Genomic DNA, 42,394 nt, shown 5'->3' with positions numbered 1-42,394 from the left:
CCGGAGGCCACCGCGTTGTCCGGACGGCCGGACGGCGCGGCGGGGCAGACGAACATGGCGCCCGCCGCGGGTCCGGTCGAACCCGGAGCGAGACCGGCGTCCGACAGCGCTTTTCGTGAATAGCTGTTTCCGGCGCCGTCGAAATTCGCCGAACCGCCGTCGCCGTCGTCGGAGATGCCGGCATTGTCGAACGCGCCGGCCAGGCTTCCCTTCGGCGCGACCAGCACAATTACCGAGGAAGAAACCGAATGTCCGGCCCCGCGCAATGTCACCGGCACTTCGTAGTAACCCTCGCGAGTGCCCGCCGCGGCCGTCACGGTCAGCTCGGTTTTCCCGCTGCCAGTGCGGTCGTCGAGCCGGAGCGAGCGCGGGCCGGAGACCGTGATCCCGGCTGGCGCCGACGTCGCGATGTTCAGCGAGCGCAGCTGCCCGCCGAGCCGCTGGCCGTTCACCGCGACTGTGCCGGAGCCGCCTGGTTCGACGGTGACCTGGTTGGCCACCGAGCCGACGTACGGCTCCTCACCGTCCCGATAGGACGGTGGCTGCGTGTTCGCCGCCCAGTTCCGGTCGGGCTGCGCGGACAACGCGAAGTCGAGCCGCCCGCCGCTGCGCGCGAGGTCCTGCGGCAAGGACGTCCGGTCCCATCGGTGGCCGTTCAACGCGAGGCCGTGGACGTACTGCGTGGTCGTCGAGGCTCCCGGCGCGCGAAGGTCCAACGTGCGGCCGCCCGGCAAGGTCAGCACCGCGCGCTCGAACAGCGGGCTGTGCACGGTGAGATCCGGCGTGCCCGGGGTGGACGGATAGAGCCCCAGCGCGGCCCAGACATACCAGGAGGACTGCGCGCCGAGGTCGTCGTTGCCGGGTTCGCCGTCCGGCGTCGCGCTGAACAGCGTGGTCGCGATCCGGCGCACCACTTCCTGCGTTTTCCACGGCTGTCCGACGTGGTTGTACAGCCACGGAACGCCGAAGTCGGGTTCGTTGCCCGCCCACATGTACGGCTCGTTCGGGCCGACATTGAGCTTCTGGAAGAACGTGTCGAGCCGCGCGGACACCGCCGCCGGACCGCCCATCGCGGTCACCAGCCCGGCCGGGTCCTGCGGCACGAGCCAGGTGTACTGCGCGGCGTTGCCCTCGTCGAAGCCGTCCTGGCCGAAGGTGCCGGGCGCGGGCGGCTGGTACGCCGGGCCGTCCGGGAACCGGCCGTCCTGTCCGCGCGGCTGGAGGTAGCCGGTGGCCGGGTTGAACAGGTGCTGCCAGTTCTGGCCCCGTTTCGTGAAATCGCGGGCGACGCCGCGGTCGCCGATCGCGCCCGCGAACTGCGCGATGGCGAAGTCGTCGATCGCCCATTCCAGCGTGATCGAGGCTCCGACGCGCGCGTGGTCGCCGCGGGAGGCATCGTTGTTCGGCAGGTAACCGCGGGCCAGATAGTCCTTGATCCCCCGGCGTTCCTGGTACGCGCCCGGCGTTTCGTCCACCGACGTCGCGCCCTTGACCAGGTACTTCAGCGCGGTCTTGACGTCGAAGTCGTGCGCGCCGAAGGCGTAGAGGCTGGACAGCAGCGCGACCGAGCTGTCGCCGGTCATCTGCCCGGTGTAGCCGTTGGCCATCGGCCAGCGCGGCCACCAGCCGCCCTGGACCGCGTCGTTGGTCAGCGACTGCGCCATGTCGCTGGCCTCCTTCGGGAACAGCATGCCGTGCAAGGGCGCGAGCGAGCGGTAGGTATCCCAGTCGGAGAAGTTGGCGTATTGCGTGTGCCCGGCCGGGAGGGTGCGGAGCTGGTTGTCGAAGCCGATGTAGCGGCCGTCGACATCGTTGAACGTGTTGGGGTGCATCAGGCTGTGGTAAAGCGCGGTGTAGAACGTCTTGAGCTGCGCGGAATCCTTGCCCGCCACGCGGATCCGGCCGAGCGCGTCGCGCCAGGCGTCCCTCGTGCCCTTGCGGACTCCGGCGAAGTCCCAGCCCGGCACTTCGGCGGCCATGTTCTTCTTCGCCCCTTGAACGTCCACATAGGACATCGAGACCTTCGCATGGACCACTCCGGCGTCGCCGAACGTCAGGTACGCCCCGGCCTTCGGCGCGTCGACCTGGTCGCTGCCCGGCTGGACGGTTTTGCCGTCCCAGGTGCCGTGCGCGGTGAACGGACGGTCGAAGGTGATGTCGTAGTAGACGGTGTAATTGTTCGGCTTCCCGCAGAAGCGGCCGGTCGTCGCCTGCCCGCTGACCTCGCGGTCGCTGGTGATCCGCAGTCCTGCCGCGGAGTTTCCGGCGAGGCTCGCGCCGCCCTTCACCAGCACCTGCGCGTTCTTCCCTGCGGGGAAGGTGAACGCCGCCAGCCCGGTGCGCGTGGTCGCCGTCAGCTCGGTGCGGACGCCGGAATCCGGAAACGTGACGGCGTAGTAGCCGGGCTCGGCCTGCTCGCCGTCGTGGGTGAAACGTTCGACGCGGTCCCATGGTTTCGCCCCGACGTCGCCGGTGACCGGCAGAATCGGGACGTCGCCGAAGGCGTTGCAGCCGACCGAGGCGTGGTCGAGGCTGAAGCCGCGGATCTTGTCGCTGTGGTACTGGTAGCCCGCGTACGACCCGTCAGTGTCCGGCGAGAACTGCATCATCCCGAACGGCGCGGCCGGACCGGGGAAGTTGTTGATCTCGCCGACCGAGCTGCCGCCGCGCCCCGTGCCGACGAGCGGATCGGCGTAGGCCGCCGGATCGCTGACCAACGGCGCCTGCGGCGCGGCCGCCGCGACGGTTCCCGCTCCGACGACCGCTGCCGTCACCAACGCTGCCACGACTGAGTACCGCACGGTGCCTCCCAGACCTCGTGTTGTCCGACCTTTGCGGCTCACGGGCGGCGAGGTCAACCGGATGACAGAGATCTGGCCGGTTTCGCCCGGACAGACATCCGACCGGCGGCACCCTCGCTGCGCTCTGCGCCAGGGCGACCGGCTTCGCCGCGGGGAAGCCGGTCGCGAGGAGGGACCCCCAGGACCGGCTCCAGCGGGCTAACGTCGACAGACATGACAGAACCTGCCACCCAGGACGTCGAGGGCCGCGAGGTCGGCTCCAGCGTCTCCGTCATCCGCGAATACGCCACCGAACCTGGCGAGGGGCCCCGCCTGCACCGGCACCCCTACCGCGAAACCTTCGTCATCCAGCGGGGACGCGCCCTGTTCACCATCGGCGACGAACAGCGCGAAGGCACCGCCGGGGACGTCCTCGTCGCCCCGCCGGACACGCCGCACAAGTTCGTTTCGCTCGGTCCCGGCCCGTACGAGGCGGTGCACATCCACGAGAACGACCGGTTCGTCACCGAATGGCTGGAGTGAGGTCAGGCCGCATTTGTACGTCCCGTGTATCCCGCTCGGCGATGCTCGGCCCGGACCGACCAGGACCGGGAGGACACGGATGCTCAGGAAACTCGCAGTGCTCACCGCCGGAGCCGCGGCGGCGGCCACGGTCGCCGTCGCCGTTCCGGGCGTCGCCGCCGCGCTGCCGGCGGCCAACATGGAAGCGGTGCTGCTGGCGGCCCAGATCGACCCGCAGCGCGCCGACAGCACGCAGACTCCGGGCGCGCACTACAGCGTCCTGCTCGTCGAGCAGGCGCTGCAGGCCAAGGGGCTGCTGGACGCCAAATACGTCGACGGCTACTTCGGCACCACCACGATCGACGCCTACTCGAAGTACCAGAAGTCCCTTGGCTACACCGGAATCGACGCTTCCGGCCTGCCCGGCAAGACGTCGCTGGAAAAGCTCGGTTCCGGCAAGTACACCGTGTCGAACGTGGTATCCGCCAGCAGCCACGTGACATATCACGGGGTCACGCTGAACACGCGCACCAAGGCGATGCTCCAGGCGGCGGAGAAGCTGTTCGGCAAGGAGGTCGGCCTCACCCAGGGTTCGTACAACCCGGGCGGCGTCGGCGCGTCGGCAGGCACGCACGACGGCGGCGGCGCGTTCGACGTTTCGGTCGCGAACATGTCCTCGTCGACCCGCACCGAGTTCGCCAAGGATCTCCGGAAGGTCGGGTTCGCGGCCTGGGTGCGCACGCCCGACCAGGGCGACTGGGGCTACCACATCCACGCGATCGCGGTGAACGACCCGGATCTGTCCTCGGGCGCGCAGCACCAGGTCGGCGCGTACTACCTCGGCCAGAACGGCCTCGCCGACCACGGCAAGGACGACGGCCCGGCGGTGAACCCGAAGCTGACCTGGGAGCAGTACCAGCGCGGCTGACTCACCCGGCTGCCGCATTTGCTGGCGCGAGTGCGGCAGCCGTGGTTTTCTGGTGCCATGGCGGGAAAAACATTTCGGTTCGGGGTCGTCGCGACAGCTCAGGAAGGCGGCGCGAAATGGCGCGAAACCGCCCGCCGCGCCGAGGATCTCGGATATTCGACCCTGCTGTCGCCGGACAACCTCAACCTCCCCACCCCGACCGCGGCGCTGGCTGTCGCGGCGGCGGTGACGACCGAACTGCGGGTCGGGACGTTCGTCTTCGCCAGCCCGCTGCGCACCCCTCGCGCGGCCGCGTGGGAGGCGCACAGCCTCAGCCTGCTCACCGACCGCCGGTTCGAGCTGGGCATCGGCACCGGGTTGCCGTCGATGCGCGAATCCGCCGCCGAACTGGGGCTGCCCTACGGCACCGGCCCGGAACGGCTGGCCCAGGTGTCGGACACGATCTCGCACCTGCGCCGCCTAGACGGCGACGCGCACACGCCGGTGATGGTCGCCGCGGGCGGGCCGAAAGCGCGTCGTCTGGGAGGCGAACGCGCGGACATCGTCACTCTCGCCGGCAGCGTCCTCGCCAGCCGGGCGGACACCGCGAAGTACGCCGCCGAGATCCGCGCCGCGGCCGGCGGCCGCGAGGTCGAACTGGCGATGAACATTTTCGTCGTCGGCGAAGTGGTCCCGCCGTGGATCCGCAATTTCATCGGGCACGACGCGGAAACTCTCATCGAGCACGATTCGCTCACCCTGCTGCGCGGCGGACCGGCCGCGATGGCCGAGGAACTGGAGCGGCGGCGCGAGGAACTCGGGGTGTCGTACTACAGCGTGAACGGCGCTTTCCTCGAGGATTTCGCCCCGGTGATCGCGCGGCTCAGCGGGCGCTGAGGCCCACGGCGGGAATAGCCGCGCCCGCCGGTGGCTTGCACCGAGGGTGAAAGCTGTGACCTACCGCCAGTTCGGCGGCCCGGAAGTGCTGACGTTGTCCGAACTCGCCGTCCCGGAGCCAGGGCCGGGCGAGGTGCGCGTGCGGATCGCCGTGTCCGCGGTGAACCCGACCGACTGGAAGGCGCGCTCCGGCTCCCGTTTCGCCAGCGAGGCGGAGTTGTCCGTGCCCAACCAGGACGGGGCCGGCGTCGTGGACGCGCTCGGCGCCGGGGTCGACGGATTCTCCGTGGGCGAGAGGGTGTGGCTGCTGCTGGCCGCCGCGCATTCGCCGACGTCCGGGACCGCGCAGGAGTACACCGTGCTTCCGGCGGACCGGCTCGTCCCGCTCCCCGCCGAAGTCGGGTTCGACGAGGGCGCCGCTTTCGCGATCCCGGCGCTCACCGCGCACCGCGCGCTCACTGTCGCCGAGGACGGACCTCAGCGGCTGGCCCCGAAAGCGTTGTCCGGCAAGACTATTCTGGTCAGCGGTGGCGCGGGCGCGGTCGGCAACGCCGCGATCCAGCTGGCGCGCTGGGCAGGAGCGACCGTGATCGCCACTGTCAGCACCGAGGACAAGGCTGCGCTCGCGCGCGCCGCCGGTGCCCAGCATGTCGTGCGGTACACCGAAGGGGACGTCGCCGCGGCAATCCGGGAAATCGCACCGGACGGAGTCGACGTGATCGTGGAAGTCGCGGTCGGCGTGAACGCTCCCCTGCACACCGCAGTACTCCGCCCGCGCGGAGTGGTCGCGGCCTACGGCGACGACCGCGGCACTGGCAGCGTGACTGTCGACTTTGGACAGAACGTCTACCTCAACAGCCGCTACCAGTTCGTGGTGCTCTACACCGTCGGATTCGACCGCCTGCGCGCCGGAGCGGAAGACCTGAACGCCGCCCTGCGCGACGGCGGCCTCCGGCTCGGCCCCGACCACGGGCTGCCGGTGCACCGGTTCCCGCTGGCGGAAACCGCTCGTGCGCACGAGGCGTCGGAGAAGGGCGTCACCGGCAAGGTGCTGATCGACGTCAGCTGAAAGCCGGCTCGACCCCGGTCAGCTCCACGCTCGCCGCCCACAACCGGGCGGCAGCCTCGGCGTCCGCGTACGGCCCGCGCACCGGCTCCGGCCGGGGGCGTCCCTTGAGGCCGAACACGCGCGGCCCCCAGATCTGACCACTGTGGACATCCGGGCCGACCGCCGCTCGCACCGCCGGCCGCGCGCCGCCGTCCTTACCCTGCAAGGCAATTCGCGCGAGGCTCAGCTTTTGCCTGGTGCTGCGCACGTGCAGCGGCGGCCGGTCCGGAGTCAGGCTGTCCAACGCCCCGCCCGGATGTGCGACGACGCTCAGCACGTCACTGCCCGCCGCCCGCAGCCGTCGATCCAGCTCCAGCGCGAAAAGCGTTTGCGCGAGCTTCGACCGTTCGTACACGGTTTTCGGCTGGTAATCGCGCGTGCTCTGCAAATCCGCGAAATCGAGCTGCGCGGATTTCGCCGCGAAACTGCCGGTCGTCACGATCCTCGCTCCGGGCTTCAGCCGGTCCTGAAGGGCCGCCGTCAGCGCGAAATGGCCGAGGTGGTTGACCCCGAAGGTCATCTCGTGCCCGTCCTTGGTCTCCCGCCGCTGCGGGCCTTCGAGATACACCCCCGCGTTCAGCACGACCGCGTCGAGTTCCCCGACCTCGATCCCCTTCACCGAAGCCAGGTCGGCAAGGTCCAGCCGCGCCCAGGCCACGCGCGCGCCCGGCACCCGCTCGCGGAGGATCTTCAACGCGACCTCCGCCTTCGCCGGGTCACGGCTCCCGAGCACCACCTCCACGCCCGCCTCGGCCAGCTGCTCCGCGACGAAGTAGCCGATCCCGGCATTGCCCCCGGTCACCAGCACTGTCATGACGCCCTCCTAAACCTGAAGTGATTCCAACTTTAAACCCACTTCAGGTTTGGGTACACTCGGGGTCGTGGTCAACACCGGACGACGCGAACGCCGCAAGCTCGAAACCCGGCGCAGGCTGGACGAGGTCGCGCTGCGGCTGTTCCTGAAGCACGGCTACGACGGGGTGACCGTCGCCCAGATCGCCGAAGAGGCCGACATCTCCGTGGCGACCCTCTTCGCCCACGTCCCGGACGGCAAAGACGCTTTGATCTTCGACGACGGTTCCGAACGCCGGACCGGAATCGTCGCCGCGGTCCGCGACCGGACCCGGGACGAACCGATTCTCGCGGCCCTGCACAGATTCTTCGCCGCCCGCGGCCCGTACTCGACGGACATCCCGCCGGAGCACGCCCCGAAACGAGACCTGATCGTGCGAACGCCCGCCCTGCGCGAGTACGCGCGACGGCTGTGGCATTCCTGCGAACCCGACCTGACGGCGGCACTGGCCGAGGAGAGCGGTCTGCCGCCGGACGATCCCGCGGTGCGGGCACTGGCGCGGTTCGTGCTGGAGATCCCCGACCTCACCGGCACCGCACCGGATCCCGCCGCGGCTCTGGCTTCGGTGTTCGCGTTGCTGGAATGCGGGTGGCGGCCGGGTTCTTGACCGCGAGCCCACCCCCGCCCGCTCCTGGGGGGCTGCCCACGCCCAGTCTACCGGCCCCACCCGACAAAACCGCTCCGCGAGACGCGGACCGGCCGATTGCTCCACAACTCGCGCGGGGTGTGGACAACAGCTCCGGGACAGTCTGTTGCGCGGGGCCGAACAACTTCTGCCGCACGGCACAGCAAACGTCCGTGAGGGGCCCCTTGAGGGAATCAGATTCCCTCAAGGGGCCCTTCACGGACCACTGCCCCGGCCGAGAAAACTCCGACTCGCCCGCAAACCCAGGACACCGGAACCGGACCGTTCGCTTAGATCATCACGACCAGCACTCCACGCACAGAAACGCGAATCTTCTTCAGGCGGCAGGAAATCGCCGGCGGCACGACCGCGCCGCCGCGCTCCGGACCCCAGTCCAGCCATTCCGTCGCCGCCGCCGAATCCTCTGCCGCCGCAACACCAGCCGCCGCGATCCAGACCAGCCCGGCCCGCCGGACGCCGGAACCCCGTTCCCCCCAACGGACCCGCCCCTTCCCCGAACCGGACGCACCACCGTCCACCCGCCGTTACCACACCGGGCAGATCGGGCGGAACCTGACTTTCGCAGGTATCGCCGAGACTCCGGTCACCGGTATACCTGACACCGGTCCAGGAAAGGTCTGGACCACTCTGCGGACAGGTCCGGCGCCCGAACGGGACGCGCCGTCCGCCCGAGTCGTCCTATGTGGAGGCAACATGCACCGGCTGGACGCGGCACAGGATTACGCGCTCGGTTTGTTCCGCATCGTCGTCGGGTTCCTCTTCGCCTGCCACGGCGCGAAATCACTGTTCGGAGTGCTCGGCTCGCACGGAACAGTGCAGGTGGGCTCCTGGCCGGGCTGGTGGGCCGCGCTCATCCAGCTCGTCGTCGGCGGGCTGGTCCTGCTCGGCGTCGCGACCCGGGTCGCGGCGCTGGTCGGGTCCGGGTCGATGGCCTACGCCTACTTCTCCGTCCATGCGCCGCAAGGACTTTTCCCGATCGAGAACGGCGGAGAGGCGGCCGTGATGTTCTGCTGGGCGCTGCTGCTGCTCGCGTTCACCGGCCCCGGCAGGCTCGCGCTCAGCGGGGCGCTGCGGCCGAGGGACTCGCGCGTCGGCGCGGCCCCGCACGCCTGACGCTCAAAACTGCTCGAAACCGCTCACCTCCGGGTCGATCCGCGCACCACCAGTTCGTATTCCGCCGGCCCGGGGGCGAGCGGTTGTTCAACTCCCTCAATGCGATCGGCGAGCACCGCGACCGCGGTGCGAGCCAATTGGACTGGACGCAAGTCCACTGAAGTGATCGGCGGAACAGCCGACCGGGTCTGCTCGGAATCCGAACCGCCCGCGATGAGCACCTCTTCCGGCACCGCGAGTCCCCGCGCTTGCGCGGCGGCCAGCACTCCGGCCGCGTGCCGCCCGGTCTGGCAGTACACCGCGTCCGGCGGAGCGGCCAGCCCGAACAATTCCTCTCCCGCCGCCCGCCCGCCTTCTTCACCGGTGACCTCCGCACGGGACACCACCAGCGGTTCCTGTCCGCGCGCCGCCGCCCAATCCAGGTAAGCGGTTTCGGCGTCCCGGTTCCATTCGTTGGGGTCGGTGCCCAGCACCACCGCGACCCGTTTCCCGCCCGCCGCGGCCAAATGGTCGAGCACTTCGGTGACGACCGTTTTCGTGGCGAGGTCGAGATAATCCTCCGACGCCGGACGCAGCGGATCCCGGCCGACGCCGAGAAACGGCACGCAATCCCGCGTCAGCATGGTGATCAGGGGATCGTTCTCGACCGGTTCGGTGATCAGGAATCCGTCGCAGGCGAGCCCGACCGCCGACGCGTCCGCGCGCGCCGGATCGGGCACCAGCATCAGCCCGTACCCGCGTTCCACCGCGGCCAGCGCGGCGGATCCGGCGAACCGCAGGAAATAGTCGACGCCTTCCAGGAACGCCGTGTCCAGCGGGTCGAGCGGCCGCACCACGAGCCCGAGCACTCCGAGCCTGCTGGACCGCAGCCCGCGCGCGATCGCGTCCGGCCGGTAGCCCAGCTCGCGCGCCGCCTCCCGCACCTGTTCGGCGGTGCCGGGCGCGACCGTCCCGTTCCCGCTGAAAGCGTGCGACACCGTCGTCGCCGAAACCCCGGCGCGGCGGGCCACGTCCTTGATGGTCGCCCGCGTTCGTTTCCCGGCCATGGCGCAGGATCCTAACCTGGCCCAAATCGTTTTGGCACACCGATCGGAACGGCCATTGCCCAAATCGATTTGGGTCCTTACCGTGGCCCGGGTCACTTCCCCGGTCCGGAGGTTCGCCATGACCGCTCCCGCCACCCCGCCCGTGTCTCCCGGCACGTCCGCGCCGCCCCCGGCCCGGTCCGGGCGCGGCCCCCGGGTGGAAGCCCACGGCATCGACGTCATCGGCGACGACGAACGGCACGGCCGGGCCCGCGACCTGTTCGGAGTGTGGGCCGCGCCCAACGTCAGCTACCTCAGCCTGGTGGTCGGCGGCGCGCTGGTGCTCAGCGGGCTGAGCCTGCCGCAGGCGCTCGCGGTGATCCTCGTGGGCAACCTGTGCTGGGCGCTGGTCGGCCTCGTCGCGGTCAGCGGCCCGGCGGCGGGAGCGCCGAGCGAGGTCATCATGCGGGCGATGTTCGGCACCCGCGGCAACCGCTTCGTGATCGGGCTGAACGGCTGGCTCGTTTCGGTCTGCTACGTGGCGCTGAGCTGGTCGGCGGCCTCGGTCACCGCGTTCAGCCTGTGCTCGCGGCTGGGCATCGAGCTGAACACCCTGGGCAAGGTCCTCGTGATCGTCGCGCTCGCCGCCGCGACGCTGGCGATCAGCGTCTACGGCCACTCCGTGATCGTGCGCCTCTACCTGCCGCTGGCCATCGTGACGACCGCGGTTTTCCTGGTGCTGGGCGGATTCCTGATCCGGCACACCGCGTGGAGCTACCAGCCCGCGACGCCGCTGCACGGGGTCGTGCTGTGGGCGGCGCTGGCCGGCGGCGTGGCGCTGGTCGCGTCCGCCTCGTTGTCCTACAACAACAGTGCGGACTTCGCGCGGTATCTTCCGCGCGACACCAAACCGTTCGCCGTCGCCGCCTGGACCGCCGCCGGAGCCTTCCTGCCGAGTGTCGTGTTCACCGCGCTCGGCGCGTTCGCCGCGACCACTTTGGACATGAGCGACCCGCAAACCGCACTGGAATCCGTTCTGCCGCCCTGGTTTACCCCGATCTTCCTGATCGCGGTGATCCTCGGCGCGATCGCCAACAACGCGATGACCGTGTACAGCTCCGGCCTCGCGCTGCAGGCGATCGGCGTCCGCCTGCGCCGTTCCCGAAGCGTCCTGCTGGACGGCACAGCCGGAGTGCTGCTGACCCTGTACGCCTTGCTCGTGTCGGACTTCCTCAAGGCAGTCAACGACATGATGCAGCTGATGGTCGTCGTGCTCGGCCCGATGATGGCGATCTACGTGACCGACCTTCTCCTCCGCCGCAACCGCTACGACGGGCACGCGCTCGCCGACGAACGCCGCGGCGGGCCGTTCTGGTACGTCGGCGGGGTGCACTGGCCCGGAATCGCCGCCCTCGTCCTCGGCGCGGCCGCCTCGGCTTCCTGCCTTTCCGTTCCCGGGATGTACACCGGATTCGCCGCGAGCGCGGCCGGCGGGATCGACTTCTCGCTGCCGGCCGGAATGCTGCTCGCCGCCGTCGTCTACCTGCTCACCGGCCGCCCCCGCGCCACCGCCTGACTCGATCGCAAGGAATGGAATGCACCTGATCGTCAACGACTCCGACCCGCACGCCCGCGGCGTTTCGCGCGGCACCCAGCTGCGCGCTGGCCTGACCGATGCGCTGGAACTGTATCTGCGCTGGTTCGACACCCTCGGCATCCCGGAACAGCGAATCCGGACCGACGCGCTCCGGCTGCTGGACAACGTCGCCGCTTGGCGGAGCCGCTGCGCCGACGAAATCACCGGCATCGCCGCAGGCGCCGGGATCGAGCTGTGGCAAGCCGCAGCGCTCAACGGACGGACCGAGATCATCGCCGCCGACCCGCGCACCCGGCCGGAGTGCTCAACCCTCGTGCACGCTCCCCGGTCCAGCGCTCCCTTCGGCATCCAAACCTGGGACTGGCACAGCGAACTGTCGGAGTGCTGGCACACCCAGGAAGTACGCGGCACGCGGCACGCCTTCGCCGGAATCACCGAGCACGGCATCCTCGGCAAGATCGGCGTCAACAGCGCAGGTCTCGGCCTCTTCTTCAACATCCTCGGCCACCAAGACGATTCCGCCGCCGGCATTCCGGTCCACGTGCTCGCCGCGGCCGTCCTAGGCGAGGCAGGCAGCACCGCCGAAGCTCTCGACCTGCTGCGCACCGCCCCGATCCACACTTCTGGCGCCTTCACGCTGCTCGACCCCGACTCGGCGGTCTGCGCCGAGCTGAGCCCCGCCGGAGTAGCCACCCTCGACCCGGAAGCAGGATTCCTGGTGCACACCAACCACTTTCTCGACCCGCACGCCGCCGCCCGCGAAAAACGCGGGCTCTTCGAACCGGATTCCCAGCTGCGGCACGCACTGGTCACCGCCCGCCTGCAGGATTACCCGACGCCCACGCACGCCGTCGACCTCGTCGCCTTCCTTCGTTCCGCCCCAGGCGAACCGAAGCTGTGCTGCGTCCCCGATCCAGACGCCGCGTTCGGAGACCACTGGGCAACGCTGGCGACCGTCCTCCTCGAACCGGCAGCACGAACGGTGCGAGTGCACGCGGGCAACCCGAACACCTTGACCGGATGGCGCACGTTCGCCGCGGCGGAGACGGTGGTGGCCCGATGACCGCAGTGCATTACCGCGGCGGCCGGATCTTCACCGCGAGCGCGTCCGGCTGGGCGGAATCCATGGTCGTGCGCGGTGAGACCATCGAATACGTAGGCAGCACCGCGGAAGCCGACCGGATCGAGGCACAAGTAGTCGAACTGGACGGCGCGTTCGTGCTGCCCGGTTTCGTCGACGCGCACACCCACCTGGTCTCGATGGGCGAAGCGCTGGAGCAAGTCGACCTGTTCTCCGCCACCTCCCCCGAGGACATCCAGCACCGCCTCGCCCGCGCCGCAGCCGACGACCCCACGGCACCGCGAATCCTCGGCCGCAGCTGGCTTTTCGACGCCCTCGGCGGCCAAGCGCCGCACCGCCAGCTGATCGACGCGGTGATCCCGGACCGGCCGGTCTACCTCGCCGCGAACGACGTCCACTCCGCGTGGGTCAACAGCGCCGCACTGCGCGAGCTGGGCATCGACCGCGACACCCCCGATCCCCTCGACGGGCGCATCGGCCGCGACGCGTCGGGCGAACCAGACGGAATGCTCTACGAAACCGCTGCGCTGCAACTGATGCGGCACTTCCTCGACGAACAGACCAGCGACGCCGACCGCGACCGCGCGCTGGAGTCGGCGTTCTCGCAATACCTCGCGGACGGCGTCACGACCGTTGTCGACATGGCGCTCACCGAGGTCGACCTCGCCGCACTGGAACGGGCTCTCGAAGACGGACGGCTTCCGTTGCGGGTCGCGGCGCATTGGCTGATCGAGCGCACCGGAAACACCCGGGACGATCTCCGGCAGGTCGAACGCGCGGCGGAGCTGAGCGCGCGGCTGTCCGGGCCGTGGCTCCGGGTGGCCGGGATCAAGCTGATGGTCGACGGAGTCATCGACACCTGCACCGCCGCCATGAAAAAGCCTTTCGCGGACGGCAGCCACCCTGGACCGTTGTGGCCGCCGGAAGCGCTGGCCCCAGTCGTCGCCGCGGCGGACGCGGCGGGCCTGCAGGTCGCGATGCACGCCATCGGCGACGAAGCGTCGGACATCGCGCTGTCGGCGCTGGAGCACGCGATCGAGGTGAACGGACCGCGCGACCGGCGGCATCGCCTCGAACACCTGGAGACCGTGACCGCGGAAAACGTCAAGCGGCTGGCCGGACTCGGTGCTGTCGCGTCGATGCAACCGGTGCACGCCGACCCGGCGATCCAGGAGAACTGGCGCGCGAAACTGGGCGACGACCGGGTGCAGCGTGGATTTCCGTGGCCGGAATTCACCGCCGCCGGAGCGGTCCTCGCGTTCGGTTCCGACGCCCCGACCGCGCCGCATCCGCCGCTGCCGAACATGTACGTCGCGACGACCCGCCGGTCCGCGCGGTGTCCGCGGCTCGAACCCAACCTGCCGGAATACGCCCTGCCCCTGGCCGAAGCCCTCGCGCACGGCACCCGCGACGCCGCGTATGCGTGCCGGTGGGACGGACTGACCGGACAGCTCGCGCCAGGTCTGGCCGCGGATTTCGTCGTGCTGGACGTCGATCCGTTTGCCGAAGCGCCGGACGTGCTGCTGCGTGCCCAGGTGCGGAAGACCTTCGTGGCGGGTAAATCCGTTTGACGCGTTCGCAGGGGCTCGGCAGGGTGACAGCCATGCGTTTCTCGGTCTGCATCCCGAACTTCGGCGATTTCGCTGACCCGCGCGCGGTCGCCAAGGTCGCCTCGGCAGCGGAAGAGGCAGGCTGGGACGGCCTGTTCGTCTGGGACCACGTGGTGCTGGACAAACGTCCCGGCCGCCTCTTCGGCGATCCGTGGATCCTGCTCGCCGCCGCCGCGCTCGCCACCAGCCGGATCCGGCTCGGCCCCATGGTCACGCCCGTCGCGCGCCGCCGCCCGCAGCAGCTCGCCCGCGTGGTGTCCACTTTGGACCACCTCTCCGGCGGCCGGATGGTGCTCGGCGTCGGGCTGGGCGCGCCGCTGGAGGCGGAGTTCGGCGACTTCGGCGAATCCGCCGACCCGAAGGTGATCGCCGAGAAGCTGGACGAGGGCGTCGACCTGATCGCCCGCTTCTGGACCGGCGAACCGGTGACGTTCTCCGGCAAGCATTTCACGGTCCGCGACGTGACACTGCTGCCCGCGCCGGTGCAGCGTCCGCGCCCGCCGGTCTGGGTGGCGGGCCGGTGGCCCAACCGCCGCCCGATGCGCCGCGCGGCCCGCTGGGACGGAGTGGTGCCGATCTTCGAATCCGTCGGTCACACGGGCCTGCCGGACGTGGCGGAAGTACGGGACCTGGTCGCCTACATCCGGCGTGAGCGGGACACCGACGCACCGTTCGACGTGGTGTTCGGCGGGACGAGCCCTGCCGACCCGGCCAAGGCGCGCGGCCTCGTCGAACCGTTCGCCGAGGCCGGGGTCACGTGGTGGGAGGAAAGCCTGCCGTTCGGGAGCCCCGAGGAGGACAAGCTGGAACCCGTGCTGCGGCGGGTCGAGGCCGGGCCGCCAGCGCTGTAGTCGCCCGGGGCGGTGCGGCTGTCCGGACTCCGTCCACCGCCACGGCCTCTCGGCGCGAGACCATCGCTCGCCAACGGGAAGCCGGTTCAGCCCGAAGCCCCCAGCACCTCGGCGCACTCGCCCAGGCGCCGCAGCCGCGATCGAACACCGCGTCGCCGAACGCACCTCAACCGAAGCCGCCGCCACGATCGCGGCACCGCGCCCGTCAGCTCACTGCGGCTGACCGGACTCCGCCAACGCGTCGATCGCCCCCACCAGCTCATTCAGCGCGGGCACTGCGGCCGCGATCAAATGCCGCCACGCCGGATGCACCCCCTCCAGCGCCGCGGCCAGGATCGCCGCGTTGTGCCCCTGCCACCGCTCGACCGCGGCGCGGCCGGTGTCGGTGAGTTCGAGCGCGACCGTCCGCCGGTCGTCGCCGCCGCTGGTGCGGGTGACGAGGTCGCGCGAACGCAACCCAGTGACCATCGTGGTCACCGAATTCGGCGCGAGCTTCAGCAACTGCGCGATCCGGCTCGGCCGCGCACCGGGGTTTTCGAAGAGGCAGGACAGCAATTCCAGCTGCGCGACCGACAACGTGTTGTCCGGGTCGGCAGTGCGCGCGGCCCGCCGCATGGCGCGCCGGAGCCGTGCGACGACGTCGGCGAGCGCGGGTTCGGGCGCGGTCACCGCACCGGCTCCGGGCGCGACGCCAGCCCGGTCGCCGCGGCCAGGACGCCAGCCCCGGCCAGCACCGCCAGCGCGGCCGTTTCCCCGCCCGTGTGCAGGCACAGGGTCACCAGCGCCACGCCCAGCGCCGTCCCCAGTCCGCGCGCCATGTTCACCAGTCCTCCTCCGGTGGCCGACATCCGCGCCGGGATCGCGCTCATGACAGCCGAGTTGTTGGCTGGAATGAACACTCCCAGACCGAGCCCGGCCGCCACCAGCGACACGCCCACCTCCCACGGAGCGGACGCCGGGCCCAGCGCCGCGCATCCGGCCGCCGCGACGAGCGCGCCCAGCACAGTGCGCCCCCGGGAGCCGAGCCGCTTCGGCAGCACCCGGTCGGCCAGCACCGCCGCCACCGCGAACCCGGCGGGAAGACAGGTCAGCACCGCGCCGGTCCCGCCCGCCGTGCCGAGCACCTGCGGCAGCAACGTCAACGGCCCGAACAGCACGAGGTAGCCGCACAGCGCACCGGCCAGCCCCAGCGACACCACCGGCGGCCGCAGCACCGACAGCTGCAGAATCGGGCTGCTCGCGGCCTTTTCCCGCAGCACGAACCCGATCGCCGCGCACACCGCCGCCCCGGCCAGCGCGCCGAGCAGCCACCCCGGCAGGTCCAGCCCGGACACTCCGGAAATCACCAGCAGCAACGCCGTCGACGCGGTCGCCAGCAGTCCGACGCCCGCCCCGTCGAACCGGCCCAGCGGCGTGCGTTCGCGAGTGCGCGGCAGCAGGTACCGTCCGGCGATCAGCCCGGCCAGGCCGACCGGCGCGTTGACCAGGAAAACCCACCGCCAGCCGACGGTGTCGACCAGCAGCCCGCCGACCGCGGGCCCGAGTGCGAGCCCCAGCGCCTGCGCCGCCGCCTGCACCCCCAGCGCGGCGCGTGCCCGGTCCTCGCGCACGCTGCGCACCACCAGCGCGACGCTGTTGGCTTGCAACATCGCCGCGCCGATCGCCTGCACCACCCGGAACGCGACCAGCCAGCCGAGCGACGGCGCCAGCCCGCACGCGACGGACGCCACGGTGAACACGCCGAAACCCTGCACGTAGGTGAGCTTCCGCCCGACCGCGTCGGCGACCCGCCCGACCGCGGCCAGCAACCCCACCAGCGCGAGCAGGTAGGCCAGCGACACCCACTGGACGGCGGCCAGCGGAGCCTCGTACTCGTGCTGCAGCGCGGGGAACGTGAGCGTGACGATGCTGGCGTCGAGCTGCCCCATGAACGCCCCGAAACACACCGCGCCGACGGCGAACCACCCGGCCTTCGGATGCTCCCGCACGATCGCCGGCCGAGGCCGCTCCAGGCCGATCGTCACTGCCGCCTCCCGCTCAGTTAGTTCTGTTACAGAACTACTGTACGGGATGTACGTACATATGTCAGGGCCAGGAGGGTTGCGTTCTCTTGACTGACAGCGTGAGATAGGTCGTCTGCCGAGTTAACGGAAGGTGGCGATCTCTTACCGGATGTCGGCTTTCTCGTCGTCGGGGAGGTCCGCCGCGACTTCGCCCGGCCCAATGGCGTCGATCGAGCCGTCGTAGACCTGATTCGCCACGCCGCCGACGGACACATCTTCGCCGTCGCATCCGAACGCGAACACGCGTCCGCCGCCGTCCGAGGCGAACACAGCAAGCCGTTCAGCGGTGACTTCGGCCGCCCAAGCGGGTATATCGCCGCGGTGCGGACTGTCCAGCACCCAGGAGAGCGGGCGGCGGCAAGGGCGGATCGGCCGCCTCGGCTCTCCGCAGCGCGGCCGAATCGGGCCCGTCCGTCACCGTGTCCGGCTCAAGCCGGAGCAAATCGCCGACGACGGCTTGAATGCGCGGCAGATAACGGTCGATCGCCTGGCGCATTTCGTCGCGCCACTGCCGGTAGTCCACCCGGACACGCTACCGGCGACGCGGTGGAGCCAGGCGTCACCCGCCTGGCTCCACCGGAGTTTGCCGCACCTCACTGCTGATACGGAGCCGCCGCCGACTTCGCCGCCGTGATCAGCGCGCCCTTGTTCTTCGGCCAGAAAGTGCTGTCCACGCACGAATACCGCGGCAGGAACCCGCCACAGCTTCCGCTCTGCCCGCCGACCTCGAACGTGAAGCTCGCGGCCCCGAGCGCACCGTAGGTGAAATCGTCGGTGGTCCCGCTGGTCGAATAGCCGACGGTTTCCGTGTTGGTCCCGACCAGATATCCGTTCGACTCGCTGAATTTCGCGCCGAGCTTGCGCAGCGCGGCGTCGTTCGGCGCGGGGTCGGAGGTGAAGCCCCACGGGACGATGATGTCGTTGCCGTAGCTGTGCAGCGTGATCATCGTGCCGCGGGCGGTGTCGGGAGCCGGGTCGTTGTCGTCGCTGCCGCGCTGTTCGGGGATGATCGAGCGGAACAGCTTTTCCAGCGCCTGGACTTCCGGTTCCGAACCGGCGCTCGGCCCCTGGTAGGTCTCCGCGCACGGCGAGTTCGAGTCCGCGCCCCAGCGGAAGGTCGAGTTGCGGTTCAGGTCGATGCCGTTGTTCGTGCCGCCGCAGGTGCCGTTGCTGGTGTCCGCGTTCTTGCGCTGCAGTTTCGGCGAATTGCCGCCGGAGGCGACGATGTCGACGCCGTCCGGGTTCGCGATCGGCACCACCCACACCTCGGTGCTGTCCAAAATGGACGTCGCGGTGGCGTCTTTGCCGTAGCCGTCGGCGAGGTAGTCGATCCAGCGCCAGGCGAGTTCGCCGGTCGCGATCTCGCGGGCGTGGATCTGCGCCATCAGCACGAATTTCGGCTTCGGCGAGGTCGTGGACAGCGTGCAGTCGCCGTCCTTTTTCTTGGTCAGGCAGATCGCGTTGACGTCGTGGCCGCCCTTGCCCTGGGTCTTCCGCCACGACTCGCCGATCGTGTACTCGGTCGCGAGATCCGGGTGCGCCGCCGCCACTTTCGCCAGGTGGGCCTCGTGCGCCGCGACGGTCCGGTAGCCGCCGTAGTACGTGTCGGCCGCCGCGCGGGTCGTCACTCCCTTGTAGACAGTGTCGAAGAATTCCGGCGCATAGCCGCGATCGCGCAACTGCTTCGCGACCGCCTGGTTCCCGACCACGTACGCCACGCCTTGATCCGACTCCGCGACGTCGAACCCGGCGCGAGCCAAGGCCGCCGCTTCAGCGGGCGTAGCGGGCACGCGCCACGAGACCGGGTCGTCCGGCGCGGCAGCGGCTGTGGCGGTCGCGGAGCCGCCGAGAACAGCGAGCGCTCCTACGACGCTGAGAGTGAGCCGGATCGAGAACTTGCCCGCCATCGAAGCTCCTCACGCAGCAAGGGAAGGTCACCACGTGCGGACGGTGACCAATCGGCAGCGCATAGTGTGCTCTTCCGGACGAACCCGGCCCACCTTCGAAAGTCGGGTGTCAGCAGGTGACCGAAACCTTCGCGCCGCGCTCGAACGAAACGTGGACGTGGTCGTAGTGGTTCGCGGTCTCGCCGCCGCGGTCCTCCATCGCCGACCAGCCGCTGCCGTCGTTGTAGCGCTGCTGCCAGATCACGTACTTCACGCCGAACTCGTGCTGGTGCGCGAGAACGTAAGCAGCCACAGCGTTTCCGGTCTTCGTGTCGACCATGAAGTCAAGCGCGAGACCAGCCGGATGGTCGCTCGCCCCGGACCTCCCGGCCCGGCCGCCGACCGTATCCACCGAGAACTTTTCCTTGACGTGGTTGCCCACCTGGGCCACCGCGGGCTGCGTACCGGCCAAAGTGGACGAACACGCTTTCGCCGGCGGGGTTTCCGGAGTGCGCGAGGTCGTTTTGCTGGTCGGCGAAGACGAAGACGAAGACGTCGTCGTCGTCGGGGCGACGCTCGAGGACGTCGTCGGCGGAGTGGACGTGGTGGACGGAACGCTGCTCGACGCCCGAGGCGCACTGAACGCGTGCATCTCCGCGGCAGCGGCCGGGAACTGCTGGGGTTCGACCGAGCTGGCGGTCAGCCAGACCGGCACCGCCAGCGCGCCGACGGCGAGCACGCCCGCCGCGGTCGGCAGCCGCCACGATTTCGATCCGTCCCGATGTCTACCGGACACCTCGCACCACCATCTCCTCATCCGGGTCGCCAAGCCGCCACGACATTACGAATAGGACACGGCAATGTCACCGACAAGTGACAGCGGGCACACTCCACCCGGAATCACCGCAGGTCAGCGCCCGATTACCAGACGAACGCACGGGCTGCTCAGGACAGCGGAATCTCCGCCGAATCGCTGAGCCGCAGCTTGCGCCGGGCGCGCTGGTAGAACGTCGTCATGCCGAGCCGGACCACCCGGGCCGCGCCCGGCCGGGCGTGCAGGTCGATCGTTTCGCCGGGCCCGACGTAGCCCGCGACCTGGCCGTCGACCTCCACCGCGAGCCGCCCGCTCGAAGGCAGCACCTCCAGCGTCACGGTGTCGTTCACCGACAGCACGACCCCGCGGCTGTACGCCGAATGCGGCGCTGCGGGCGTGACCAGCAACGCTTCGACAGCCGGGCTCGTGATCGGCCCGCCCGCAGAGAAGCTGTACGCGGTGGACCCGGTCGGCGTCGCGACCACGACCGCGTCGGCCGCGTAGCTCACGAACTGTTCGCCGCTCACCAGCACCGCGACCACAGCGCTCCCGTCGCCGGGCACCCGCACCACCGCGACGTCGTTGAACGCGGTCTCGGTCCGGCCGCCGAACCGCGCGTCCACCGCCAGCCGAGGCTCGACGGTGAATTCCTCCCGGTCGATGGCGGACAGCGCGAGCGGCAGGTCCGGCACGTCGACCTCAGCGAGGAAGCCGAGCTTCCCGAGGTTGACGCCGAGCACCGGCGCGTGCTGCCCGTCGGCGAGCCGCATCGCGCGCAGCATGGTGCCGTCGCCGCCGAGGCTGACCACCAGATCCGACCGTTTGCCCAGCTCAGCGGGCTGGACGCCGGTGGCCGAGCAATCGACCCGCGCGATCTCGTCCACGATGCCGAGGATCTCGATCCCGCGGACGGCGGCCCAGCCCAGCACCGCGTCGACCGCGGCTTTCGAGTCGCGGCGCGGGTGCAGCACGAGTCCAGCGGAATGCATGTCGGGTCTCCTCGCCTCGGCCTGTCCCCAGTCTGCCGCGCCCCGGCCGGTTAGGCTCGGCGTTCGTGATCGAAAACTGGGCTGGCAATCTCACCTACCGCGCGCGCGAGATCGTCGCCCCGCGCACCCTTTCCGAAGCGCAGGAACTCGTCGCCAGCGCGGCCCGGGTGAAAGCCCTCGGCAGCCGGCACAGCTTCAACACCGTCGCCGACAGCCCGGACGGCCTCCAGCTCGATCTCTCCGCCGTCGGCAACGCACCCGAAATCAACGCCGCGACGCTCACCGTCGGCGGCGCGACCCGCTACGGCGACGTGGTCGCACAGGTGCACGCGGCCGGGTACGCCTTGGCCAACTTGGCATCCCTCCCCCACATCACTATCGCGGGCAGCGTCGCGACCGGCACCCACGGCTCCGGACAGCGGCTGCCCGGCCTGGCCTCAGCAGTGTCTTCCTTCGACCTCCTCACCGCCGACGGCTCCCTGCGCACCTTTTCCCGCGCCGACGCCGAGTTTCCCGGAGTGGTGGTGAATGTCGGCGCACTCGGCATCCTCACCCGGCTCGCCCTCGACCTCGAGCCGACTTTCCTGGTGCGCCAAGACGTTTTCGACGCCCTCCCGTGGTCGGCCGCCCTGGACCACTTCGACGAAATCCAGGCGGCGGGTTACAGCGTCAGCCTGTTCACGAACTGGGCGCGGGACGTAGTCGATCAGGTCCTGCTCAAAAACCGCGTCCCCGCCGAGATCCCCGATTCGCTGTTCGGCGCCCTTCCCGCCGACGGCCCGCGCCACCCCGCCCACGCGGCGGGCATTTCGGCGGAGAACACCACGGTGCAAGGCGGGATTCCCGGACCGTGGCACGACCGGCTGCCGCATTTCCGTTTGGAATTCGCGCCGAGCGTCGGGGCGGAATTGCAGAGCGAGTACTTCGTGCCCCGCGAACACGCGGCCGCGGCGTTCGAGGCCTTGCGCGGCATCAGCGACCGGATCGCACCGCTGCTGGTGGTTTCGGAAATTCGCACTGTCGCAGGCGATGAACACTGGCTGAGCCCGGCATACGGCGGCGATCAGGTGGCGGTACATTTCACCTGGCAGCAGCGGCAGCCGGAGGTGGAAGCTGTGCTGCCGTTGATCGAGGAGAAGCTAGCTCCGTTCGGGGTGCGCGCGCATTGGGGGAAACTGTTCCATGGCGCGGCGGTGGATTTGGACCATCAAGGGGTGCGGCAGTTCCGGGAGCTTGCCGCTGAACTGGATCCGGACGGGAAGTTCCGGAACCCGTTCCTGGAGCAGCATCTGCTTCGTTAGTCAACATCGGCCGACGAACCGCGCATCCGGGCCGACCAGGTACAGCCCGCTCATGACGTCAGCCGCTGGCGAGCGACCAACTCGCCAACGATGACCGGGTTGAGCTGCACCGGCATCTGGTCGGCGGCTGCCCACCGCTCGCCCGCCACGGCCAGCTCGCCCTGTTCCGCCGCGACGTTGCCCAAGCCCACAAGCGCCCTCGCAAGCTCGGCAAGTTCATTCTCGTGCCGCGCAAGATCCACCGCCTTGTCATACCAGGTCCGGGCTTCGCCGTGGATGGCAGCGCGGTAGCAAACCCAGCCTAAGCAATTCACCGCCAACAACACCTCGCGCGGCGAACCCGCCAGTTCGTACGCCTGCCGCGCGTATTCCAAGGCTTCGAAGTCCCTGTTCAACGCAGTCGCCGCCATCGCCATTCCGCGCAGCGTAATGACCTCGTTGCGTGATCGACCGGCCCTGCGGTAGACCTCTGCCGCTTTGCCCAGCCCGGCCAGCGCCTCGGCCGGTTCTCCCCGGTACAACTGGACCCAGGCAAGACTCGCACGCGAGTCCGTCTCTCCGTATTCGTCACCGAGCGCAGCGAAGAGTTCCGCGGCGCGTCCGTGGCTCCGCTCCGCCTCCGGCAGTTCTCCACGTTCCTGATATGCCATTCCGAGGTTGTTCTCGATCATCGCCACGATACGAGTCTCGTCTTCCCGTTCCGCCGCGGCGAGCGCACGCTGATGATTCCGGATCCACGGCTCGAGCAGCTTCTCCCGGCTGAAGAAGGCCCGCAATAGATGAGCAAGACGCCAGCAATCGCGTGGGCGCCCTACCTCGTCGGCCAGTTCGCACAGCGACGCGAGAGCCGACCACCGCTTGCGGAACCACGCCAAGGCCTGCCCGCTGTCTGTGAACGCGGTTTCCTCGCACCTAGGCACGTCGATGTGAAATCGGCCAGGTTCGATGAGTGCGTCCGCCTCTGCGGTCACCGGCACGACGTAGTCCAGCAGCCGGCAAAGCGCGGCGCTGCGGCCCGCTTCGTCCAGTCTGAAAGCCTCGTTTCCGGAAACGAGCGCTCGCACCAGGTCGTGCAGTTCGACGTCGTCCGCTGACCGGCGTTCGACAAGGTAGGCGTGGTGGAGCCGATCCAGCAGGCACAGCGTTGTCAACCGGTCGAGGCCGGCCATGGCAGCGACGAACGCTACTTCAGCCCGCCCGCCGGGATGTACCGCCAACTGTGCGAGGAGGCGCTGTTCGTCGGGCCGCAGCCTCGAGCACGAGAGCGACAGGGCGCCGGCGACGCTCCGCTCCTCGTCTTCAAGAGTGGCAAAGCGACTCGTCTCCGAAGACAGTTGCGCTCGGAGTTCCGCCGAGGTGACTCCTCCGGCGCCATAGCGAGCGGCCACAATGCGAACAGCAAGAGGAAGGCACCCGCACGACGCCACGATGTCATGGACGTCTGGATCCGGCACCGCGGCGTCGCCCGAGACCAACCGGAACAAGTCCGCAGCCTCCGCTTTCTCCAGCACTCCGAGGTCGATGCGCAGCGCGTCGTCGAGCGCGTTCAACCGGGTTCGGCTGGTGATCACCACTCCGCACTTCGGTTCGGAGGGAAGCAGAGAACGGATTTGGCTCGCCGAGCGTACGTTGTCGAAGACGAACAGCATCCGGCGTCCAGCGAGAACGGTGCGCAGCAAGGTGATCCGGCTGTCCCGATCCGGAGGGATGTCCGTGTCCGGGGCGACTACGCGGATCAGGCGTTCAAGACCGTCCGCTTCGGTCAACCCCGGGCTGCCCACAGTGTAGCCCTGGAAATCGAACATTACGCAGCCGTCCGGATAGGTGTGCAGGGCAGCCATCGCCGACACGACAGCCAGCCCCGTCTTCCCCGCACCGGCGATCCCGCCCACGACCACCGTCGCCGGCCAGGGTTCGAGCAAGGCCGAGACCACGTCGGCGAGTTCGCGTTCCCGGCCGACGAAATGCCGCGGTTTGTCGGGAAGCCCCCAGGGAATCCCAGGGGACCGAGGGCATGCGGAATCCGCTTGCGCCAGTCCGACCAGCGCCCCGTTCGCTTGGAAATACTTGTCCGCTTCCAGCACAAGCTTGTGTTTGGGGCGGACCTTCCCCGTCTCGATGCGGCTCAGCTTCGGGACGCTGCAGCCCAGCGCCTTCGCTACTACTCGCAGCGGCAAGTCATTCTCGTCGCGGCGGCGCCTCAGCTCAGTGCCGAACGGGTGCATGTGCGCTCCTTGAATCATCGGTTTTTTTCCTGAATTGCTTTCAATCACAAGGTTCGTCGAGTTCCAGGCCCACGGTCGCCGTCTCGTCCTCGCCAGCAGCCGCGGCGATTCGGCGCAGCAATGCCATTCGCCCTCGATCCCCGGCCAGGCAACCGAGCAGCACATCGTCACCAGCAGCGAGAAGATCGTCGCCATTGGCGATGCCAGCGCGGATGAGCGAGCAGAAGGTCTCCCGGCCGAAAGTCCCCTTGGCCGCGATCGCGACCGGCACGAGACCGGTCCTCACGCCCAGGGCGAGTTGCTGAGGCAGCGACGCCGCCAGCGAGCCGAACTCGGCCGACGGGTGGACAAACCGCGCGATGTCGAAGATCGCGTCCACGACATCCGCAGTCCGGTTCACTGCTCTCCGGACCGGAATGATGGCCCTAGCCCGGTAATCACGGGGCAAATGCCGGGCGAGTTGTTCTTCGATATCCGCGAGCGGCATCCCGCGGCTCCAGGCCACGACTGCGAACGCCCGCTTGAGGCGAGCCGTCGCCTTGCCCTGGTTCGACCCCGACCGAAGCCTGCGAAAGACCGGGTCGGCAAGGCGCTGTGCCCGCATCACCTGCTCGAAATCCTCTTGCTCGGGCCGACGCTGGCGGAAGCTGACCGGAATGCCGATTTCTTCGAGTTCCGTAGTGAGCTGAGCTATCGCGATGATCGTCATACGGTTCAGTTGTCCCGGTGCGAGCTCCGCGAATGCCTCGGTGACCCGGAGCACCGAATCCATCGACAACGCGCCGCGTACAGCGATCTCGCCCAGCTGAGTCTGCGCGTAACCGGCGGCTTCCCGGCGAAGCAATCCGGACTGGACCAAGTCCGACAAGGTCGTCTCGATCTCTTCGGAAGGGTACGGATCCGGCCTGCCGTCCATCCGGCTCTGATGCGCCACGAAGGTCGAGGCCAGGAAAGAAACCACCTGCCCGGTGTGGACGCTTTTCGATCCGGCTCCCGCGATCGCGCACGCCATCAGCACCACGCTTCTGGGATCACTGCGTTCGCCGAGCAGGGAAGAACGGAGGACCTCCGGAACCGCGCGCACATAGCGATCCCATTTCGTTCGCGCGTCCAGCGCGCTATCGGCCAGAATGATCGAACGCCCCCGGTCAGCGAACCCGGTACGCCCGGCCCGGCCAGCCATGTTCTTGTAATCCGCCACGGAATACGGCTGCACTTCGCCACCGGGGCCTCGGTATTCGAGTTCGCTCAGAACAACAGTGTCGGCAGGAAGGTTCACCCCTTGGGCTAGCGTGCTCGTCGCGACGAGCACACGCACCTCAGTGCCAGCCAGGAAGTGTTCCGCGACCAGCGCGCGTTCGGCAGCAGTCATGTCTGCGGTGTGAAATGCCGTTCCTCCGGAAAGGCATTGTCGCAACCGAGCCACCGTGGCTCCGGCGTCGTCTGGTTCCAATCCGGCAAGCGCACGGGTCGCTTCCGGAAGGCCGAGTGTTTCCGCTAGCTCCAGCGCACCGCGTTCGGCCCTCGCGCGCGTGTTACAGAACACGAGCACTCGCTCACCTGACTCGACCAGTCTCCGCACTACGGCAACGAGCTGAGATTCTTCCGTCGCCGGGATGAACGGAACTGTCGTTTCCACCCCGCCCTCGCCAAGAGAACGCAACAACCCGCTTGGGTCCAGGACGCCTTCTTCAAGAGGAACCGGCCTCGCCGTGTCTGCCAAGGACTCCGCGCCAAGCCACGTGTCGACGTGGCCAAGCCCGCCCAAAACCGCGGAAAGGCCCACGATCTGGATGTCCCGGCGCGCCTTGCCGGTCAGGACCGCGGTCAAGATAAACTCCAGCACCCACCCCCTCCTGGGATCGGCGATCGCCTGGATCTCGTCCACTACGAGAACTCCGGCCTGTTCGACGACCGAAGGCTGCCGGAGCACGAGACCCAGGTACTTCTCGTAGGTGAGCACTGCCAGTCCGTAGTCGCCGCGGAGGAAAGCCGGCACGTGATCGTTCGTGTCGCCCGTCAGCCGGAGCGTCCGGATCCCGGCGGCTTCGTGTATCCGGGTCAACCGCGTGTAAAGCTCGTCGACCAACGCGCGGGTCGGCAACAGGAAGACAGCCCGGCGGCCGCGATGTACTGCGGCATCGGCGGCAAGAACGCCCAGCACGGTCTTCCCTGCCGCGGTCGGCGCGCAAACGACAACGTCCTCGCGGACCAGCAGCCCGTATTTGTTGACCACTGCTACTTGCAACTCATTGAGAGAACCGATCTCGCGGGCCAAACCGGCCAGCACAGCGTCGTCGTCGATGCCGTGCGCACGCAGGCTGGTCAGGTCCGCAGTGGCATCCGGCGGGCGATGCCGGCCGTCGAGTGCGCGGTAGTGCGCCCGCGGCCGCAAAACCGGCAGCGACGTTCTCCCGTCGATCTTCCCCCGCAATGTCGGCGTCTGCGGCGAGCGTCGCGACGAGGACGCCGCAGCAGCGACTCTGTCCTGTACAAACGAGAACATCCGCAGGAGCGAAACTCGGCCGTTCTCGACGACTTCCTCGGCACCCATCAGCGCCTGCAGCACGAAATGGGTGAGAACACCGTGGCCGTGCCGCGAATCTTCCCGAGCTTCCTGATCGGCTCCGGCAGCCGTGATGTACACCCTGCCCGCCCCGGATACCTCGGCGAGAACCGCCTCGACAGACCGGGGCATCCCCGGCCCGCCCCGGGGCATGTGTGGCGTAGGGATCACCTTCGCCGCCGCCGCACCGGAGAAGCAGCAGTCGAGCACGACCAGCATGACCCGAGCCGGGATCTGCTCCGTCAGCTTCACCAGCTCGTCGAGCGACAGCCCAGTGCCGGCCAGATCAGCCGGATCCGTGTCGTAAGTGGCCAGCTCGTGCGTCTGGCTGCCGTGGCCGGAGTAGCTGATCACGACGACATCGCTGGGGCGGCTGCGGCGGGCCAGCTGTTCCAGCTCCGACACGAACGCTGCCCGGGTCGCCGCCGCGTCGCAAAGCTCACGAGTATCAGAACCGAGGTTGTCCCTGAACAACGCCTCCAGCTTCCGCGCGTCGGCTTTAGCGAAACGCAGGGGTCGGATCGCCGACGTGGCGAAGCCGTCGACCCCGACGAAAAGACCATGGAAATCGCTCCGTACGCTCACAAGCCTGCTCCGAGGCGGGCTGGCCGGTAGCCCATCGCTCCCAGGAGTTCGCGGACCGCGTAGAGCGTGAACGCTGGCAGGACATAGTGATCAGCGGTGCTTGGCTGTAGGAAGGCAGGAATGTTCTCGGCTGAGCCTCCGGGCAGGACGACCGGCAGCACTTTCGGCGTCCACGTCAGCCGGTCACTGTGCACCAGCTCCCGCAATAAGGCGAGTTCGGACTGCATGCCGCGATGATGGGGCCCGTCAACGGTTCCGTCCCCGACGGCCTTGCACATCGGCGAGGCCACCACGAGAACGAAATCCGCCGCCGTGATCTCGCGCAGGGCCCACAGCGACCAGTCTTTGCGTTCGCCGAGATCCCAGAAGTCCATGTGCACGTCAAGGCTCAAGTCGACCAGGAATCGCGCGAAATCACGGGTGCACTCGACATGTTCGTGGTCGTCGTGGGCGTAGCAGACGAAGACGCGGGGAATCCCGGACGTCCCTTCCGGCCTCCGACCAGCGCCCGGAGGCGAGGGAGGCAACAGACCTGCCTCCCTCGCCTCGAATTCCGCCTGCGCGGAACCGAGCGCGAGGTTGAACCGCACAGCGCGAGCAGCCGGACGGTAGTCTTCGCCGTCCACGGGCAGAGTATCGAATCGCGAGCCGGCCTCCACGTGCAGCGTCCGGCTGCCTCGGGGTACGGCCAGGACCACGAAAGCGACATGAGAACCCGGGCGCATACCTCCTGCCGGGACATGCCGCCAGCGCACCGTCGGCCCGCCGATCCCGAACACGTCCACCTTCGGCGCCATCGGGGGCAGGTGCACGTCGCCGACGTTCCCTGACGCAGGCGCGAGATTGAGATAGCGATTGACCACGTACGAGGCAGCGTCCTGCTGTGCCTCGACCGCGTGCGGCACCGCATCGAGCACTGTCGCGCCGCCCGCGTCTTCCCCAGCGGCAAAGGCGAATGCCACTTCCAGCCACGGAATCGGGGCGAGGTTGCGGTCGACCGCGACCTCGTAGTTCATTCGGATCAGGTAGCAGTCGCGACCGACCGTAGGTTCCGGACCGGCAGCGACCGGATACACCTGCCATCCACCGAGCCGCACGGCTCCTACCACGAGCCCCCGCGGTTCCGCTTCAAGCCATCGAGCACCGTCGTCGACCTGCAAAAGCTCGATCTCAGAACATTCGGACATCGACCACGATTCCGCGTGAGACGACACGCAGTACCTCCTCGACGAAATTGATAGAGCATTCACCCCTGAGCCGTCAACGTCGCGGCATCAGCAGGGAAGCGAACCCCTCAGGACGGGGAAACACCTTTTCGTTCCTGGACGAAAAATTACACAGAAAGTTCCGGCTACTCACCTGAACGGATGAATGACAATAATTCCCTCTCCGCACTCTGAAGGCGGAAGGCGCATTCGGGGTAGGGAAGCCGCAGCCGCTCGGCCACCGCCTCCAAGGTCACGTCCTCGAACCGGGTCGCGACGAAGATGTCCGCCTCGACGTCGGTTACCGCACCCGCTCGGACGGCCCGCGCCAGGACAAGATCCACATGTCCTGCCGGCGCCACCACTGGCACTTGGCGCAGCAGGTCGGCGCCCGAGAACTCAGGTCGTGACACAGAAGCCCGATCGCCGTCCACTCCGGACGCACGTTGATACGCCGCCTCCTGCAGGCTCCACGCCAGCCTTCTGCGGGTCGGGTCAGCCGCACCGAGCGCCTCGACGAGCCCGACAACCGCGGCCGACTCCACTTCCGACCGGTCACCGCTTCGCTTGTTCAAGATTCGCCACGTCACCCGGCGCAAGGCCGGCACCATCAGTCCGATCGCATAGGTCTGCCACGGCTCCTTCTCCCGCTGGACGCGCCGGACAAGCTCGCCCCAGACAGCGTCCCGGGCCGACTGCTCGGTCGACCGGTCGGCAAGGAGGTCCCTCACTTCGCCGCCGCGCAGCCACTGTTGCTCGCTTTCGACGCCGAGCGCCCAGGCATCCAGCGCGGGCAACGTATCAGCATCGACGAATTCCTCGAAACGCCGATTCAGAACCTCTAATTGACTAAGCGACATCAGGCATCACGCTCCCCGTTACGGGCGATCCACGATCGACACGGCAAGACAATGCCGGGCTGGTTTCCGGCCGTCAATACCCTCAGGCGTTTTGCATTCTCAGCGAAAAAACGTGCAAACTCCGAACTCGGGAAGCCGCATGTCAGAGACTTTCCTCGCATGATCGTTTTCGCGCTTCCGCCCCTAAATTCATCCATTCGAGGCGGTGTTGACCGTGTCGTTGGGCTCCGAGACCTGAACCGGTGACGACCTCGCGACAATCGGAACCTCGCTCGCAGCCTGCGTTGGTCCGCATGAACTCGCGCACTCCACGCAGGACAGAACTGCCGGACAGGCCGCCCCAGCAGGTCGCGGCGACCGTGAAAACCGCGCGGTCGTTCACGCCCAACCCGTCATCAACGCCGACAAGGCAGACAACCGCATCGCGTCAATCCGCGAGTACGCCTTCCACAACCTGATGCGTTGCCGCCATGCGCTCACTCAATAATCCAAAGTGGACAGAAAGCGGGCCCGGCACCGTGGAAGTGGCCAAATCCCGTCTCTCCGACACATCAGCCTCGACGTCAGACCGCCTCCGGATCGAGCGCAGCATGCGGTCCAATGAGCGGCACCCGAACAGATCCGTCCACAACAGGCCTCAAGGCCGCCGAGCCGCCCGGGCGATCATCCGGGCCAGGTCCGCCACCAACGCCGGATCGTCCGGCAACTGCCCGGTAGCCACCCGGATATGCGGCGTCCCCGGATTCCCCGCGCGGGTCCCCGACCCGGCGGAAACCCCGTTGGCCGCCAACGTCATCAACGTCCGCGATTCCTCCGGAACCGGCACCCATAACGTCAGCCCGTCCCGCGCCCGCACCGAAATCCCGTGTTCCCGCAACGCTTCCGTCAGCGCCGCCCGCCGGTGCGCGTACCGATTCCGGGCCCGGTTCAGCAGTTCCGCGCTGCCGGGGTCGGTCAGCAGAAACGCCTGCGCGTCCTGGAGAATCCGGCTCGACCACACCGTTCCCGGCCCGCGTTGCTGCCGCACCCGTTCCACCAGCGCCTGCGAACCGCCGATCACGCAGCTCCGCAGTTCAAGCCCGAACGCCGTGCAGTACGACCGCACCAGCAGCACCCGGCCGGGCAGCTGCGCACCGAGACTCAACGACGGAGCCGAAGCCAACGGCCCGAAGTCGTCGTCCTCGATCACCGCGATGTCCTCTTCGGACAGTACGGCGGCGAGTTCCGCTAGCCGGTCCGCCGGAACCGAATGGCCGAGCGGCGACTGCGCGCGCGGCTGGTAGACGAACGCGACCGGACGGTGTTCCAGCGCAGCGGCCAAAGAGGACGGCACCGGCCCGTTCTCGTCGCAACGCACCGGGACCACGTGGATCCGCGACCGGCGCAGCAGCTCGCGCAACCAGGGCGTGGTCGGCGCTTCCAGCGCGATCACGTCGCCCGGCCGCGCGACCGCCTGGCAGGCCAGCATCATCCCGTCCTGACCGCCGGCCGCGACAGTCCACGATTCGGCGGCGAACGGCCACGTCGGCTTCACCGCGGCGCGCAGCTGCGGCGTGATCGAGTTCTTGACCGGCCCGCCGAACCGTTCCGTGTGGACACCGGCCGCGACGGCGTCCTCCAGCGGCGGCAGCAGTCCCGGGTCCGGCAGGCCGTGTTCCAGATCGACCGCCTGCCAGCCGGAAAACGCCCGCTCCGGCGGCGGGCTCGAGGGCGGTTCCAGCACTATCGTGCCGCGCCGCCGTCCGGTGCCGATCAACCCGGCCGCGCGCAGTTGCGACCAGGCTTCGGCGATCGTCGTGGGGCTGACCGAAAGCTCCGCGGCCAGCGCCCGCACGGTGGGCAGCCGCGTGCCGGGCGGCACTTCCCCCTCGCGGATCAGGCCGGACACCGTCCCGGCCACGCCCCGCGCGGTGCGCTCGCCGATGCGGGACCCGAGCCAGCTTGCCCCGACTGGCAGCGTCGTCGTCGCGAGTTCGCCCGTGGCCACGCACCGGCTCCCCTCGTCACCCGGAAATCCGAAAACCTCTGACCCGATCAGAAGCTAGAGCGGCGACGAGTCGCGGCAAAGGCGTTTCACATCCTGGCGGGCGGGGCCGGTACAAAACGCCCGTGACGTCCGACACCGCCGGTGCGGGCGCTTTCAGAATTTCACTCGATCAGGTTAGGCTAACCTTCATGAGTCACTCCTGGCCGGAAGCACCGGCGCTCGCCGGCACCGGGCTCGCGCTCGGCTACGGCGGAAAGCCGGTGGTCCAGGACGCCGAGATCGTCCTGCGCGCGGGCGCGGTCACCGTCCTGGTGGGCCCGAACGGCTCCGGAAAATCGACGCTCCTGCGCTCGCTCGCCCGGCTGCACCCGCTGACCGCCGGCGACGTCGCCCTGGCCGGGCAAGACGCGCTCGCCTTGTCCCCCAAGGAGTTCGCCCGCCACGTCACGCTGCTGACCCAGTCGCGCCCCACGCCCGGCGGCGTGCGCGTGCGCGACGTCGTCTCCTACGGCCGCCATCCCTACCGCGGCCGTTTCGGCTCCGGCGACCCCGAGGGCCCGGAGCTGGTCGAGCGGGCCATGCGGCACACCGGCGTCGACGCGATGGCCGAGCGCCCGGTCGACGAGCTGTCCGGCGGCGAACTCCAGCGCGTCTGGCTGGCCACCTGCTTCGCCCAGGACACCGGCGTCGTCCTGCTCGACGAGCCGACCACCTTCCTGGACCTGCGCTACCAGATCGAAACGCTCGATCTGGTCCGCGACCTCGCCGACGTGCACGGCGTCGCGGTCGGCGTCGTGCTGCACGACCTCGACCAGGCCGCCGCCGTCGCCGACGAGGTGGTGCTGCTGTGCCGCGGCGCCGTGCGCGCCACCGGCCGCCCGGCCGACGTGCTGACCGCCGATCTGCTCAGCGACGTCTACGGCCTGCGCATCGACGTCCACGTCGACGACGAGGGGCGCGTCCGCACGCGCCCGGTCGGACGGCACACCGCCCGGCCGCGGCCGGTCCGCTCAGCTTGACCCATCCCCTAGTTCGAAGGAAAACCCCGTGTCCAGTGTGTTCTCTCGTCCTGCCCGCAGAACGGTCCTGACGGCCGCGGCAGCCGTGCTCGCCACGGTCGCGCTCGCCGCCTGCGGCACCACCGAAGCCCCCGCGGACCAAGGCCAGGCCGCCACCGCGAAGCCCTCCGGCCCGGTCCACCTGACCGACGAGCGCGGCAAGGTCGACCTGCCCGCGCCCGCCGCCAAGATCGTGTCGCTGGAATGGGGCCTCACCGAGAACCTGCTGGCGCTGGGCGTGAAGCCGATCGGCGCGGCGGACGTCAAGGGCTACAACACTTACGACAAGGTCATGCCGCTCGCCGCGTCCACTCCGGACGTCGGCACCCGCGGCGAGCCGAGCCTCGACGCGATCGCCGCGCTGCACCCGGATCTCGTGGTCACCACCACGGACCTGCCGGAGAACGTCATCGCGCAGCTGTCGAAGCAGACGAAGGTGCTCACGCTGCGCGGCTCCGATTCCGCCGACCCGATCGGCTACCTGCGCAAGACCGTGACCACGCTGTCCGAGGCCACCGGAACGCAGGAGCAGGGCCGCAAGCTGCTCGCCGATTTCGACGCCAAGGTCTCCGAGGGCAAGAAGAAGCTGGCCGACGCGGGCAAGTCCGGGGCCAAGTTCGTCATGGCCGACGGCTACTCGACGTCCGGCACGGTCACCGTCCGGATGTACACGAAGGGCTCGTTCCTCGGCAGCGTCGCCAGCGAGCTCGGCGCCGCCAACCAGTGGACCGGCGAGGGCGACAAGGTGTACGGCCTCGCTTCCACCGACGTCGAAGGCCTGACCAAGATCACCGATCCGGCCACGTCCTTCGTCTACGCCGCCAACGCCTCCGAAGCCGACGTCTTCGCCCAGGACCTCGCGGGCAACGCGGTGTGGAAGCAGCTGCCGTTCGTCAAGGCCGGGAAGCTGCACCGGATCCCGGACGGCATCTGGATGTTCGGCGGCCCGAAGTCGGCGATCGCCTACGTGGACGCGCTCACCGGCGCGTTGACGCGCTGATCAGATGACCGCACCAGCCCCCGCACCCGCCCGGCCGCTCGCCTCGCGCAAGCCGCGGCTCACCGCGTCCGTCGTCTTCCTCAGCGGGATCGTCGCGCTGCTCGTCCTGTCCGCCGTGCACCTGCTCCAGGGCACGTCGCACGTCGGGCTCGGCGAACTCCTCCGCGCCGTTTTCCCCGGCACGGACGACGACGCGCGCAGCCAGGCGGTGGCGGTGCTCGTGGCCAGCCGGCTCCCCCGGCTGGCCGCGGCGCTGCTCGTGGGGCTGGCGCTCGGGTTCGCGGGGTGCGTGCTGCAATCGGTGGCGCGGAACCCGCTCACCTCGCCGGACACGCTCGCGGTCAACGCCGGCGCGTACGTCTCGGTCGTCGGCGTCGCGGCGTTCGGCATCTCGCTTCCCTTCTACGTCAACGGAATCGTCGCCTTCGTCGGCGGACTCGCGGCGGCCGGGCTGGTGTTGCTCGTCGCGCGCAGCAGCAGCGGCGGAGCGGCCCGGCTCGTGCTCGCCGGGTCCGCGATCGCGCTGGCGCTGACCGCGCTCACGTCCGTGCTGCTGATGTTGTTCCAGGAGCGGACAGCCGGGCTGTACGGCTGGGGCAGCGGCACGACTGTCCAATCCGGACTGCGGCAGGTTTCCCTTGCCGCACCGGTGATCGCGATCGGCGTCCTGGCCACTCTCCTGCTCGCGCACCGGCTCGACGTCCTCGGCTTGGGCGACGACCACGCGCGCGTGCTGGGCATCGACGTGCGCCGCACGCGCACCTTCGCAGTGGTCGTGGCGGTGCTGCTTTCGGCGGTCGCGGTGACCGTCGCCGGGCCGATCGGGTTCGTCGGCCTGTGCGCGCCGGTGATCGCGCGGCTGCTGGCCGCGCGGGTTCCTGGGCTAGGCAAGCATCCGCTGTTGCTGCCGCTCGCCGGGCTGACCGGGGCGCTGGTCGTCGTGGCCGCGGACGTCCTGCTGCGCGCTCTCGTTCCCGCCGACAAAGCGGTCGCGGTGCCGACCGGCGTCGTGACGACCCTCGCCGGCGCGACCGTGCTGGTCTGGCTGGCGCGGCGGCAGCCGTCCGGAACCCCGTCCGCACGCGGCACGCACGGCACCGTCCGGTCGCGCCGCTGGGTCGCCGGGACTGGCGTCGTGCTGGCGGTCGCGCTCGTCGGCGCGGTAATCGCCGCGCTTCTGCTCGGCGACCGGATCGTGCTGCTCGGCGACGTCCTGAACTGGCTGCGCGGGGTGTCCGGCACCGAAGTGTCGTTCGCGCTCGACCTGCGCTGGCCGCGGATGCTCGCCGCGCTGCTCGGCGGCGCGGCACTGGCCGTCGCGGGTTCGCTGGTGCAGGCGATCTGCCGCAATCCGCTGGCCGAACCGAGCCTGCTCGGCGTGACGCCGGGCGCGAGCGTCGGCGCGATCAGCGTCGTGCTTCTGGTACCCGGCATCGGGACCTGGCCGATGATGGGCGCGGCGACCGCCGCCGCTTTCGCGACGTTCGCCCTCGTGCACTGGCTCGCCACCGGCCGCGGTTCGGCCGGGCGCGGGTTGTCGTCGGACCGGCTCGTGCTGGTCGGCATCGGCGTCAGCGCAGGCGCTCAGGCGATCACGACGCTCGTCGTGGTGCTCACCTCGCCGTGGAACGCGCACCTCGCGCTCACCTGGCTCGCCGGATCGACCTACGGCCGGGAGTTCAGCCAGGTCCTGCCGGTGCTGTTGTGCCTGGTCATCGCGCTGCCGATCGCGTTGTCGAGCGCACGGACGCTCGACCTGGTCTCGCTCGACGAGGACGTGCCGCGAGTGCTCGGCGTCCCGCTGGACCGGTCCCGCCTCGCGTTCGCCGCACTCGCCGCGGTGCTCACCGCCGCCGCTGCGTGTGCGGTCGGTGCGCTGGGATTCGTCGGGCTCGTCGCCCCGCACGCCGCGCGGGCGTTGGTAGGCTCAAAGCACGCGCGCTCGCTGCCGGTGGCTGCCGCGCTGGGAGCGGTGCTGGTGTGCGTCGCGGACACGGTGGGCCGCACGGTTCTCGCACCGACCCAGATCGCAGCAGGCTTGGTGACCGCGCTGATCGGGGCACCGTACTTCGGCTGGCTGCTGTGGCGGAGCCGCGCCAACGCCTAGCCGAACCAGGTGTCCAGTGCGACCTTCAACTCGGCTTCTCCCCCAGCCCAGGCGATAACCCCGTCCGGACGCAGCAAAAACGACTCGGTATTCGTCACCGGCACCACCTCGACGCGCCCGGCCGCCAGCGCGGCGAGATCACGACTGTCCGGATCGAGCACCAGCACGCCCCGCCCCGTGCGGGTGTGGTCCGACAGCCGGGTGGCTCGGCCCTCATCGTCCACAAGAGACTGTTCCGGACTGTGCAGCCCGACTGGTTCCTCGGCGGGATAAGGGAATTCGTACCGCTGCGTCACTCCGGACAGCAGTTCCGAGAAGTACCGGTTCGCCTGCGGCAGCTCCATCAGCTCCGCGACAATCTCCCGCAGCGCGTCGACGTGCGGCCCCGGCGCGAGCAACGCCGATTGCGCCCGCGTATTGCGCAGCACCGCCGCGCCGGCCGGGCCGCGTTCGCGGAAGTAGCTGTCCAGCAACGTATCCGGCATTTCCCCGCGCACGACCGCGGCGAGCTTCCAGCCGAGGTTCGCCGCGTCCAGCAGGCCGAGGTTGAGTCCCTGTCCGCCGCTCGGCGAGTGCACGTGCGCGGCGTCGCCCGCGAGGAGAACCCGGCCGCGCCGGTAGTCGTCGGCCTGCCGCGCCTGGTCGGCGAACCGGCGGGAATCGCGCACCTCCGCCACGACGACGTCCTCGCCGGTCACCCGCCGGACCGCCGCCGCCAATTCCGCCGGGGTGACCGGACCGTCCGGCTCGCCGTCGCGGGCAGGCTCGGTGACTCCAGCCATGTCGCCGCCGTGCATGAACGTTCCGCCGGAATACCGCCCGGAGGGCGGCACCGGCCCCTCGAACCGGACTTGGCCCGCGATCGTCCGCAGCAGCGGCGGCGTGCCGGGGAAGCCGAACCCGGCGAAGCTCCGGACCTTCCCCCGGCCACCGTCGCAGCCGACCAGATAAGCCGCCGTGATCCGCTCTTCTCCTTGCGACGTCTCGACAACCGCCGTCAAACCGTCCACATCAGACTCAATCGCGGTCACCCGGTGCGCCCGCCGCACCGGGACGCCGAGCGCGTCCGCGTGTCCGGCGAGCAACTGTTCCAGTTCCGGCTGCCAAATGTGCGTGCGAGGGCGTTCGTCGTCCGGGAGGAGTTTGTGGATGTTCGCGAAGTGGCCAAGCGGACTGCCGTGGTCGCGCTCGAAATCCCGCATTCCCTCCTCGTGCGCTGCGGCCAGCTGCGGTCCGAGACCACGCCGGGTCAGCGCCTCCGTCGCGAGCACGCCGATACCGCGCGCCTTCCGTTCCGTCGCGGGCTGCGCGAGCCGCTCGACCACCACCGGCCGGATGCCGCCGAGCCGGAGTTCGGCGGCGAGGAACAGGCCGACCGGTCCGGCCCCGACGACCACCACGTCTGCGTCCATGACTCTCCTTAACTTGTTAAAGACTAGACTGCCCTGAACTAGTTAAGGAGGCAACCGCCTTGCCCATCGAGATCCCCGCCGCGGTCCGGACGGCGCTCGCCCTGGTCGACGCCGACGGCCTCGACAAGCTGACCGTGCGCCGCCTCGCCACCGGGCTCGGTGTCAAGGCACCCGCGTTGTACTGGCATTTCAGCAGCAAGCGGGCCCTGCTCGACCACCTCGCCGACGCCCTCGTCGCCCCGGTCCTGAACAATCTCCCGCCGCGGGACACCCCTTGGCTGTCCTGGCTGGAACAAGCGGGCACCGCCTTGCATGCCGCACTTCTGAGCCATCGAGACGGTGCCCGGATCGCCCTCGGCGCGGACCTCCGGATCGCCCGCTCGCTGGGCGAGTTCGCCGAGCGAGCGGTGGATGTGCTGCACCGGGCCGGGTTCCCGCTCGCCGACGCGACCCGGTGCGCCGGGGTGTACATCCACTTCATTCTCGGCCGCGCCGTCGAGGACCAGACCTGGCCGGACGATCTGGAGGCAACGATCGAGAGCATCCCGTTTCCGCTAATGGCACAGGGGATGCGAGAACGGCAAGCGGCCGGGAGCACGGTCGGCGACAGCTTTGGCTACGCGCTCGGGATCGTGCTCGCCGGACTGGAGGCGAAGCGGCCGTCCAACTAGAGTGCAATGACTCACTAAGTTGCACAGTTGCACTTTTTGCATGGTTCCACTTATGCTGGGTTCAGACCACCGGCACGAGAGGGGAAGACCATGAAAAAGTCACCGCGCATCGCGATCGTCGGCGGCGGCCCTGGCGGGCTGCTCGCCGCACACGTCCTGCACGGCCACGGCATCGCCGCGACCGTCTACGACGCCGACGCCGCCGTGGATGCACGCGATCCCGGCGGCACGCTCGACCTGCACGCCGACAGCGGGCAGATCGCGCTGGAAGACGCCGGGCTGCTGCCCGCCTTCCACGCCTTGGCCCGCACCGAAGGCCAAGCCATGACCAGACGCGACCACCACGGCACCCTGCTGAAGGTGTTCGCCCCCGCCGGCGACGACACCGCCGCGCCGGAAATCGACCGCGGCCAGCTGCGCACCATGCTGTACGAACAGCTCACGCCCGGCACCGTCCACTGGGGACACAAGCTCACCGGGCTGACGACCGAAAACGGCGTCCACCGCCTGAAGTTCGCCAATGGGTCCACAGTGGACACCGACGTCGTGATCGGCGCGGACGGCACCTGGTCGAAGGTGCGCCGCCGCCTCACCGACGCGATGCCGGAATACCTCGGAGTGTCCTTTTTGGATGTCCGGTTCGACGATGTCGAAACCCGGCATCCCGGCATCGCGGCCCTGGTCGGCGACGGCCAGTTGTTCACCAGCGACGGTGCCGGCCGGGCGGTGATCGTGCAGCGCAACAGCAACGGCGTGATCCGCGGTTACGTGGCCTTCCGCGCCGAAGAGGACTGGGCCACGCGGGAAGGCGTCGACCTGACTGACCGCGCTTCGGTGCGAGAGTTCCTGCTGCGCGAGTTCCGCGACTGGGGCTCAGCAGTGCGCCCGCTGTTGACCGACAACGACGGCGATTACGTGGCGCGCGCGTTCACCGCGCTGCCCGCTCCCCTGACCTGGGAACGGGTCCCGGGCATCACTGCGCTCGGCGACGCCGCGCACGCGATGGCCCCGTTCGGCGGGCACGGCGCGAACCTGGCGCTGCTCGACGGTGCGGAATTGGCGCACGCGCTGCACGAGGAGCCGACCGTCGAAGCCGCGTTGACCCGCTACGAAACGGCGATGTTCGCCCGCACCGGACAGCTCGCCGCCGACTCGAACGAGGCGTTGCGGGGCTTCTTCGCCGACCAACCGGACGGCGGCCAGCAGGACGTGCCGGACCGGGAAGAAGAACTCCGTGCCTACGAAGCCCGGGCCGCCGAGTACCGCGCCTCCCGCACCCCCGTCTGACTGTCCGTGAAGGACTCCTTGAGGGAATCAGATTCCCTCAAGGAGTCCTTCACTGCGTGGGTCAGGAGCGCTTGCGGCGAACCGCCACTGCCACCAGCGCGCCGCCGATGAGCAGCAGCGCACCGCCGCCGATCAGGTAGCCGCGGATGTCCGCGCCGGTCGAGGCGAGCGGGCCCTGACCGGACGGGCCGGTGCCCGGGGCGACGCCGCCGGAGTTGCCGCTCGTGGTGGTGATGGGGGCCGGTGCCTCCGACGACGAGCTGGACGTCGCCGGGCTCGTGCTGCTGGCCGAGGACGTGGGCCGCGAGCTGGAGGACGTCGCGCTGGAGGACGAACTCGTCGGCGCGGTCGAGGATTCCGTCGGGGTGGTGGATGTCGTGGAGCTGGTGGACGTCGTCGACGTGGCACTCGATGACGTGGCACTCGACGTGGTGCTGGACGACGTGGTGCTCGTCGGCTCAGTCGTCGTGGAGGAAGTCGACGTGGTGCTCGACGTGCTGGACGTCGGCTCCGTGCTCGACGTCGTGGTGCTGGTGGTGCTGGTCGAGCTGGTCGGCTCGGTCGACGTCGTGGTGCCGCTGGTCGACGTGGACGTCGTGCTGGTGGACGTCGTGGGCGTCGTCGTCGGGGTCGCGCAGTCCGGCAGGTCGCCGGTGAACGGGTAGGCGTGGAACTCCTGGCCGCCCGCCGCGCCGTCGGACGTGTGAAGCAGGTTGCCCGCGGTGAAGAACCGGCCGTTGGTGCCCGACGCGGTGACCGTCGTGTCGCTGGCCGGGTTGCCGACCAGAACGCTGCCCTGGAACTGCGCCTGCCCGGCGATCTTCACCTTCGACGCGTCCGGGAAGTTCCACAGCAGCTTCTCGCGCAGGCGGTTGATCGGGTCCTGGTCGGCGAGGTCGCCGCTGTAGGTGTTGATCACGCGGTTGCCGCCGACGAGGTTCACCAGGACGGTCGCACCCTCCGGGATCCCGGTGAATTCGAGGCCCTGCAGGCCGCCGCCGGGTCCGGTGAGGTCGAAATCGACGGTGAACACCTGCAGCGCGGACTTCCCGTCGCCGGTGAACAGCGTGCGGTAGCCCTCGTTCTTCGCCGTCCCGGTCGCCGCGGACTTGCTGTAGCAGGTGCTGGCTTCCTGCAGCTGCGGCCGGAGCTGCTGGTACGGGTCGGCCGCGTTCGGGTCCTGTTTCAGCGTGCCGACCACGGTTCCGGTGACGGCGCCGCCGTACCGCACGACGCCGTCCTCGGCGAGAAGCCGCTGGTTCGGCGCGACGGTGACGTCCTTGCCGGTGGTGAGGAAGTCGCTGCCGTCCGGCGGGGGCACCCGCGAGCCGACGCCCACGACGCCGACGTTGTAGATCGAGGAAACACCGGGCCGCTTCGCCATGTCGAAGCCGCCGAGCACGACGACCCGGCCTTCCGCCTCGGCCGCTGCTTCGCGCACCAGGAAATCGCCGCCGGCGAAGACGTTGATGCCGCTGTCCCGTCCCGCGAACGATCCGTTGTTGACCGGCGGGTACTTGCCGGGGCAGGCGTCGCCGACGCACGGGCCGAGACCGCCGGGCAACGGAGCGGCGCTCGCTCCCGGACCGGCGACGAACGCCACCGCGCACACCGCCGCGGCGATAGCTCCGCCCGGGAGGGCGATTTTCCTGGCACGCATGCGGCCGATCCTCACCCGGCGCGGCCCGGATCCGGCACTCGAAACACCGTAACCCACCCGAACGGGTCAGAAAATCTCGAGCTCCTCAGACAAGTAGACTAGTGACGCTCCACACTCGACAGCCGGTTCCGCGAATGTCCCGCAGTAGCATCGCTCCCGTCCGCCCGACCAGAAAGCCCCGGTGATGTCCCCTCTCGTGCAACGGCATCCGCTCGCCGCGCAGGCCGCCGAAGTCCTGCTGGGACGCATTCGCGCCGGCGAATGGCCGCTCGGCCGCAAATTGCCCGGGGAAACGACTTTGGCCGCGCAGCTCGGCGTCGGCCGTTCGACAGTGCGCGAAGCGATCCGCGAATTGGCGGGCAAAGGCGTGCTGGATTCCCGCCAGGGCGCCGGGGTTTTCGTGACCGCGCTGGACGTCGCCGAGGATTGGGACGCGGTGCTGCGCCGCGCCACCATCGGCGCGGTGATCGAGGCGCGCATCGCCATCGAAGCAGAAGCCGCCGCCCTCGCCGCGCACCGGCGGACGCCGACCGACCTGCGCGCGATCCGCCGCGCGCTCGCCGCTCGCGCGATCGGCGATCCGGACGTCGAAACCCTGGTGGACACCGACACCGCGTTTCACCGCACGGTGTTGGTCGCCGCGCACAACGACGTGCTGATCGAACTGTTCGACAGTTTCGTGCCGCGCGTCCACCGCGCGATGACGGACATGCTGCGCGCCCGGCCCATGACCGCGCCGGAGGAAGACCAAGCCGCGCACCTGGCGCTCGTCGACGCGATCGCGGGCAAAGACGCGTCCGCCGCCGCGGAGCTGAGCCGGGCGCACCTGACCGCCTTGAAGGAGGCCCTTTCGTGAGCGAGGTCGTGCTGCGGCTGACCGACGTCGTGTTCCGCAGGCAGGGCAAGGAAATCCTGCACGGCGTGAACCTGACCGTGCGGGCGGGCGAACACTGGACGCTGCTCGGCCCGAACGGAGCCGGGAAGAGCACGATCCTCGGTTTCTGCGGCGCGGTCACGCATCCGACCGCCGGCACCGTCGACGTGCTCGGCGGACGGCTCGGCCGGGTCGAACTGCAGGCGCTGCGCCGCAGCATCGGGCACGTCGACCCGCGGCATCCGCTGCGTTCGCCGCTCACCATCCGGGAAGTCGTGCTGACCGGGATCACCGGGAGCATCGACACCCCGCCGCGCTGGCAGCCCACCGTTTCCCAAACCGAGCAGGCCGACGAGCTCATCGGCTTGCTGGGCCTGGACGGCAAGGCCGGCGAACGCTGGCCGACGCTGTCCCAGGGCGAACGCGGCCGCGCCCTGATCGCCCGCGCGCTGATCAGCGACCCCCGGCTGCTGCTGCTCGACGAACCGTCCACCGGCCTGGACGTCGCGGCCCGCGAGCAGCTGCTCGAAACGATCGACCTGCTGACCCGGACCCATCCCCGGCTCGCCTCGATCGTGGTCACTCATCACCTGGAGGAACTGCCGGAGACGACGACGCACGCGCTGCTCATCGCAGACGGCGCGGTGGTCTCGTCCGGGCCGATCGAACAGGCCGTGACCACAGCCAGCATCAGCCGGGCGTTCGGCCACCCGATCCGGGTGGACCGGCACGACGGACGGTGGAGCGCCCGCGCCGCCCGCACCCGCTCCACCGAGGTCGCCTGACGCGGCCGCCCGCTGTCCGTGAAGGGCTCCTTGAGGGAATCTGATTCCCTCATGGTCCCCTTCACGGAC

At 69.5% G+C, this 42,394-nt stretch carries 36 protein-coding genes; 19 read left to right on the top strand and 17 right to left on the bottom strand.

Features of this window, described 5'->3' with window-relative positions:
• Positions 1–2,801: GH92 family glycosyl hydrolase (locus ACWGIC_RS33200; RefSeq protein ID WP_452079860.1), on the bottom strand; the 2,801-nt coding region annotated here is incomplete at its 3' end.
• Between the two features lie 213 nt (positions 2,802–3,014).
• Between ACWGIC_RS33200 and ACWGIC_RS33195 the strand changes: the two genes are divergently transcribed.
• The 4 genes from ACWGIC_RS33195 to ACWGIC_RS33180 all read left to right on the top strand — a co-directional run bounded on the left by ACWGIC_RS33195 (position 3,015) and on the right by ACWGIC_RS33180 (position 6,175).
• Positions 3,015–3,323 carry a cupin domain-containing protein gene (locus ACWGIC_RS33195; protein WP_452079859.1) on the top strand — a complete coding sequence of 103 codons (309 nt, stop codon included), beginning with the start codon at positions 3,015–3,017 and terminating at the stop codon, positions 3,321–3,323.
• Positions 3,324–3,402: 79 nt separating this feature from the next.
• A complete protein-coding gene (locus ACWGIC_RS33190) occupies positions 3,403–4,230 on the top strand; it encodes a peptidoglycan-binding protein (protein WP_452079858.1) in 828 nt (275 codons plus the stop codon).
• A 57-nt stretch (positions 4,231–4,287) separates the two neighbouring features.
• Entirely contained in the window at positions 4,288–5,106 is an 819-nt protein-coding gene (locus ACWGIC_RS33185; RefSeq protein ID WP_452079857.1) for an LLM class flavin-dependent oxidoreductase, read from the top strand.
• A gap of 46 nt (positions 5,107–5,152) precedes the next feature.
• Positions 5,153–6,175, top strand: a complete 1,023-nt coding sequence (locus ACWGIC_RS33180) for an NADPH:quinone reductase (protein WP_452079856.1) — start codon at positions 5,153–5,155, stop codon at positions 6,173–6,175.
• Here ACWGIC_RS33180 and ACWGIC_RS33175 read toward each other — a convergent pair.
• Positions 6,168–7,028: an SDR family NAD(P)-dependent oxidoreductase gene (locus ACWGIC_RS33175; RefSeq protein ID WP_452079855.1), complete on the bottom strand. Its 861-nt coding sequence runs from the start codon at positions 7,026–7,028 to the stop codon at positions 6,168–6,170. The two genes, ACWGIC_RS33180 and ACWGIC_RS33175, sit on opposite strands and share 8 nt — an antisense overlap.
• A gap of 67 nt (positions 7,029–7,095) precedes the next feature.
• Between ACWGIC_RS33175 and ACWGIC_RS33170 the strand changes: the two genes are divergently transcribed.
• Positions 7,096–7,674 carry a TetR/AcrR family transcriptional regulator gene (locus ACWGIC_RS33170; protein ID WP_452079854.1) on the top strand — a complete coding sequence of 193 codons (579 nt, stop codon included), beginning with the start codon at positions 7,096–7,098 and terminating at the stop codon, positions 7,672–7,674.
• 732 nt (positions 7,675–8,406) lie between these two features.
• The gene (locus tag ACWGIC_RS33165; protein WP_452079853.1) at positions 8,407–8,826 is read left to right on the top strand and encodes a DoxX family protein; all 420 of its coding nucleotides are present in this window, start codon (positions 8,407–8,409) and stop codon (positions 8,824–8,826) included.
• A 23-nt stretch (positions 8,827–8,849) separates the two neighbouring features.
• Here ACWGIC_RS33165 and ACWGIC_RS33160 read toward each other — a convergent pair whose 3' ends face one another.
• The gene (locus ACWGIC_RS33160; protein ID WP_452079852.1) at positions 8,850–9,872 is read right to left on the bottom strand and encodes a LacI family DNA-binding transcriptional regulator; all 1,023 of its coding nucleotides are present in this window, start codon (positions 9,870–9,872) and stop codon (positions 8,850–8,852) included.
• Positions 9,873–9,990: 118 nt separating this feature from the next.
• Here ACWGIC_RS33160 and ACWGIC_RS33155 point away from each other — a divergent pair, with 118 nt between their 5' ends.
• The 4 genes from ACWGIC_RS33155 to ACWGIC_RS33140 are packed head-to-tail and all read left to right on the top strand — an operon-like array spanning position 9,991 to position 14,990.
• Positions 9,991–11,427 (top strand): purine-cytosine permease family protein, encoded by a 1,437-nt coding sequence (locus ACWGIC_RS33155; protein WP_452079851.1) that lies wholly within the window; start codon positions 9,991–9,993, stop codon positions 11,425–11,427.
• A gap of 19 nt (positions 11,428–11,446) precedes the next feature.
• A complete protein-coding gene (locus tag ACWGIC_RS33150) occupies positions 11,447–12,511 on the top strand; it encodes a C45 family autoproteolytic acyltransferase/hydolase (RefSeq protein ID WP_452079850.1) in 1,065 nt (354 codons plus the stop codon).
• Positions 12,508–14,100 carry an amidohydrolase gene (locus ACWGIC_RS33145; RefSeq protein ID WP_452079849.1) on the top strand — a complete coding sequence of 531 codons (1,593 nt, stop codon included), beginning with the start codon at positions 12,508–12,510 and terminating at the stop codon, positions 14,098–14,100. The genes ACWGIC_RS33150 and ACWGIC_RS33145 overlap by 4 nt, the downstream gene beginning before the upstream one ends.
• Positions 14,101–14,132: 32 nt before the next feature.
• Positions 14,133–14,990 carry an LLM class flavin-dependent oxidoreductase gene (locus ACWGIC_RS33140; protein ID WP_452079848.1) on the top strand — a complete coding sequence of 286 codons (858 nt, stop codon included), beginning with the start codon at positions 14,133–14,135 and terminating at the stop codon, positions 14,988–14,990.
• A 210-nt stretch (positions 14,991–15,200) separates the two neighbouring features.
• Here the strand turns inward: ACWGIC_RS33140 and ACWGIC_RS33135 are convergent, their stop codons facing one another.
• The 6 genes from ACWGIC_RS33135 to ACWGIC_RS33110 all read right to left on the bottom strand — a co-directional run bounded on the left by ACWGIC_RS33135 (position 15,201) and on the right by ACWGIC_RS33110 (position 19,381).
• Complete coding sequence (locus ACWGIC_RS33135) at positions 15,201–15,659, bottom strand: MarR family winged helix-turn-helix transcriptional regulator (protein WP_452079847.1); 459 nt, start codon at positions 15,657–15,659, stop codon at positions 15,201–15,203.
• Positions 15,656–17,014 (bottom strand): MFS transporter, encoded by a 1,359-nt coding sequence (locus tag ACWGIC_RS33130; RefSeq protein ID WP_452079846.1) that lies wholly within the window; start codon positions 17,012–17,014, stop codon positions 15,656–15,658. The genes ACWGIC_RS33135 and ACWGIC_RS33130 overlap by 4 nt, the downstream gene beginning before the upstream one ends.
• 141 nt (positions 17,015–17,155) lie before the next feature.
• Complete coding sequence (locus ACWGIC_RS33125; protein ID WP_452079845.1) at positions 17,156–17,323, bottom strand: hypothetical protein; 168 nt, start codon at positions 17,321–17,323, stop codon at positions 17,156–17,158.
• A 10-nt stretch (positions 17,324–17,333) separates the two neighbouring features.
• Positions 17,334–17,576 (bottom strand): hypothetical protein, encoded by a 243-nt coding sequence (locus ACWGIC_RS33120; protein WP_452079844.1) that lies wholly within the window; start codon positions 17,574–17,576, stop codon positions 17,334–17,336.
• A gap of 70 nt (positions 17,577–17,646) precedes the next feature.
• On the bottom strand, positions 17,647–18,960 hold the full coding sequence (locus ACWGIC_RS33115) for a M14 family zinc carboxypeptidase (RefSeq protein WP_452079843.1): 1,314 nt from the start codon (positions 18,958–18,960) through the stop codon (positions 17,647–17,649).
• Between the two features lie 109 nt (positions 18,961–19,069).
• Positions 19,070–19,381 carry a hypothetical protein gene (locus ACWGIC_RS33110; protein WP_452079842.1) on the bottom strand — a complete coding sequence of 104 codons (312 nt, stop codon included), beginning with the start codon at positions 19,379–19,381 and terminating at the stop codon, positions 19,070–19,072.
• On the opposite strand from ACWGIC_RS33110, the gene ACWGIC_RS33105 reads away from it, so the two are divergent.
• A complete protein-coding gene (locus ACWGIC_RS33105) occupies positions 19,374–19,790 on the top strand; it encodes a hypothetical protein (protein WP_452079841.1) in 417 nt (138 codons plus the stop codon). The genes ACWGIC_RS33110 and ACWGIC_RS33105 overlap by 8 nt on opposite strands.
• 94 nt (positions 19,791–19,884) lie before the next feature.
• On the opposite strand, the gene ACWGIC_RS33100 is transcribed toward ACWGIC_RS33105, so the two are convergent.
• Positions 19,885–20,742 carry an NAD(+)/NADH kinase gene (locus ACWGIC_RS33100; protein WP_452079840.1) on the bottom strand — a complete coding sequence of 286 codons (858 nt, stop codon included), beginning with the start codon at positions 20,740–20,742 and terminating at the stop codon, positions 19,885–19,887.
• A 65-nt stretch (positions 20,743–20,807) separates the two neighbouring features.
• Between ACWGIC_RS33100 and ACWGIC_RS33095 the strand changes: the two genes are divergently transcribed.
• A complete protein-coding gene (locus ACWGIC_RS33095) occupies positions 20,808–22,043 on the top strand; it encodes an FAD-binding protein (RefSeq protein WP_452079839.1) in 1,236 nt (411 codons plus the stop codon).
• Positions 22,044–22,093: 50 nt separating this feature from the next.
• Here ACWGIC_RS33095 and ACWGIC_RS33090 read toward each other — a convergent pair whose 3' ends face one another.
• From ACWGIC_RS33090 to ACWGIC_RS33070, 5 genes are all read right to left on the bottom strand, one after another.
• Positions 22,094–24,268, bottom strand: a complete 2,175-nt coding sequence (locus ACWGIC_RS33090; RefSeq protein WP_452079838.1) for a tetratricopeptide repeat protein — start codon at positions 24,266–24,268, stop codon at positions 22,094–22,096.
• 40 nt (positions 24,269–24,308) lie between these two features.
• Positions 24,309–27,419, bottom strand: coding sequence for a DEAD/DEAH box helicase (locus ACWGIC_RS33085; protein ID WP_452079837.1), 3,111 nt, complete (start codon positions 27,417–27,419; stop codon positions 24,309–24,311).
• Positions 27,416–28,435: an SEFIR domain-containing protein gene (locus tag ACWGIC_RS33080; RefSeq protein WP_452079836.1), complete on the bottom strand. Its 1,020-nt coding sequence runs from the start codon at positions 28,433–28,435 to the stop codon at positions 27,416–27,418. Before ACWGIC_RS33080 ends, ACWGIC_RS33085 begins: the two co-directional genes overlap by 4 nt.
• A 335-nt stretch (positions 28,436–28,770) precedes the next feature.
• Positions 28,771–29,484 carry a hypothetical protein gene (locus tag ACWGIC_RS33075; RefSeq protein WP_452079835.1) on the bottom strand — a complete coding sequence of 238 codons (714 nt, stop codon included), beginning with the start codon at positions 29,482–29,484 and terminating at the stop codon, positions 28,771–28,773.
• Positions 29,485–30,121: 637 nt separating this feature from the next.
• Positions 30,122–31,471 carry an aminotransferase class I/II-fold pyridoxal phosphate-dependent enzyme gene (locus ACWGIC_RS33070; protein WP_452079834.1) on the bottom strand — a complete coding sequence of 450 codons (1,350 nt, stop codon included), beginning with the start codon at positions 31,469–31,471 and terminating at the stop codon, positions 30,122–30,124.
• A gap of 188 nt (positions 31,472–31,659) precedes the next feature.
• On the opposite strand from ACWGIC_RS33070, the gene ACWGIC_RS33065 reads away from it, so the two are divergent.
• The 3 genes from ACWGIC_RS33065 to ACWGIC_RS33055 are packed head-to-tail and all read left to right on the top strand — an operon-like array spanning position 31,660 to position 35,636.
• Positions 31,660–32,490 (top strand): ABC transporter ATP-binding protein, encoded by an 831-nt coding sequence (locus ACWGIC_RS33065; protein ID WP_452079833.1) that lies wholly within the window; start codon positions 31,660–31,662, stop codon positions 32,488–32,490.
• Positions 32,491–32,518: 28 nt separating this feature from the next.
• Positions 32,519–33,529 (top strand): ABC transporter substrate-binding protein, encoded by a 1,011-nt coding sequence (locus ACWGIC_RS33060; RefSeq protein ID WP_452079832.1) that lies wholly within the window; start codon positions 32,519–32,521, stop codon positions 33,527–33,529.
• 4 nt (positions 33,530–33,533) lie between these two features.
• A complete protein-coding gene (locus ACWGIC_RS33055; RefSeq protein ID WP_452079831.1) occupies positions 33,534–35,636 on the top strand; it encodes an iron ABC transporter permease in 2,103 nt (700 codons plus the stop codon).
• Here the strand turns inward: ACWGIC_RS33055 and ACWGIC_RS33050 are convergent.
• A complete protein-coding gene (locus tag ACWGIC_RS33050) occupies positions 35,633–37,048 on the bottom strand; it encodes an FAD-dependent monooxygenase (protein ID WP_452079830.1) in 1,416 nt (471 codons plus the stop codon). The genes ACWGIC_RS33055 and ACWGIC_RS33050 overlap by 4 nt on opposite strands.
• Before the next feature lie 59 nt (positions 37,049–37,107).
• Here ACWGIC_RS33050 and ACWGIC_RS33045 point away from each other — a divergent pair, with 59 nt between their 5' ends.
• Complete coding sequence (locus tag ACWGIC_RS33045) at positions 37,108–37,719, top strand: TetR/AcrR family transcriptional regulator C-terminal domain-containing protein (protein ID WP_452079829.1); 612 nt, start codon at positions 37,108–37,110, stop codon at positions 37,717–37,719.
• A gap of 90 nt (positions 37,720–37,809) precedes the next feature.
• On the top strand, positions 37,810–39,006 hold the full coding sequence (locus ACWGIC_RS33040) for an FAD-dependent oxidoreductase (protein ID WP_452079828.1): 1,197 nt from the start codon (positions 37,810–37,812) through the stop codon (positions 39,004–39,006).
• 61 nt (positions 39,007–39,067) lie between these two features.
• On the opposite strand, the gene ACWGIC_RS33035 is transcribed toward ACWGIC_RS33040, so the two are convergent.
• On the bottom strand, positions 39,068–40,666 hold the full coding sequence (locus tag ACWGIC_RS33035; protein ID WP_452079827.1) for a choice-of-anchor A family protein: 1,599 nt from the start codon (positions 40,664–40,666) through the stop codon (positions 39,068–39,070).
• Positions 40,667–40,850: 184 nt separating this feature from the next.
• Here ACWGIC_RS33035 and ACWGIC_RS33030 point away from each other — a divergent pair, with 184 nt between their 5' ends.
• Together ACWGIC_RS33030 and ACWGIC_RS33025 are read left to right on the top strand one after the other, a co-directional pair.
• Entirely contained in the window at positions 40,851–41,522 is a 672-nt protein-coding gene (locus ACWGIC_RS33030; RefSeq protein ID WP_452079826.1) for a FadR/GntR family transcriptional regulator, read from the top strand.
• On the top strand, positions 41,519–42,325 hold the full coding sequence (locus ACWGIC_RS33025) for an ABC transporter ATP-binding protein (protein WP_452079825.1): 807 nt from the start codon (positions 41,519–41,521) through the stop codon (positions 42,323–42,325). The genes ACWGIC_RS33030 and ACWGIC_RS33025 overlap by 4 nt, the downstream gene beginning before the upstream one ends.
• Positions 42,326–42,394 lie beyond the last annotated feature (69 nt).

It is taken from the genome of Amycolatopsis sp. NPDC054798 (assembly GCF_053611505.1).
Note: the sequence above shows the minus strand (reverse complement) of the source record. Positions and strands in the feature narration are given on the sequence as shown.

Excerpts from the sequence above, each read along its gene's own strand:
- ACWGIC_RS33195 (WP_452079859.1), top strand. The coding sequence starts at position 3,015 with ATGACAGAACCTGCCACCCAGGACGTCGAGGGCCGCGAGGTCGGCTCC.
- ACWGIC_RS33190 (WP_452079858.1), top strand. The coding sequence starts at position 3,403 with ATGCTCAGGAAACTCGCAGTGCTCACCGCCGGAGCCGCGGCGGCGGCC.
- ACWGIC_RS33185 (WP_452079857.1), top strand. The coding sequence starts at position 4,288 with ATGGCGGGAAAAACATTTCGGTTCGGGGTCGTCGCGACAGCTCAGGAA.
- ACWGIC_RS33175 (WP_452079855.1), bottom strand. The coding sequence starts at position 7,028 with ATGACAGTGCTGGTGACCGGGGGCAATGCCGGGATCGGCTACTTCGTC.
- ACWGIC_RS33165 (WP_452079853.1), top strand. The coding sequence starts at position 8,407 with ATGCACCGGCTGGACGCGGCACAGGATTACGCGCTCGGTTTGTTCCGC.
- ACWGIC_RS33160 (WP_452079852.1), bottom strand. The coding sequence starts at position 9,872 with ATGGCCGGGAAACGAACGCGGGCGACCATCAAGGACGTGGCCCGCCGC.
- ACWGIC_RS33155 (WP_452079851.1), top strand. The coding sequence starts at position 9,991 with ATGACCGCTCCCGCCACCCCGCCCGTGTCTCCCGGCACGTCCGCGCCG.
- ACWGIC_RS33150 (WP_452079850.1), top strand. The coding sequence starts at position 11,447 with ATGCACCTGATCGTCAACGACTCCGACCCGCACGCCCGCGGCGTTTCG.
- ACWGIC_RS33145 (WP_452079849.1), top strand. The coding sequence starts at position 12,508 with ATGACCGCAGTGCATTACCGCGGCGGCCGGATCTTCACCGCGAGCGCG.
- ACWGIC_RS33140 (WP_452079848.1), top strand. The coding sequence starts at position 14,133 with ATGCGTTTCTCGGTCTGCATCCCGAACTTCGGCGATTTCGCTGACCCG.
- ACWGIC_RS33115 (WP_452079843.1), bottom strand. The coding sequence starts at position 18,960 with ATGGCGGGCAAGTTCTCGATCCGGCTCACTCTCAGCGTCGTAGGAGCG.
- ACWGIC_RS33100 (WP_452079840.1), bottom strand. The coding sequence starts at position 20,742 with ATGCATTCCGCTGGACTCGTGCTGCACCCGCGCCGCGACTCGAAAGCC.
- ACWGIC_RS33090 (WP_452079838.1), bottom strand. The coding sequence starts at position 24,268 with ATGCACCCGTTCGGCACTGAGCTGAGGCGCCGCCGCGACGAGAATGAC.
- ACWGIC_RS33080 (WP_452079836.1), bottom strand. The coding sequence starts at position 28,435 with ATGAACTACGAGGTCGCGGTCGACCGCAACCTCGCCCCGATTCCGTGG.
- ACWGIC_RS33075 (WP_452079835.1), bottom strand. The coding sequence starts at position 29,484 with ATGTCGCTTAGTCAATTAGAGGTTCTGAATCGGCGTTTCGAGGAATTC.
- ACWGIC_RS33065 (WP_452079833.1), top strand. The coding sequence starts at position 31,660 with ATGAGTCACTCCTGGCCGGAAGCACCGGCGCTCGCCGGCACCGGGCTC.
- ACWGIC_RS33055 (WP_452079831.1), top strand. The coding sequence starts at position 33,534 with ATGACCGCACCAGCCCCCGCACCCGCCCGGCCGCTCGCCTCGCGCAAG.
- ACWGIC_RS33050 (WP_452079830.1), bottom strand. The coding sequence starts at position 37,048 with ATGGACGCAGACGTGGTGGTCGTCGGGGCCGGACCGGTCGGCCTGTTC.
- ACWGIC_RS33040 (WP_452079828.1), top strand. The coding sequence starts at position 37,810 with ATGAAAAAGTCACCGCGCATCGCGATCGTCGGCGGCGGCCCTGGCGGG.
- ACWGIC_RS33035 (WP_452079827.1), bottom strand. The coding sequence starts at position 40,666 with ATGCGTGCCAGGAAAATCGCCCTCCCGGGCGGAGCTATCGCCGCGGCG.
- ACWGIC_RS33030 (WP_452079826.1), top strand. The coding sequence starts at position 40,851 with ATGTCCCCTCTCGTGCAACGGCATCCGCTCGCCGCGCAGGCCGCCGAA.